Genomic DNA, 57,344 nt, shown 5'->3' with positions numbered 1-57,344 from the left:
TCGACCCGGCCTGGCTCCGGTTCGCGCCCCTGACCGGGACCGGGGTCGTGATCGGAGCTGCGGCCCTCGGGGCGGGCAGCCAGCTGCTCCAGACGGTCGGCTTCTGGGAGTGGTTCGACTGGGACAGTCTCGACGCACCCGGCCTGTCCCTCGCCGTTCTCATCCCTCTCCTGGTGCTGGCCCTGCTCGTGGTGGTGTCGGCGCTCGCGATCGTCGGGTACGCCGTGACCAACTGGGGCTTCCGGCTCACCCGGGACCGCGTGGCCTCCACCTGGCACCTGACCCGGGGCCTGATCACCACGCGGGAGACCACGATCGACGACGACCGGCTCGCCGGCGCCAACGTCTCCGAGCCGCTCGGCCTGCGGCTCGCCGGCGGCGCCCGGCTCTCCGCGATCGTCACCGGCCTCGGGCGCGGGCAGCAGGGCAGCTCGGTGCTGGTCCCGCCGGCGCCGCGTGCCGTCGTCGAGGAGGTGGCCGGCGAGATCCTCGACTCGCCGGAGCCCCTCTCGGCGCCACTCACCCGGCACGGACCACGCGCCACCCGCCGCCGCTGGACCCGCGCGCTCGTCCCGGCGTGCGTACTCGCCGCTGCCGTGGCGAGCCCGGTGGCGCTCAACGGCCCGCGCTGGCTGCTGGTCGGGGTCCTCGCCGTCCCCGTCGCCGCGCTGCTCGCCCGGGACCGGGTCCGCTCGCTGGGCCACACGCTCGTGGCCGGCTACCTCGTGGCCCGCTCCGGTTCGCTGGTCCGCCGGCGCCGGATCCTCGAGATCGACCACGTCATCGGCTGGAACCTCCGCGCGACCTGGTTCCAGCGCCGGGCCGGCCTCACGACGCTGGTGGCGACGACCGCCGGCGGCAACCAGGCCGTCGAGGTCCTCGACGTACCCGACGACGAGGCCATTCGGGTCGCCCACGCCGCGCTGCCGGAGCTGGTCGCCCAGTTCTCGGCATCGGGGTGAACCCGGACGACCATTTCAGGGGAGGCCACCTTGTCGCCCCAACCCCGGCGGAGTTGAGTCACAACGACGCAACTCAGAGGGGGTCCGCCATGTGGCCACGGAAGATCACGGGAGCCGGAACGGCACTGCTGCTGGCGGTCGGGGTGATGGCGGGGACGGGGGCCGCAGCGACCGCGGCCCAGCGAGGGGCGGGCGGCCCGGAGAACGGGCGGATCTTCTTCTCGGTCGGGTTCCTCCTGCCGAACCCGGAAACCCTGGGGGCCACCGGACAGGTGTACTCGATGCGCGCCGACGGGTCCGGCCTGCGGCAGCTGACGCACGTCGCCGAGGGGTCGGCGGCCGGCGCGCCGAGCGTCTCGCCCGACGGCCGGACCGTCGCGTACGTGAACAACGAGTCCGGCGACTTCGCGGTCTGGCTCATGGACGCCGACGGCTCCCACCAGCGCGAGCTGCTCACCAGCCCCGGCACCGACTACTTCACGCCGAGCTGGGCGCCCGACGGGTCCAGGCTCCTGCTGACCAGCTGTGACAACACCATCCCGGGCGAGCCCGACTGTCCGCTGGTCACCGTCCGCACCAACGGCTCCGGGCTGACCACTGTGGTGTCCAACCACCGGGTGAACTACTCGGCGAGCTACTCCCCCGACGGACGCAGGATCCAGTTCAGCAGCGACCAGGCCGGGCTCCTCGGCGCGATCTGGATCGCGCGCGCTGACGGCTCGCACCAGCAACGGCTGACCGACCCGGATCTGGAGGCCACCCTCGGCGCCTGGTCGCCCGACGGCCAACGGCTGGTCTTCGCCGACAACTGCTGCCGGCCCAACAGCAACGTCCACACGATCGGCGCCGACGGCACGCACCAGCGGCAGCTGACGCACGTGCGGTTCGGGGACGGCGACGCCGGCTTCCCGGCGTACTCGCCCGACGGCCGGTTCATCGTCTTCTCAAGGGGCAGCGACGCCGACGGCTTGCAGCTCTCGGTGATGCGGTCCGACGGCTCGCAACAACACGTGGTGGAGTCGAGCGTGGAAGGCGCGGTGCAGAGCAGTTGGGGAGCCCTGCCCGGCTCCGCCCGGGCCGCCCGAGGATCGCACCTGCCCCGAGTCGGGTCCGCCTCCGGACCGGCCCGGACGGGATACGCACCGGCGCGGGCAACCTCACCCGTGGCCGCCCCGGACGGCCGGATAGCCGTGACCGACACCGACAGTGGCGTCGTCGACACCGTGAACCCGGACGGCACCGCCCTGGTCCAGGTGACCAGCCCGGAGGACGGCTTCGCCATCCAGGCGACGTGGACGCCCGACGGCTCACACCTGGTCGTCGCCGCCTTCGGTCCAGATGACGAGCTGCGGCTGTACGAGGTCGCCGCCGACGGCTCGGACTGGCACCTGCTCGTGCCGGAGGACCCCGGCTTCGCGGACTTCGGCCCCAGGGTCTCGCCGGACGGACACTCGGTGTACTTCGTCCGCTGCCGGCCCGATCCCCCCGGCGGCTGCGCCATCGCTGCGGCGCGGATGGACGGCACCCAGCGACACCAGGTCACGGACTTCTCGCCGCAGCGGGTGGACGCGAGTGAGTTCTTCTTCGCGATCTCCCCCGACGGCTCGCGGCTCGCCTACGGCGAGGAGGGGCTGGGTGGCATCGCCGACCAGGTCTACGTCAGCGACGTCGACGGGCGGCACGCACGGCCCTTGAGCGATCCCGAGCTCGAGGCCATGCCCAGCGACTGGACCGCGGACGGCAGGTCCGTGCTGGTGACCAGCGCCTGGCGGCACGTCGGCAGCGAGATCTTCGCCGTCTCGGCGAAGAGTGGCAGCGCGAAGCGGGTCGTGGGCACGACGTACCCGCAGTCGGTGTTCTTCCCCGACCAGTCGCCGAGCGGACGATCGATGACGTTCGTCACCGACGGTGAGCTCACCCGCCAGCAGTCGTTGCTGTACGTCGCGTCATCCGACGGGTCGGGACAGCAGCTCATCGACATCGGCAGCAACCAGGCCAACTACCCCCAGTGGGGAACGGCGGCACTTCTCCCCGCCTCTGCGGCCACGCCCGACGCGGAGCGGGCGCCCGCGCTGACGCCGAGCGGGATCCAGCAGCTGCGCGACGAACTGCCCGACGGGCTGGGAGACCTGCTGATCCCTGAAAACTGACGGATTCGGCGATTCTGCTGCGAACGCCCGCCCGGCTCCCTAGCCTGACCTCATGGTCGAGCTAGTCAGCTGGGTGGCCGTCGCCGTCATCGGGCTCTTCGCCCTCGTCGGCTTCCTCGGCGTCGTCGCCACCACCCTGCTCAGCGCAGTGCGCGTGCTGCGCGGCCAGACCGCGGTAGAGCCCGCCGAGGCGCGCGAGCGCATCGCCTCCGCCGCCTGACCGCGCTCCAGCCGGGGCCGTCCACGGATCGTCGGACGGCTGGTTCGACGCGGAGGCACTTGTAGCGTCGCAGCATGTTCTCCAAGGTCCTCGTGGCCAACCGCGGCGAGATCGCGATCCGGGGGTTCCGGGCCGCCTACGAGCTCGGCGCGCGCACGGTGGCGGTGTTCCCGCACGAGGACCGGTGGTCGGAGCACCGGCTCAAGGCGGACGAGGCCTACGAGATCGGTGAGCGCGGGCACCCGGTGCGGGCCTACCTCGACCCGGACGCGATCGTGGCCGTGGCGGTGCGGTCCGGAGCGGACGCGGTCTACCCCGGCTACGGCTTCCTGAGCGAGAACCCGGCCCTCGCCGAGGCGTGCGCGAACGCCGGCATCACCTTCGTCGGGCCCACCAGCGAGGTGCTGACGCTGACGGGCAACAAGGCGCGGGCAGTCGCCGCAGCCAGGAAGGCGGGCGTGCCGACCCTGCAGAGCGTGGCGCCGAGCACCGACCCCGACGAGCTGGCCCGAGCCGCCGAGGCGATCCCCTACCCGGTGTTCGTCAAGGCGGTCGCGGGTGGCGGCGGGCGCGGGATGCGGAGGGTCGATGACCCCGCGGACCTCCGCGATGCGATCGAGACCTGCATGCGCGAGGCGGAGGGAGCCTTCGGCGACCCGGCCGTCTTCATCGAGCAGGCCGTGGTCGACCCCCGCCACATCGAGGTGCAGGTCCTCGCGGACGGCGAGGGGGACGTGATCCACCTCTACGAGCGTGACTGCTCGGTCCAGCGTCGCCACCAGAAGGTGGTCGAGATCGCGCCCGCGCCCCACCTCGCCCCGGAGCTGAGGGACCGGATCTGCGCCGACGCGGTGCGGTTCGCCAGAGAGATCGGCTACCGGAACGCGGGCACGGTCGAGTTCCTGCTGGCGCCGGACGGCAGCTACGTCTTCATCGAGATGAACCCGCGGATCCAGGTCGAGCACACGGTCACCGAGGAGGTCACCGACGTCGACCTCGTCCAGTCCCAGCTGCGGATCGCGTCCGGCGAGACCCTCGCCGACCTGGGGCTCACCCAGGAGGGCATCCAGGTGCGCGGGGCCGCCCTCCAGTGCCGGATCACCACCGAGGACCCAGCCAACAACTTCCGTCCCGACACCGGCGTGATCACGACCTACCGCTCCCCCGGCGGCGGCGGGGTCCGGCTCGACGGCGGTACGACCTACACCGGCGCGGAGATCTCGGCCCACTTCGACTCGATGCTCTCCAAGCTCACCTGCCGTGGCCGCACCTTCGAGCTGGCCGTGCAGCGGGCCCGCCGGGCGGTGGCCGAGTTCCGGATCCGCGGCGTCACCACCAACATCGCCTTCCTCCAGGCGGTGCTCGACGACCCCGACTTCAGGGCCGGCCGGATCACCACCAGCTTCATCGAGACCCACCCGCACCTGCTCAAGGCACGGGCCAGCGGCGACCGCGGCACCAAGCTGATGACCTACCTGGCCGACGTGACCGTGAACCAGCCGCACGGCGGGCCCCCGGTGACCGTCGACCCCGTCACCAAGCTCCCCGACGTCGACCTCGACGTCCCCGCGCCCGACGGCACCCGCCAGCTGCTCCTCGAGCTCGGCCCCGAGCGGTTCGCGCAACGGCTGCGCGACCAGGACGACGTCGCGGTCACCGACACCACCTTCCGCGACGCCCACCAGTCGCTGCTCGCCACCCGGGTGCGCAGCACCGACCTGCTGGCCGTGGCGCCGTACGTCGCCCGGAGCACCTCGCAGCTGTGGTCCATCGAGTGCTGGGGCGGGGCGACCTACGACGTGGCGCTGCGCTTCCTCTCCGAGGACCCGTGGGAGCGGCTGGCCGGACTGCGGCAGGCGGTCCCGAACGTGTGCCTGCAGATGCTGCTGCGCGGCCGCAACACCGTCGGCTACACGCCCTACCCCACGGAGGTCACCTCGGCCTTCGTGAAGGAGGCGGCCGCGACCGGGCTGGACGTGTTCCGCATCTTCGACGCGCTCAACGACGTCGAGCAGATGCGCCCGGCGATCGAGGCGGTCCGCGAGACCGGGACCACCGTCGCCGAGGTGGCGCTCTGCTACACCGGCGACCTGTCCAGCCCGGGCGAGCAGCTCTACACGCTCGACTACTACCTGCGGCTGGCCGAGCAGATCGTGGCCGCCGGTGCGCACGTGCTGGCGATCAAGGACATGGCCGGCCTGCTCCGCGCCCCGGCGGCCCGCACCCTGGTCACCGCACTGCGCGAGCGGTTCGACGTGCCCGTGCACCTGCACACCCACGACACGCCCGGCGGCCAGCTCGGCACGCTCCTGGCGGCGATCGACGCGGGCGTCGACGCTGTGGACGCCGCCGCGGCGAGCATGGCCGGCACGACCTCGCAGCCGCCCCTGTCGGCGCTGGTGTCGGCGACCGACCACTCGGCGCGCGAGACCGGTCTCTCGCTCGCGGCCGTCAACGCGCTGGAGCCCTACTGGGAGGCGGTCCGTCGCGTCTACGCGCCGTTCGAGTCCGGCCTCCCCTCGCCCACCGGACGCGTCTACCGCCACGAGATCCCCGGCGGGCAGCTCTCCAACCTGCGTCAGCAGGCGATCGCGCTGGGGCTCGGCGAGAAGTTCGAGCAGATCGAGGAGACCTATGCCGCCGCCAACGACATCCTCGGCGACATCCCGAAGGTCACGCCGTCCTCGAAGGTGATCGGCGACCTCGCGCTGCACCTGGTCGCGGTCGGTGCCGATCCGGCCGAGTTCGCCGACGACCCGGGGCGGTTCGACATCCCGGACTCGGTCATCGGGTTCCTCAGCGGCGAGCTCGGCGACCCGCCCGGCGGCTGGCCGGAGCCGTTCCGCACCAAGGCGCTGGCCGGCCGGAGCTGGAAGCCAACGGCCGGTGGCCTGACCACGGAGCAGTCCGAGGCCCTCGCCACGGGCAGCTCAGCGGTGCGCCGGGAGACCCTCAACGAGCTGCTCTTCCCCGGCCCGAACCGCGACTTCCTCGAGGCTCGGGAGACCTACGGCGACGTGTCGGTGCTGCCGACCATCGACTACCTCTACGGCGTGCGCCGCGGCGAGGAGCACGGGGTGACCCTCGAGGAGGGCAAGACGATCATCTTCGGGCTCCAGGCGATCGGCGAGCCCGACGAGCGCGGCTACCGCACGGTGATGGCCACGATCAACGGCCAGCTGCGGCCGGTCTCGGTGCGTGACCGCTCGGTGGCCGCGGCCGTCGCCGCCGCCGAGAAGGCCGACCCGGCCCGGCCCGGACACGTCGCTGCGCCGTTCCAGGGGGTCGTCACCACGGCCGTCGCGGAGGGCGACAAGGTCGCCGCCGGCGACGTGGTCGCCACCATCGAGGCGATGAAGATGGAAGCGTCGATCACCGCTCCGGTCGAAGGGACGGTCGAGCGAGTCGCGCTGTCGGGCACGCAGGCCGTCGAGGGCGGCGACCTGGTACTGGTCCTCGCGTAGCGCCGTCCTACGGGAACGAGAACGAGAACAGCTGCCGGACCAGGTCCTTCGTCGTGGCCGGCCGCAGCTGCAGCCACGTCGACCGGCCGTCGGTGCCGAGCAGTGAGCGGACGTCGTCGCCGGGCACCGTCACCGAGCCGGCGCTCCCCGAGAACGTCGCGGAGAGGATCCGCCCACCGAAGTCGCCGTGACCGTCACGGGTGAACGAGATGTGCTGCAGCTGGCCGATGGACGGCCACTGCTTCTCGATCCGCGCGCTGGTCAGGGTGGCGGTCCACGTCGCGTAGGGGTTGGCCGACGACGCCTCGTAGGGGTCGGGCTGCGCCACGAGGTAGGGCTGGCTGCCGGCGGAGCTCCAGCCGCCGTCGCTGGAGGAGAACTGGGTGAACGCGGGCTCGCCCTGGTAGGTCACCACCCGGCCCCGGGTCGCCTTGACCGCCGCGTTGGACGCCGGGTCCTCGGCGCCGGCACCGCCGTAGACCTGGCACGAGGTGGTGTCGCAGATGTCGTAGTAGGACGTGGCGTGTGCGCGCTCGTACGCCGCGTAGGACCGGGCCGCGACCGCCTGGGCGCGGACCGCGTCGGCGGGCCACGAGGTGGGGACCTCGCTCGGCACCACGCCCTGGACGTAGCGGTCGATGGGGAGCACGTTGACGGTGTGCTTCTCGACCGAGCGCAGGGACCCGCGGTAGGTCGCGGTGTCGTGGTGCGGCAGCCTGAGCGTCATCGGCCGGTTGCCCGCGGTGAACTCGGCGGCACCCGGGAACGACGCCCACCGCTTCCACACCGACCGGGCCTTGAACTGGACGACGCTGCGCTCACCCTTCGGCACGATCCGCCAGCGGGTGGCCCGGGGCCGCACCTTGGCCAGCTCGAAGGTCTTGCGGCCGGTCAGGGGCCGCAGCCGCAACCCGTCGCGGGCATCGACCTGGACGTCGCGCTTGTCCGCGGTGATCAGCACCTTGATCGGGCCGCGGGCGCGGCCCAGCTTGGTGCCCGGGTAGTAGAAGCCGACGATCTGCTTCCAGCCCAGGCCCTGCGTGGCCGCCCCCTTGGCGCCGTACTGCGACATCCCGTGCCCGTGGCCCCACCCGTGGCCGGTGACCGTCCAGGTCATCGGCGCGGTGACGTCGATCTCCTCGGCGGAGGCCGCGGGGGCCACACCGACGACCAGGACGATGCCGAGGCCCAGCCCGACGAGGCGAGAGCGGGTCATGCGGCGCAAGCGTAATTGGCCTACCCGCGCCGCGCCGTGACGAGCAGGTACTCCCACTCCATCTCGCCGTTGACGAGCGCCTCGTCGCCCAGGGCGGCCAGGGCCGCGTCCAGCTCGGCCACCCGGTCCGGGTGGTCGGCGAGGAAGCGGTAGACCGCGATGGTCGGGCCGTAGGTGCGCTTGAAGAAGTCGCGGAACGCCGCGCCGTCGGCGAACGTGTCGACGGTCAGCAGCCGTTTCTCGGCCACCAGGTCGGTGACCCGGTCTCCGAGCAGGCCGCGGACGTGCGCCTCGTCACCCCAGAGGGGCGCAGGGCTGGCGCCGGGCGGCGGCGGGGGCGCATAGGGCTTCATGGTCGTGAACATCCGGCCGATGAAGCCCGCCGGCGTCCAGCTGAGCAGGCCGATCCGGCCGCCGGGCCGCACCACGCGCACGAGCTCGTCGGCGGCCTGCTGGTGGTGCGGCGCGAACATGATCCCCACGCAGGAGATCGCGACGTCGAACTCGCCGCCGGCGTACGGCAGCCGCTCGGCGTCCGCGACCTCCCAGCGCAGGGCCACGCCTGCCGCCTGGGCGGCCTGCCGCCCGGTCTCGAGGAGCTCGGGCGTGAGGTCGCTCGCCACGACATCGGCACCGGCCCGCGCCGCCGGGATGGCGGCGTTGCCGGAGCCGGCGCCGATGTCGAGGACGTGGTCACCGGGGCCGATGCCGGCGGCCGCGACGAGTGCCGGGCCGGTGGCCGCGATCACCTCGGTCGCGACCGACGGGTAGTCGCCCATGGCCCACATGGCTGCGTGCTTGGCCTTGAGGGCGACGTCGTCGGCGTCGGTGGTGGACAGGGACTGGGTGTTCGGTGTCTGGGTGTTCTGTGTCTGGGTCATGTGGAGAACGTAGGGACGATGCCCCCTGCGTGGCATCGGTGGGACTACCCATGCCGGAACGTCTCCGGCGGGTTGGCTACGTACGTAGCCCTGCTCCGCTCGGCCCGGGCCAGCAGCTGCCTGAGGTACGCCGACTGCGCGGCCCTGGCGCCCTCGACCAGGTCGACCGACGACGGCTGCGGTCGGCTGCCGGCCCGGGTCGGGGTCTGCGTCTCGGTGCCGCAGGCAGTGGTGGCCGCGAAGATCAGGGCCAGGCCGGCGGCCAGGCCCGTCAGGCCGGCCGTGCGGGTGGCGGGACGGGTGATGTGTTGGGTGTTCATGGAGATTCCTGACTGGTGTGTGCCCTCGGCGAGGGCGTGGATGTGGACACCAGAAGGTAGGAACGACGCGAGGCCCGCGGCATCGGCGCGGCCACCCATTCCGGAGGCGTGCGGCGGTCCGGCTACGTACGCGCAAGGGTGGCCGCCGCGGCGGCGCGCGCCGACGGTCCGCTCAGGCCGAGCTTCGCGTAGACGTTCTGCAGGTGCCGCTCGACGGTCCGCACGCTGAGGTAGAGCTCGGCGGCGATGTCCTCGTTGGACCGGCCCTCGGCGACCAGTGCCAGCACCTCCCGCTCCCGCGGTGAGAGGCCGTCTGCCACCGGCTCCGGGGCCCCGTCGGGCGCCATGAAGGCGCGCACCTCGTCGACGAGGACCGGCCACGCCGGCTCGTCACCGAGGACGATGTGGTTGTCGCTGTCGAGGGGGACCAGCCGGGCGCCGGCGATGCTGGTCGCCAGCTGCCGGCTGTACTCGAAGTCGTTCATCTGGTCGCGCAGCGAGTGGAGCACCAGGGTCGGGAGGTCGAGCTCGGGAAGCAGGTCGACGCAGCTGGCCCGCGACCGCTCCAGGAGGGCGGTGGAGGCGGTGGTCGCCGAGGTCGACACCCGCTGCAGCTCGTCGAGCCAACGCATCTGCTCGTCGCTGGCGCCGGGGATCATCATCGAGGTGAACAGCCGCCGGAAGTGGTGCTGCGGGCGCGCCCACCCCACCCTGATCAGCGCCGCGAAGGCGGCCAGCCGCTCCCGCACCTCCGGGTCGTCGCCCGCTCCGGCGTAGCTGCCGTAGAAGAGGAGCCGGGTGACCCGCTCCGGGTGCCGGTGGGCGTAGGCGATCGCCGGCGGGCCGCCCTGGGCCATCCCCATCAGGGCGAACCGTCCGAGGCCGGCGTCCTCCGCGACCGCCTCGAGGTCGCCGATCCGCGACTCCAGCGAGAAGTCGGTGACGTCCCAGTCCGACAGGCCGTAGCCGCGCTCGTCGTAGCGGACCAGCGTGACGAACCGGCCGAGCTCGTCGAGGAAGTGCCGCCACACGGGGCTCTCCCAGTCGTGCTGGAGGTGGCTGAGCCAGCAGGTGGACACCAGCAACGGCGGTCCCGTCCCGGACACCGCGTAGGCGATGCGGACCCCGTCAGGAGCCCGGCAGAACCTGATCTGCTGCGCCGGGCCCGCGACGGTCATCCCTGGAGGCTAGAGCAGGTTCAGCGTCATGTGCACGGTCCGGTTTCCCGGCACGACGTGGAGGAACCCGGAGGCCTGGCTGTAGTCGCCGGTGCCGCCCGTCACCGCCCAGTCGAACGGTGCCGGCCCGCGCCGGCCGGCGGCGGTCGGCCCGGAGAACGTCACGGTCCCCCCGTCGAGGCTCAAGGTGCCCGAGCACTGCTGCACGGCGGCGCGGCGGGACACCTGCATCGCCAGGCAGGAGATCGTGCCCTGCCCAGCGTGCTGGCCGGCGACGTCCAGCTTGACAGTCGACACCTGCTGGTCACCGGCGCTGAACCCCTTGCGGCCGACGTCGATGTCGGAGTCGCTGCGGTTGTGCGCGGTGATCTCCAGGGTCGTCGCCGCGTCGCGGTGCGGGGTGCTCGGGCTGGCCAGGGCCGCGTGGCCCCCGGCCAGGGCGACGACGGCGGTTGCGCCGGCGGCGGCGAGAAGAGTGGATCGCATGACGTGCTCCTTTTCCGGTGGTGGTGCCGCCGGATGGCGACGTCAGGACAGTAGGAACCGGCGCCCCGCCACAACCTCCCCTTGCAGGCTGAAGCAGCCCACCGCGAGGTGGAACGTGGTTCCCCCTCGAGGCTGAGGTCATCGGGGCCACTCAGGACCTACCGTGTCGCCCATGTCGTCGGCGTGGTCCCGCTCGTGGCCCTGGCGCAGCCGCGCGGTCCGGGACTGGACCGTGGCGTTGGGGCTGCTCGGGCTGGGCGTCGTGGACATCACCGTGCACGCACACAGCGAGAGCTTCCCGGACCCGTTGTGGGCGCACTACGTGTTCCTGGCCGCGGGCTCGCTGCCACTGGCGTTCCGCCGCTTCTGGCCGGCATCGGTCGCCGTTCTCGTGCTCGCGGCCTTCAACGCGTGGTCGTTGGTGATGTACCCGTCCGGCGAGCAGGCGAGCTTCGAGGCGTTCCTCGGGATGCTCGCCGCCTTCTACATCCTTGGCGCCGACCTGGTGGGGCGCCGCCAGCTGGTGGTGACCGCGCTCGTCGTGCTCGCCACGGTCCCGGGCTGGCTGTTCTCCCTGGGCTACGGCGCCTCGCCCGGCGACGCGCTCCCCGCACTGGTCTTCCTGACCCTGGCGTGGACCACCGGCTATGTGCTGCGGCGCCGCCGCGAGCAGCTCACCGAGGAGCGCCTACGCGCCGACCGGCTCGCCTACGAGCAGGGCCGCCTGGCTGCCGAGGCGGTGATGGAGGAGCGCTCCCGGATGGCCCGCGAGCTGCACGACGTCGTGGCGCACGGGCTGTCGCTGATCGTCGTCCAGGCCGCGGCCGAGCGGCGCGCCCTGGCCCAGGAGCGCTCGTCCCCGGAGGCCAGCCAGGCCGTGCTCGAGGCCGTCGAGAACGCCGGCCGGGAGGCCCTCGCCGAGCTGCGACTCCTCCTCGGGCTGCTGCGCCGTCCGGACGAGGAGCCGTCGCTCCGGCCACAACCGAGCCTGCGCCACCTCGACCAGGTCCTCGACGCGGCGCGGGCGAGCGGGCTCGACGTGGAGGTGTCCGTCGACGACGCGGCGGTGGAAGCGCTGAGCGCGGGGCTCGACCTCACGGCCTACCGCATCGTCCAGGAGTGCCTGACCAACGTGGTCAAGCACGCGGGCGCGCGCCGGGTGCGTGTCCACGTGCACCGCACGGCTCGCGACCTGGAGGTCGACGTGCTGGACGATGGCCCGGGCGTCGGCCAGGGGCTGCCCGAGGGTGGCCACGGGCTGACCGGCATGCGCGAGCGGGTCGCGGTCTACGGCGGCTCGCTCCTGGCCGGCCCCGCCGAGCCCGGCCCCGGCTTCCGTGTGCACGCGAGGATCCCGCTCACCGGGCCACTGACGGACCCCGCTCCGACGGGCCGCGTATGACCCCGCTGAGGCTGCTGATCGTCGACGACCAGGCGCTGGTGCGCGCCGGGTTCCGCAAGCTCCTCGAGTCCGAGGACGGCTTCGAGGTGGTCGGCGAGGCCGGCGACGGTGTCGAGGCCGTGGCCGCTGCCCGGCGGCTCGGGCCGGACGTGGTCCTGATGGACATCAGGATGCCGCGGCTCGACGGGATCGAGGCGACCAGGCAGCTCGCGACCGGTGGCCGCCCTGCGGTGCTGATCCTGACGACCTACGACCTCGACGAGTACGTCTTCGAGGCGCTGCGGGCCGGCGCCAGCGGCTTCCTGCTCAAGGACGCCCCTCCCGACGACCTGGTCGCGGCGGTGCGGACCGTGGCCCGCGGCGAGGCACTGCTGGCGCCGTCGGTCACCCGCAGGCTGATCGCGGAGTTCACCAGCCGCAGGCGACCCGACCCGGGGGCCGCCCTGCCGTCCCTGAGCCAGCGGGAGACGGAGGTGCTGAAGCTCGTGGCGCGCGGGATGTCGAACGCGGAGATCGCTCGGGAGCTGTACCTCGGCGAGGCCACGGTGAAGACGCACGTCGGGTCGCTGCTGGCGAAGCTGCAGTGCCGCGACCGGGTGCAGGCCGTGGTCCGCGCGTACGAGTCGGGGCTGGTGACGCCCGGGCGGTCCGACGACGAGTGAGCCGTCAGGCCCGGAAGCGATGCAGCCGGCGCGCGGCCTCGGCCACCGAGCCGGACATCGACGGGTAGACCGTGAACGCCTGGGCGAGCTGGTCGGCGGTCAGGGACTCCGCCACCGCGAGCGAGACCGGGTGGATCAGCTCGCTGGCCCGCGGGCCGACGACGACGCCGCCGACGATGATGCCGGTGCCGGGCCGGCAGAAGAGCTTCACGAAGCCGTCGTGGACGCCCTGCATCTTGGCTCGCGCATTGCCGCTGAGCGGCAGCGTGACGGACTCGGCCTCGATCTCCCCGGCGTCGATGGCCTGCTGCGACCAGCCGACGGTGGCGATCTCGGGCGCGGTGAAGACGTTGGAGGAGACCGTCTTGAGGTCCAGCGGGGTGACCGCGTCGCCGAGGAAGTGCCACATCGCGATCCGGCCCTGCATGGCGGCCACCGAGGCCAGCATGAGCACGCCGGTGCAGTCGCCGGCGGCGTACACACCGCGCGCGGAGGTGCGCGAGACCCGGTCGACCTTCACGAACCCGCCGTCGTCGAGGGCCACCCCGGCCTCCTCGAGCCCGAGGTCGGCGGTCTTGGGCACCGAGCCGATCGCGAGGATGCAGTGGGAGCCCTCCACGGCGCGGCCGTCGGTCAGCGTCACCGTGACGGTCTCGGCGTTCCGGGTCACCGACGCCATCCGCGAGCGGGACAGCACGGTCATCCCCCTGCGGGTGAGCACCTCCTCGAGCACCCGCGCAGCGTCGGCGTCCTCGCCGGGCAGCACCCGGTCGCGCGAGGACACGAGGGTGACCGGGATGCCGAGCGAGAGGTAGCCGGATGCGAGCTCCGCGCCCGTCACGCCCGAGCCCACGACGATCAGCGAGGAGGGCACCTCGTCGAGGTCGTAGACCTGCTCCCAGGTGAGGATCCGCTCGCCGTCGGGCTGTGCGTCCGACGACGTGCGCGGAGCGGCCCCGGTCGCGACGAGCACCGCATCGGCGCGCAGGATCTGCTCGGCACCGCCGGCCCGCTCGACGAGGACCCGGTCGGGCCCGGCCAGGCTCCCCCGTCCCTCGACGACCTCGACGCCCTCCTTCGCCAGCCGCCTCGCGATGTCCTCGCTCTGGGCCTGCGCGAGCGTCTTGACCCGCTGGTTGACCCGGGCCAGGTCCACGCGGACGCCGTCCGCCCCGATCATCACGCCGAGCTCGTTGGCTCCCTCGACGTCGGTCATCAGCTCCGCGGTCGCGATCAGCGTCTTCGACGGCACGCAGTCGGTGAGCACGGCCGAGCCGCCGACGCCGTCGGTGTCGACGACGGTCACCTGGGCGCCGAGCTGGGCCGCGACGAGGGCGGCCTCGTAGCCGCCGGGGCCGCCGCCGACGACGACGACGTGGTCGCTCATGCCGGGCCCATCACAGGTTGATCATGTGGCCGGCGATCCCCTCGACGGCCTCCTTCACAGCCTCCGACAGCGTCGGGTGGGCGAAGATGTTGCGGGCCACCTCGTCGGCGGTCAGGTCCCACTTCTGAGCCAGGGTCAGCACCGGCAGCAGCTCGGTCACCTCCGGGCCGATCAGGTGCGCGCCGACGATCTCGTTGTGCTCGGCGTCGGCCACGATCTTGACGAAGCCGGCGGTCTCGGCCATGCCGCGCGCCTTGCCGTTGGCCGAGAACGGGAACGATGCGACCTTGACGTCGTACCCCTTCTCCTTCGCCTGGGCCTCCGAGTAGCCGAACGAGGCGATCTGCGGTTGGCAGAACGTCGCCCGCGGGATCATGTCGAAGTCGATCTCGATGGTCTCGGCGCCGGCGATCGTCTCGGCGGCGACGATGCCCATGGCCTCGGCGGTGTGGGCCAGCATCAGCTTCCCGGTGACGTCGCCGATGGCGTAGATGCCCTCGACGTTGGTGCGGCCGCGGGCGTCGACCGCGATCGCGCCCCGGTCGCTCACCTCGACGCCGGCCTTGTCGAGGCCGTAGCCGTCGACCCGCGGCGCGAAGCCGAACGCCGCCAGCATCTTGTCCGCCTCGAGGACCTGCGAGTCGCCTCCGCCGGCCGGGCTCACCGTCACCTTCACACCGCTGCCGGTGTCCTCGACGGCCTCGACCTTGGTCGAGAGCAGCACCTTCACGCCGAGCTTCTTGTACTGGCGCAGCAGCTCCTTGGAGACGTCGGCATCCTCGGTGGGCACCATCCGGTCCAGGAACTCCACGATCGTGACGTCGACCCCGAAGTTGGTCATCACGTAGGCGAACTCGACGCCGATCGCGCCCGAGCCGCCGATGATGATCGACCCGGGGAGGTTCTCGTCGAGGATCTGCTCCTCGTAGGTGACGACGTTCTGGCTCACCGACATGCCGGGGAGCATCCGGACCTTTGCACCGGCAGCGATGATCACGTTGTCGGCGGTGTAGGACGAGGTGGCGCCGTCCTTGTCGACGGAGATGCCGTGCTTGCCGTCCACCTGTCCGGTGAAGGTGCCCCAGCCGTCGATCTCGGTGATCTTGTTCTTCTTCATCAGGTAGTGGACGCCCCTGGCGCTGGCGTCCGCGACGCCCCGGCTGCGCTGGTGGGTGGGGCCGTAGGCCATGGTGGCGTCGCCCTCGATCCCGAACGTCTTCTTCTCCTGGGTGATGATGTGCGCGAGCTCGGCGTTGCGGAGCAGCGCCTTGGACGGGATGCAGCCGACGTTGAGGCAGACCCCGCCCCAGTACTTGTCCTCGACGATCCCCACGCTCTGGCCGAGCTGGGCGGCGCGGATCGCGGCGATGTATCCACCGGGCCCGGAGCCGAGGACAAGGACATCGAAGTGGGTCACGTCGCTCACCACTCCAGCCTAGTAGTCCCCATTACCCTCCTCGTGTGCCGCTCTACGCCGCCTACGGGACCAACCTCGACCCGGCACGCATGAGCGAGCGCTGCCCGCACTCGCCGCTGGCCACGACGGGGTGGCTCACCGGGTGGCGGCTCACCTTCGGCGGGGAGGACCTGGGCTGGGACGGCGCCCTCTCCACGATCGTGGAGGACCCGCTGGAGCAGGTCTTCGTCGCCGTCTACGACGTGTCGAGGGAGGACGAGGGCGACCTCGACGGCTGGGAGGCGGCCGACTCCGGGCTCTACCGCAAGACCAAGGTCCGGGTCTCGACCCTGACCGGCGAGCTGCTCGTGTGGACCTACGTGCTCGACGCCTACGAGGGCGGGCTGCCCTCGGCGTCCTACCTCGGGATGCTGGCGGACGCCGCGGAGGCCGCCGACGCGCCCGATGACTACGTGGCCGCGCTGCGCCGGCGTCCTTGCCGGTCCACGGGGCTCTAGGACGAGTCTGGCAATTCATGGCGGCGCCAGCAATTGCCAGACACGCCCTAGAGTCCTCGACGTGACCGACCCCACTTCCGACGCATCGCCCTACGACCTCGCGGGACAGGCCGCGGAGCGGCTGGCCGAGCTGACCGGCGTCGACCGCCATGACGTCGCCCTGGTGCTCGGGTCGGGCTGGCTGCCCGCCGCCGAGATGCTCGGCGAGGCGGTGGCCGAGATCGCGACGACCGACCTGCCCGGGTTCAGCGCCGCCGCCGTGGCCGGCCACTCCGGCAGGATCCGCTCGGTCCGGGTCGGCGACCTGCGCGCCCTGGTCTTCCTCAGCCGGACCCACTACTACGAGGGGAAGGGCGTCGCCGCCGTCGTGCACGGCGTACGCACGGCGGGCAAGGCCGGCTGCCGGACCATCGTGCTGACCAACGGCTGCGGCGGGCTCAAGAAGACCTGGACGCCGGGCACGCCGGTGCTGATCAGCGATCACATCAACCTGACCGGCCGTTCACCGATCGTGGGCGCGACCTTCGTCGACCTCACCGACCTCTACAGCAGCCGGTTGCGGGCCCTGTGCCACGAGGTCGACCCGACGCTCGACGAGGGCGTCTACGTCCAGTTCCCCGGGCCGCACTACGAGACGCCGGCCGAGGTGCGGATGGCCGGCATCCTCGGCGGGACCCTGGTCGGCATGAGCACCACGCTCGAGGCCATCGCCGCCCGCGAGGCCGGGATGGAGGTGCTCGGGATCAGCCTGGTCACCAACCTGGCCGCCGGCATCAGCAGCGAGCCGCTCAACCACGAGGAGGTCCTCGAAGCCGGCCGTGCTGCCGCCGAGCGGATGGGCTCACTCCTCTCCCAGGTCGTCCCGCGGCTATGACCACCCCACCAGCGTTGTGAGGGTCCTGCTCACGGGGGCGGCGGGCAGCATCGGGCGCGTCCTCACCGCCGGGCTGGCCGACCGGGGCCACGAGGTGGTCGGCCTCGACGTCGTACCCCAGCCCGACGGTGTGGACGGCGCGTGGCACACCGCGGACTGCGCCGACGCCGACGCGGTCGCCGACGTCTTCGAGGCCGAGTTCGCGGAGTCGTCCCTCGACGCCGTCGTCCACATGGCCGGCCACCCCGGCGAGCTCTCGCTCCCCGACTCGCTCACGTCCCACGTGATCACCACGGCGGCCCTGCTCGACGCGATGGTCGAGCACGGGGTGCGCCGCATGGTCTACGGCGGCTCCAACCACGCGGTCGGCCACACGCCCCGGGCCGGGCTGCCCGACGGGCTGCTCCCGGTCGCGACGCGACTCCGCCCGGACACCTTCTACGGCGTGGCCAAGGCGGCCGCCGAGTCGCTGATGAGCCTGTACGCCGACCGCCACGGCCTCGACGTCATCAGCTGCCGGATCGGCACCTTCCGGGCCGAGCCGAGCACGGTCCGCTCGCTGGCGACGTGGCTCTCCCCCGACGACTGCGTGCGGATGGTCGACGCCGCGCTCACGGCTCCCGCGCCCGGGTTCGCCGTCATCTACGGCATCTCCCGCAACACCCGCCGCTGGTGGGACCTGGCCCCCGGCCACGCGCTGGGCTACGACCCGATCGACGATGCCGAGGACTGGGCGGACCGGGTCGAGGGCCGCCCCGAGGACGCGATGGAGAACGCCCACGTGGGCGGCGGCTACCTCGCGGAGTCGATGCGGCGCCCGGCGCTCGACCGGTCTTGACCTGGAGTGCACTCCAAGGACGACACTGGACGGGTGTCTGGACTCCACACAGGACTGAGCATCGCCGAGGCCGCCGAGCTGACCGGCCTGACCCCCGACACCCTTCGCTACTACGAGAAGGACGGGCTGATGCTGCGCTCGGTGCCCCGGGCCACGTCAGGACACCGGCAGTACGCCGAGGACGACCTCGACTGGATCAGGCTCATCACCAAGCTCCGCGCGACGGGCATGCCGATCCGCGACGTGCGCCGCTACACCGACCTGGTCCGCGCCGGCGAGGGCAACGAGCAGGAGCGGCTCGACCTCCTGCGCGCGCACCGGCAGGTCGTGCTGGCCCGGCTCGCCGAGGTGCAGGAGCACCTCGGCGCGATCGACTTCAAGATCGACCTCTACCAGGCCCGCCTCAACGCCGTGCAGGAGCTCTCGGCGTAGGCCTCCCTCACATCGCCGCTGCCACCGGTGCGCCGTCGGACCAGATGTTGCCGGACCAGACGTTGCCGGACCGGTTCTTGTCGAAGCTGGTCACCGGTCCGTAGGAGCTGCACTTGTTGTTGCTGCCCCGCTGGAACACGTTGTTGGTGAACTTCTGGTTGGTGGCGTTGGTCGGGTCGCTGGAGTAGGGCTTCCCGCCGGTGGCCCCGCCGTACATGCAGAACGCGCTTCCGGAGCTGGCCACGAACAGGTTGCCGTCCACGGTGTTGTTCTTGATCGGTGCGAAGTCCGGGTAGCCGGTCAGGTCCGCGGAGCAGCCGATCTCACCGTTGACGAACGGGCCGGTGTAGGAGCAGTGCAGCGAGTTGTGCCGCAGCGTGGTGTTCTGCTCCTCGCGCACCGAGGAGGCGTGCGCCATGTTCGACCGGTCCGGCCACAGGTTCGTGCCGTGGAAGTAGCTGTCCTGGATCAGGCACGGACCCGGAGCCTCGCAGTAGGCGGCCCGGTTGGAGTTGATGATCTCGGTGCGCAGGATCGTGAAGTTCGCCCCGGTCACCCCGCAGTCGGTGGTGGCGTTGTTCGGGTCACCGCAGGCGTACTTCCCGGCCGGGCAGGACCCGTCACTGCACGCGGGGTACTGCACCCCGCTGTCGATGAAGGAGTCCTGCACGGTGAACGACGGTGAGCCGTTCGACTGGACGATTCCGCCGTTGAGGTAGGAGTTCTTCAGCACGAACCCGCTGGCTCGCACGTTGATGGTGCGGCAGTTGACCACCTTGGAGTCGATCACGGTGTTCGCCGCCGTGATCGTGCACGACCCGGTGTAGGCCGCCATCGCGCTGGCCGGCGCGTCCGGCCCGGTGTTGGCCGGCCCCGGGAAGCAGCCGCCCCGGCCGTCGGGGCCGTCGGGCACGTTCGGCGTGCTGGTGGCGCACCCCGCCGTACCCGTCGGAGGCGGTGTCGGCGTCGGCGTCTGGCTCGGCGTCTGAGTCGGCGTCTGAGTCGGCGTCTGAGTCGGCGTCTCGCTGGGCGTCTGGCTGGGCGTGGGAGTGGGCACCGGGCTGGTCGGACCGGACGATGGCGTGACCGTGACGGTCGTGGTGGCCGTCGCCATGGTGGTGGCCCACTGCGTGACGGTCGCGGTCGCGGTGACGGTCTTGGTGACCGTCGCGCCCGGCGGCCTCGGCGCCACGCAGACCACCTTGATCCGCTGGCCCTTCGACTTCGCGTTCGCCTTGGCGTCGGCCCTTGCCTTCGCCTTGGCCTTCGCGGCGTGCTTCCCTTCGCACGAGGCGTCGTTCTGCCAGGTCTTGGTCGCCGCGTTGACGACGCCGACCGCGGCACCGACGACGATGAGGACGGCGGCCAGAGCGCCGATCGCAGCACGCTTGGGTGTCATAGGTCCCTCTCCTGTGAATCTGACACCGGCGACGTACTGTCGCTGCCCCGCGCACAGAGTTGCCGGGCGAGTGCGGCCCCGCGAGCCAAACCGGCGAAGATACCCAACCCGGACCAGACCACCCTTGACGAGCACGGCTGCTTGACCTGGAGCGCGCTCCAGCCTGTTCAGTGGACGATATGACCCTCGCACGACGCACGCTCGGCAGCAGCGACAAGGGCGGAAGCCCCCTCGAGGTCTCCGGGCTGGGGCTGGGGTGCATGGGGATGTCGGAGTTCTACAGCACCACCGACGAGCAGGCCGCGATCGAGACCATCCACCGCGCGCTCGACCTGGGCGTCACCTTCCTCGACACCGCGGACATGTACGGTCCGTTCACCAACGAGCGGCTGGTCGGCAAGGCCATCGCCGGCCGCCGCGACGAGGTCGAGCTGGCCACCAAGTTCGGCAACGAGCGCAACGCGGACGGCTCGTGGGTCCGCATCAACGGCACCCCGGACTACGTACGCCGCGCGTGCGACGCCTCCCTCGAGCGGCTCGGCGTTGACCACATCGACCTCTACTACCAGCACCGGGTCGACAAGACGGTCCCGATCGAGGACACCGTCGGGGCCATGAAGGAGCTCGTCGAGGCCGGCAAGGTCCGCCACCTCGGGCTCTCCGAGGCCGCTGCCGCGACCATCCGCCGGGCGCACGACGTGCACCCGGTCACGGCCCTGCAGAGCGAGTACTCCCTGTTCTCGCGCGACATCGAGGACGACGTCCTGCCCACGATCCGCGAGCTCGGCATCGGGCTGGTGCCCTACTCCCCGCTCGGGCGCGGCATCCTCACCGGCGCGGTGACCCGCGAGACCCTCGCCCCCCACGACTCGCGGGCCACCGGACGGTTCCCACGGTTCGCCGGCGACGCGCTCGACGCCAACCTCGCCCTCGTGGAGAAGGTCAAGAGGCTCGCCGTCGAGCACGGCTGCACCCCGGGCCAGCTCGCGCTCGCGTGGGTCCTGGCCCAGGGCGACGACGTCGCCCCGATCCCCGGCACCAAGCGGGTCCGCTACCTCGAGGAGAACCTCGGCGCCACCGAGGTCGAGCTCACCGACGACGACCTCAAGGCCCTCGAGACCGCCGTGCCGCGCGACGCGGTGGCCGGGGACCGGTACGCCGACATGAGCACGGTCAACGCCTGACCCGTTCTGGCCGGCCCGCCCTAGGTCCTAGTGTCTGCCCATGACCACCTCAGCGGCCACCGACGTCCTGCTGGAGCGTGCCCGGGCCTGGGCAGCGGAGGACCCCGACGACAGCACCCGCGCCGAGCTGCAGCAGATCATCGCGGACGTCGACGGCGGCGCCGACCCGAGCGACCTGGCCGACCGGTTCGCGGGCAACCTGGAGTTCGGCACCGCTGGGCTCAGGGGCGCGCTGGGGGCGGGTCCGAACCGGATGAACCGGGTCGTGGTCATCCGCGCCGCCGCCGGGCTGGCGGCGTACCTCCAGGAGCAGGGGGAGACGGGGCCGGTGGTGGTGGGCTTCGACGCGCGCCACCGCAGCGACGACTTCGCCCGGGACACCGCCGAGGTGATGTCGGGCGCGGGGTTCAAGGTCTGGCTGATGCCCCGGCCGCTCCCGACGCCGGTGCTCGCCTTCGCGATCCGTGAGCTGGGCTGCTCGGCCGGGGTGATGGTCACGGCCAGCCACAACCCGCCGCAGGACAACGGCTACAAGGTCTACCTCGGTGACGGCAGCCAGATCGTGCCGCCGGCCGACGCCGCGATCGCGGCGAAGATCGACGCCGTAGGTCCGCTGGCGGGCGTCCCGCGCGGAGCCGGCGGGACCGTGCTCGGCGAGCACCTCATCGACCGCTACCTCGACACGATCGCCGAGCTGGCCGAGGACGGCCCCCGCGACCTCGAGCTGGTCTACACGCCATTGCACGGGGTGGGCGGGACCTCGGTGCTCCAGGTGCTCGAGACGGCCGGCTTCCCGGCCCCGCGGGTGGTGGAGCAGCAGGAGCAGCCGGACCCCGACTTCCCAACCGTCGCCTTCCCCAACCCCGAGGAGCCGGGCGCGATGGACCTGGCCACGGCCCTGGCCGAGGAGCACCGCGCGGACCTCGTCGTGGCCAACGACCCGGACGCCGACCGCTGCGCCGCCGCCGTCCCGACCGGCCACGGCTGGCGGATGCTCCGCGGCGACGAGGTGGGCGCGCTCCTGGCCCACCACCTGATGTCCCGGGGCCGCACCGGCACCTGGGCCACCTCGATCGTCTCCTCGAGCCTGCTCGGCAAGATGGCGGCCGCGGCCGGGCAGCCCTACGTCGAGACCCTCACCGGCTTCAAGTGGATCGGCCGGGTCCCGGGGCTCGCCTTCGGATACGAGGAGGCGCTCGGCTACTGCTGCGACCCCGACCACGTGAAGGACAAGGACGGTGTCTCGGCGCTGCTGCTGCTCTGCGAGCTCGCCGCCGAGTGCAAGGCGGCGGGCCGGTCCCTGGTCGACGTCCTGGACGACCTCGCGGTCGAGCACGGCCTGCATGCGACCGACCAGGTGTCGGTGCGCGTCGCCGACCTGTCGCTGATCACCGCCGCGATGGAGCGGCTCCGGGCCACCCCGCCGGCCGAGCTGGGCGGCCTCGCCGTCGAGCAGGTCGATGACCTGGCGCTCGGCAGCGCCGACCTGCCGCCCACCGACGGGCTGCGCTTCCGGCTCGCGGACTGCGCCCGCGTCGTCGTCCGCCCGAGCGGGACCGAGCCGAAGCTCAAGTGCTACCTGGAGGTGGTCGTGCCGGTCGACGCCGACGCCGGAGTCGACGCGGCCCGGATCTCCGCCGCGGCCCGGCTGGACGCGCTCGGTCGCGACATCGAGGCCGCCCTCGGGCTCTGACCCCGCGTCTTCGAGGCCCGGCAGGGCGGCATCACGAGCGGGCCGGCGGCCAGAGCCCGAGCTGGCGCAGCTGACCGGCGACGTCGACGACGCCGGCGATCTCGACGACTCGGCCCTGGTCGACCCGGAAGCTGAACATCTCGCCGTACGTCAGCCGGGTCCCGGTCCCGGCCCGCCCCAGGTAGACGCCGCGATGGGTGCCTCGGACGGTGTTGCGGGCGACCACCCGGTCACCCTCGGCGACCAGCTCCTCGATCGTGACGTGGATGTCCGGCAGCGCGGTCAGCAGCATCGCCCACACCTGCTTGAGGGCCTCGGCACCCGTCCCGGCCACGGGCAACGGCGTCGTGTTGTGCACCTCCGGGTCGACGACCTGGTCGATCACGGAGGCGATCAGGTCGATGTCGTGGCTGTTCGCTGCGTCGCACAGCCGCGTGACGATCGCCTTGTTCTGCTCGAGCACGGCCTCGTCGACGGGTGTGGAGTGACGCGTGTCCATCGTGACTTCCTTCGGGGGTTGGGGTGCACCGCGTCCTGCGGTCCCGCATACGACGAGCCAGCCCGGTGAAGTGTGAGGAGCCAGCGCGCATGAACTCGGCGATTGTGGGTACGACGACGCTGCTCGCTGAGCCGGCGAGCATCCTTCTCGGGAGGAGCCCCCCATGGCAACGATCGGACGTCGGACGGGGGCGGTCGGCACCGCGCTCGTCCTCGCACTCACCATCGGCGGAAGCGCGCTTGCAGGCATCGGCATCGACAGGTCCAGCGACGAGCAGGCCCTGGCACCGACCCGAGCCCCTGCCAGCGCGACGATCGAGCAGAAGGTCGACAAGCTGCTCTCACAGATGACGACGCAGGAGAAGCTGCAGCAGGTGCAGCTGCTCTCCGACGGCCAGATCACCGACGCCGACGCCAAGGCGGGAGTGGGCTCGGTCTTCAGCCTCGTCGACCCCGAGCAGATCAACCACTTCCAGCACATCGCGGTCGAGCAGTCCCGGCTGCACATCCCGATCCTGTTCGCCTACGACACCATCCACGGCTACCGGACGATCTTCCCGGTCCCGCTCGGGGCGGCGAGCTCCTTCGACCCCGAGGTCGCGCAGGCCGACGCCGCGGTCGGCGCGAGGGAGTCCGCCACCGAGGGCCTCAAGCAGGTCTACAGCCCCATGGTCGACGTCTCGCACGAGCCCCGATGGGGCCGCATCGTCGAGGGCGCGGGCGAGGACCCCTACCTCGGCTCGGTGATGGCGGCCGCCCGCGTCAAGGGCGCCCAGGGCACCGACTACAGCGCTCCGGACAAGGTCGTCTCGAGCGTGAAGCACTACGTGGCCTACGGCGAGCCCGAGGGCGGCCGCGACTACAACACCACCGACATGTCGGAGTCCCGGCTCCGCAACTTCTACCTGCCGCCGTTCAAGGCGGCCATCGACGCCGGAGCCGACACCGTCATGTGCTCCTTCAACGCGATCAACGGCGTGCCCGGCTGTGCCAACAAGTACACCGAGACCGACATCCTGAAGAAGGAGTGGCGCTTCGACGGCTTCGTCGAGAGCGACTACACCGCGGTTGCCGAGCTGCGCGCCTGCCCGCCGGTCGAGCCGGACAGCGGCCCGTGCGGCCACGGCGTCGCGGCCGACGGCCCCGAGGCGGGCGCCGCGGCGCTGATGGCGGGCACCGACTCCGAGATGGTCAGCACCAACATCCGCGACTACGGCCAGCAGCTGCTCGCCGACCACCAGATCACGATGTCGCGGCTCGACGACGCCGTCCGCCGGATCCTGCGCGTGAAGTTCCGTGCCGGGCTGTTCGACCACCCGTACGTCGACGTCACCACGGCGAGCGACCCCGCGAGCTACGGCCGGCCCGAGGACCTGGCGAAGAGCCGCTGGGCGGCGAGCCGGTCGATGGTGCTGCTGAAGAACGACGGGCAGCCGCTGCCGCTCGATCCGAGCAAGTCGACGGCGCTGATCGGCCCGCTGGGGGCGACGGTCGACGAGATGCTCGGCCCGTGGTCCGGACGGGGCACCGATCCCCTGGCTCCGAAGTTCGTGACCCTCTTCGACGGACTGAAGGCGGCCAGCTCGGCCCCGGTCACCTACACCGCGGCCTGCAACCTGGCGCACAACTTCGACCCGCCGAACAACGCCAACCCGCCGATCACCCCCGACGAGGAGGTGTGCGCCGGGCCGGGTGACGACGGGACCACGATCCAGGACGCGGTCACCGCCGCCGACAACGCCGACCAGGTGGTGCTCGCCCTCGGTGAGAGCGCCTTCATGAGCGGCGAGGCCAACAGCCGCAGCCAGCTCGACCTCCCGGGCCACCAGGAGGAGCTGCTGGACGCGGTCGCGGCCACCGGCAAGCCCGTGGTGGTCGTGCTGTTCAACGGCCATCCGCTCGACCTGACCGCCGTCCAGGACAAGGCGGCGGCGATCCTCGAAGCGTGGTTCCCGGGCACCGAGGGCGGCAACGCGGTCGCCGACGTGCTCTACGGGAAGGTCGACCCGGGTGGCAAGCTCCCGGTCTCGATGCCACGGGGCGTGGGCACGGTGCCCTACTACTACAACCACGAGCCGACCGGCCGCCCGTGTGACGCGACGTTCAAGTGGAACTCCCGCTACCGCGACCAGTCGACCTGCCAGCCGCTCTACCCGTTCGGCTACGGGCTCAGCTACACCTCGTTCGACGTCTCCAACCTCAAGCTGAGCCGCTCGAGCGTCGGGCGCAACGGCACCGTCACGGTCACCATGGACGTCAAGAACACCGGTGAGCGCGCCGGCGACGACGTCGTGCAGATGTACATCCACGACCCGGTCGCGAGCATCTCCCAGCCGGTCCGCCGGCTGCGGGGCTTCCAGCGCGTGTCGCTGGAGTCCGGAGAGTCCACGACCGTGACGTTCACCCTCGACAAGAGCGACTTCGGCTTCTACGACAACCGCGGCAAGTTCGTCGTGGAGCCGGGGACGATCGAGGTCTACGGCGGGGACTCGTCCGCCGCGGCGATGGAGAGGTCCTTCACCGTGACCCGGTGAGAGTCAGCCGACGACCAGGCTGACGACGAGGAACACCGCGACCACCGCGAGGATCGCGATCGCCGGCCAGGACGGCACGCGCCGGACCTGCTTGGCCAGCTCGTCGGCCTCGGGCGAGTACCTCTTCACACCACGCCTCATGCGGTCCTCGTTGATCAGCTCCCGGACCCGGAGCTCGACGAAGTCGGCGTAGTGCATCCCGGGCTCGGGGACCTTCGCCAGCTCGCCGCGCAGCCCACCGACCTGCTGACGGGCCTGCTCGACCGACGACCCCTTCAGCGCCGAGCGCATGCTCCGGCCCACACCGGAGCAGATGTAGCGCTGGCCACCGGCCCGGACCGCCATCACCTGGCGGACCGCCACCTCGTCGATCGAGGCCAGCGGCAGGTACGTCGTGGTGACCATGTTCTGGAGCACGAGCTCGTGGTTCTGCACCCGGACCCGCGGCCGGACGGTGCTGATCCACACGATCGCGCCCCCGAGCAGCGCGAGCGCGGGCACCCAGAGCGCCACGCGGTGGATGTCGATCGCCCACGCCAGGATGAACGCCAGCGCGACGAGACCGGCGACGACTGCCGTCACCGTGCCGCCGTTGGGTGCGAACTTCTCTACTGCGGGCTCGCTCGCCTCGGTGCGAGTCACCGGACCACCCTATGCTGGAGGGCATGGTCGCAACCGATCCCGAGGTCGAGACGAGACCGATCCGTGACCTGGACGTCACCGGGTCGGATTCCTCGCTGCGGCGCTTCCTGCACGGCCTCCCGGGGGTCGACCAGGTGGGTGCCGAGCAACGTGCCGCACAGCTGAGCACCCGTTCGATCAAGACCTCCGCCAAGGCCTACGCCCTGGACCTGGCGATCTCGATGGTCGACCTGACCACCCTGGAGGGCCAGGACACCGAGGGGAAGGTGCGTTCGCTGGCCGCCAAGGCCATGCACCCGGACCCGTCGGACCCGACCTGCCCCCCGACCGCGGCCGTCTGCGTCTACGGCGACCTCGTGGCCACGGCCAAGGAGGCGCTCAAGGGAAGCAACGTCAAGGTGGCCGCGGTCGCGACGGCGTTCCCCAGCGGTCGGGCGGCGATGGACGTCAAGATCGCCGACACCCGCGACGCCGTGGAGGCGGGGGCCGACGAGATCGACATGGTCATCGACCGCGGTGCCTTCCTGGCCGGCCGCTACCTCGAGGTGTTCGAGGAGATCGCCCAGGTCCGCGAGGCCTGTGGCCCGGCGCACCTGAAGGTGATCCTCGAGACCGGTGAGCTCCAGACCTATGACAACGTCCGCCGCGCGTCGTGGCTGGCGATGCTGGCCGGCGGCCACTTCATCAAGACCTCGACGGGCAAGGTGCAGCCGGCGGCCACCCTGCCGGTCACGCTGGTGATGCTCGAGGCGGTCCGCGACTTCCGCGAGGCCACGGGGACGATGATCGGCGTCAAGCCGGCCGGCGGCATCCGCACCGCCAAGGACGCCGTGAAGTACCTCGTCACCGTCAACGAGGTGACGGGTCCCGACTGGCTCGACCCGGACTGGTTCCGGTTCGGCGCCTCCACGCTGCTCAACGACCTGCTGATGCAGCGGATGAAACTCAAGACCGGCCGCTACTCCGGCCACGACTACGTCACGGTGGACTGAGACATGGCTGCATCGTCGCAGAAGTTCGAGTACGCCCCGGCCCCTGAGTCGCGGTCGATCGTCGACATCAAGCCGTCCTACGGCCTGTTCATCGACGGCGACTTCGTCGACGGGCACGGCAAGGCGTTCAAGACCGTCAACCCGGCCTCGGAGGAGGTGCTGGCCGAGGTCGCCGAGGCCGACGACAACGACGTCGACCTGGCCGTCAAGGCCGCCCGCCGGGCCCACCGCGGCTGGTCCCGGATGCCCGGCTCGGAGCGCGCGAAGTACCTCTACCGCATCGCCCGGATCATCGCCGAGCGGTCCCGCGAGCTCGCCGTGCTCGAGTCCATCGACAACGGCAAGCCGATCAAGGAGTCGCGCGACGTCGACGTACCCATCGTCTCGGCGCACTTCTTCTACTACGCCGGCTGGGCGGACAAGCTGAAGTACGCAGGCTTCGGGGAGCAGTCCCTGGGGGTCGCGGCGCAGGTGATCCCCTGGAACTTCCCGCTGCTGATGCTGGCCTGGAAGATCGCGCCGGCCCTGGCGTGCGGCAACACGGTCGTGCTGAAGCCGGCCGAGACGACCCCGCTGACCGCACTTCTGTTCGCGGAGATCTGCCAGCAGGCTGACCTGCCGCCGGGCGTGGTCAACATCGTCACCGGCGCCGGCGGCACCGGTCAGGCGCTGGTCGGCCACCCCGACGTGGACAAGGTCGCGTTCACCGGGTCGACCGAGGTCGGCAAGGCCATCGCCCGCACCGTTGCCGGGTCGCACAAGCGCGTGACGCTCGAGCTCGGGGGCAAGGCCGCCAACATCGTCTTCGACGACGCCCCGCTCGACCAGGCGGTCGAGGGCATCGTCAACGGGATCTTCTTCAACCAGGGCCACGTGTGCTGCGCCGGCTCCCGGCTGCTGGTGCAGGAGTCGGTGGCCGAGGACGTGCTCCACCGGCTCAAGCGCCGGATGGCGACGCTGCGGGTCGGCGACCCGCTGGACAAGAACACCGACATCGGGGCCATCAACTCCGCCGAGCAGCTGGCCCGCATCCGCGAGCTGTCCGACATCGGCGAGGCGGAGGGTGCCGAGCGCTGGTCGGCGCCGTGCGAGCTCCCCTCGCACGGCTACTGGTTCCCGCCGACGCTGTTCACCGACGTCACCGCGGCGCACCGGATCGCCCGCGAGGAGATCTTCGGCCCGGTGCTGTCCGTGCTCACCTTCCGCACGCCGAGCGAGGCGGTCGCCAAGGCCAACAACACGCCCTACGGCCTCTCCGCCGGGGTCTGGACCGACAAGGGCTCGCGGATCCTGCAGGTCGCCAACCAGCTGCGCGCCGGTGTGGTGTGGGCCAACACGTTCAACAAGTTCGACCCGGCCAGCCCGTTCGGCGGCTACAAGGAGTCGGGCTACGGCCGCGAGGGCGGCAAGCACGGGCTGGAGGCGTACCTCAGGTGAGCAGGGCAGATGTTCGCAAGACCTACAAGCTCTACATCGGGGGCGCCTTCCCCCGCTCGGAGTCGGGGCACTCCTACGTCGTCAACGACGCCAAGGGGAAATTCCTGGCCAACGCGGCCCTCGCCTCGCGCAAGGACGCGCGCGACGCCGTCGTCGCCGCCCGCTCGGCCTTCCCGGGCTGGGCGGCCCGGACGGCCTACAACCGGGGTCAGGTGGTCTACCGCATCGCCGAGGTGATGGAGGACCGCCGGCCTCAGTTCGTCGACGCGCTGCAGTCCTCGGAGGGCCTCACGTCGCGACAGGCCTCGGGCGTGCTCGACGCCGCCGTCGACCGGCTGGTCTGGTACGCCGGGTGGGCCGACAAGCTGACCCAGGTGGTCGGCAACGCCAACCCCGTGGCGGGGCCGTTCTTCAACCTGTCGACGCCCGAGCCGACCGGTGTGGTCGCGGTGCTGGCGCCGCAGTCATCGTCCCTGCTCGGTCTCGTCTCGGTCGTCGCGCCGGTGATCGTCTCGGGCAACACGTGTGTCGTCGTGTCGTCCTACGAGCGCCCGCTCCCCGCGGTGACCTTCTCCGAGGTGCTGGCCACCTCCGACGTGCCGGGTGGGGTCGTCAACGTCCTGACCGGTTCGGCCGAGACCGTCGGGCCGTGGCTGGCCTCGCACATGGACGTCAACGCGATCGACCTGTGCGGGCTGGCCGGGTCCGACGAGCTCGCGGCAGAGCTCGAGGTGGCCGCGGCCGAGAACCTCAAGCGGGTCCGCCGCGCACCCGCCGCGGAGCCGGACTGGACCGAGGAGCCGGAGCTGTCGTCGATGACCGACTACCTCGAGACCAAGACCGTCTGGCACCCGATCGGCGTCTAGGCGAGCAGCTGGGCCACCGCCGCGCGGATCTTGTCCCGGTCGGTGCCGGAGACGACCGTCACCGTCACCTGGGTGACCCGGTCACCGCTCCGCTTCACCAGCACCTTGGTCTGCCCGACGTCGCCGGCAGGCTCGACGGCGCACGCGGTCACGTCGCCCAGCCAGGGCGCGGGCCGGCCCGGTGCGACGCCGCCGGAGCGGTTGAGGGTCCGGCAGAGCCTGTCGTAGTCACCGGTCCGGTCGCGGACCTCGACGTACCCCTCCTCGCTCTCGCGATGACAGCCGCTGACGGTGGCCTCCGCCGCCTTGGGGGGCGACCAGCCGAGGGTGCCGAAGACGGCGTCGGGGATGCGGTCGGCGCAGTCGGCGTCCGTGGTCCTGCCCGAACCGGGCTCGTCCTCGCCCTGGTCGCCCGAGCACGCGGTGAGCGCCAGGAGCAGCATGAGGACAGCAGCCACCCGAGTTCTCATGCGCCGAGAGTGCCACGGCATGATGTGCAGGTGCCTGCACGGGTGATCGTCCTGGCCGGGCCCTCGGGCTCGGGCAAGTCGCACCTCGCCGAACGGCTGGGACTACCGATCCTCCGTCTCGACGACTTCTACCGCGACGGCTCGGACCCGGCCCTCCCCCGGATCACCTCCGGCGCCAACGCCGGCCTCGTCGACTGGGACGACCCCGCCTCGTGGCTGTGCTCCGAGGCCGTCGACGCGCTGACCACCCTCTGCCGCACGGGCGTCGTCGAGACCCCCGTCTACGACATCGCGCACGACGGTCGCAACGGCTACCGGAAGCTCTCCCTCGACGGGTCGCCACTGTTCGTGGCCGAGGGGATCTTCGCCCACCACGTGGTGGCGCCGCTGCGGGAGGCGGGGCTGCTCGCGGCGGCGTACTGCCTGCGCCAGCACCCTGCCGTCACGTTCTGGCGGCGGCTCACCCGCGACCTGCGCGAGCACCGCAAGCCGCCACTGGTCCTGCTCCGTCGCGGCCTGGCGCTCGCGCGCGACCAGCGCCGGCTGGTCGCCGACGCGGTCTCGCTCGGGTGCCTCCCCGTCTCCGCCGACGAGGCGTTCCGCCTGGTCCAGGCCCTCCCGGTGTCGTGAACCTCGACGCCATCCACGGCCTCACCCAGCCCGACCAGCGCAGCTGCGGGCCGTCGTCGCTGGTGGCCGCCCACATGGTGCTCGACCCCGCCTACCGTCCCGCGTCGTTCTCCAGGGAGGTGCTGGACCTGCACCGGTCGCTGACCTCGGCGTCGTACGCCGGCCGCGCCCAGCTCCCGTGGCCGCGCGCGCTCGGCACGCCGCCGTGGGCCGTGGCCCACGCCATGCAGTCCTACGCCGGTGTCCCCTACCGCACGCGCGTGGTCCGGCTCGGCTCCCACGACACGGTCTTCTCGGCCGTGGTGGCGGCGCTGGCCGACGGCCGCCCGTGCCCGCTCTACGTCGGCTCCACCTGGCTGCCCCGGCACGTCGTCCTGGCCGTCGAGCCCTCCCCTCAGGGGGTCCTGGTCTACAACCCCGGTCGCGGTTCGATCAACGAGCTCACGCGCGAGTCGTTCGTGGCCGGTGCGCTGAAGATCTTCGGTCGGTGGACCCACCCGTGGTTCGTCGTGCTGCCAGGTGAGGAAGGCCGGCAGGCGTGAAGGAGATCGACCGCATCGACCACCTGGTGCTCACGGTGGCAGACCTCGACCGGACCGTGGCGTTCTACACCTCCGTGCTCGGCATGGGCGTCACGACCTTCGGGGAAGGTCGCATGGCGCTGACCTTCGGCGGGACGAAGCTCAACCTGCACCAGGCGGGCCACGAGTTCGAGCCGAAGGCGCTCCGGCCGACTCCCGGCAGCGTCGACCTGTGCCTCGTCGTCGACGACAGCATCGAGGCGATCGCCGCGGGGCTCACCGAGCGCGGTGCCGAGATCGTCGAGGGCCCGGTGGCGCGCACCGGCGCCCGGGGACCCATCCTCAGCTGCTACGTCCGCGACCCCGACGGCAACCTGGTCGAGGTCTGCACCTACCGGCCGGGCGTCACCTGAGCTCGGCCAGCCGGGCCACGCCGGGGCCGGCCGCCGCCTGGAGCCGCGCCTGGGCCACGTCCAGCTCGGGCGAGCCAGCGTGGTCGGGCGGCACGCGCGACGGGTTGAGCGCCACCCGGTTGGCCCACTCGCGGACGTCGGGCTCGGCGTTGAACGCGGCCGCGTTGCGCAGCCCGTGGACGTTCATGGCGGCCCACTGGACCAGGGAGTTGGGGTAGGGAGACGGCGCGGCGATCGCGTTCTTGGCCTCGTCGGGGGCGCCACGCCGGGTCCCCTCGACGTAGCCGATGAGTGCGGCGCCGAAGCAGGGAAAGCCGGCCCGCACCGGCTGGAGCGTGATGACGGAGCTCTGCCAGATCGGGAGCAGCGGAGGGTTCTTCAGCCCGTCGGCGGCGCAGTTGACCACCACGGCGTCGGCGGCGGTGCCGACCGCGCCGTCGGTCAGCTCCAGCCGTCCGGGACGCACCGCGACGAGGTGGCCGAGCCGCACCACGTTGGTGATCGACCGGAGCAGCTCCAGCTCCCAGATCCCGAGCGTCGGGGTCTTGGCCATGGTCGGTGTGACGGTCCGGTCGACCCGGAGCATGATCCCGGCCTCCTCCAGCGCCACGAACAGCGAGTCGAGCGACTCGGCCGCGGCGGCGGCCTCCATCATCGTCGCCACCATCGCGAGGAAGATCTCGGGCGACGGCTGGATCAGGGCCCGGTTGAGCATCCACGGGTCGCGAGGGCGCACCCAACAGACGGCGTCCGGGTCCACGCCGCGGCCGAGCAGCCACACGATGGCGTCTGTCGCGGTCTTGCCGGAGCCGACGACGACGTACTGGCTCGGCGCCTCCTCCATGCGCACCAGGTCGTTGACCGGGACGACCCGGGCGCCCGGCTCGACCTCGAACCGCGGCGGCATCTCGGCCACGATGTCGGGGGCCAGGTAGCGCGCGTCCACCACCCGGCAGCGCTCCGGCACGTCGAACCGCTGCCCCGAGATGCGGGACCGGACGGTTCTCTCCCCGTCGTACTCACAGCCCGGGTGGAAGCTGACCCGGCCCGACCCGACCATCCGCTCGGACAGCACCTTGTCGTAGTACGCCACGATCGCCGGCTGCCCCGCGCGCTCGTGCAACCCCGCCTCCGGCCCGGTGACCTGCACCGAGCCGCCCAGCACCGTCGAGGCGACGCCGTAGAAGGTCGAGGCCTGGTGCAGCCGCACGAACGGGTAGGCCGCCAGCCAGTGGCCGCCCACCCCGTGCCGGCGGTCGACGAGGGCGACCCGCACGTCGGCGTGGTCGACCAGCGCGTCGGTGAACGCCATCCCCATGGCACCGGCTCCCACCACCAGGTAGTCGACGTCGAGGACGGTCATGCGGCACACCGTAGCCAGAAGTCGTCGAGAAGGTCAGGGTGAGCAACGCTTGGGCCTACCCCGGGTGCCAAGGCTGCAGAGGCTTCGAGGGTCAGGCGCAGAACGCCTTCCCACCTCAGCCACCGTGCCGGTGACGGTCCATGACGGTGGCTGAGGTGCGAGGCGCCCCGCGCCTGCCCTGAGGTGCGAGCGAAGCGAGCCTCGAAGGGCCGAGCCTCGAAGCCTGGTGAGCCGGGGCTGGGGCTGCAGTGCCTCAGTCGAGCAGCTTCGCCAGCCAGGTGGTCTGGCCCTTCCCGTGGTTGACCGGCGTGCCGTAGAGGAACATCCCGTCCGGTGCCCCGCCGCCGGAGCCATACCGGCTGAAGCCCTCGCTCACCCGCAGCAGCCGGTCGGCGGCCAGGTCGTAGACGTAGGTCCCCCCGAGCTTCGGCTGGTACGCCGTCATCGTGACCAGGCTGCTGCCCGGGCCGGCCAGCGCGCCGTCGACGCCGTTGTCCTGGAGCGTCACGACCTGGTCGCCGTCGGTCGTGAGGATCTGGACGCGGTCGTCCCGGACGCCATCGGCGTACGTGCCGCAGTACTCGCTCATCACGATCCGGTCCCCGGTGGCACCGAAGGAGAGGACATTGCACTTCTCCCCCTCCTGCGGGTCGAACGAGTGCTCCTCGTCGGTCGCCAGCGAGCGGACGTGCACCCGGCCGGGATCGCCACCGCTGCGGTCGGTCCACACCATCGAACCCTGGGTGAAGGCGACGTCACCCACGGTCATGCCCTCGTCGCGGACGTCGGAGCTGTCGGTGAGCGACACCGACCAGAGGTGGTAGGTGTCGCCCTCGGCGTCCGCGTCGTCGGCCTCGCCGTCCGGCCCGGTCGGCCACCCACCCGGAGGGGGCTGTCCGACGGAGGCGGGTACCCGCAGATAGAGCCGGCCGTCGTGCGGGACGAAGGAGAACGGCTCGGCGGCCTTCGGCAACCCGGGCCAGCTCATCGTGGTCCACTGCCGGCCGGCACGGTCGAAGACGTAGGTGACGAAGCGGCTGCTCCGGCTGTCGACACCGGCGAGCACCAGCCGGTCGGCGCCCAGCTCGACCGGCCAGGTCTGGGCCCAGCCGATGTCGAGGTCGGGAAGCCAGTCCTTGGCGCCGGTGGCGGGGTCCATCAGCGCGAACCGCGGGGTCGGCTGCGCCTCCCGCGGACCGTCGCGGAAGAGGACCAGGCCGTCGTCGGTGACGCCGTCGAAGTACTGCCCGTTGTCGCGGTCGAGGTTCTGGTTCGTGAACGACGCGAGCACCTCGTAGTCGCGACCCGTCACCGCCTGTGTCGCGTCGGCCAGCCGGATCGTGGGCGCATCGGGTTTCGGGGGATGCGCTGCCTCGGCGACGCGGCCGGAGCCGCCCGGTCCGCCGATCCCGACGGCCACGACAGCGCCGGCCGCCAGCGCTGCCGTGCAGCCGAGCAGGGCAGTACGCCGGCGCCTGACCCGCCGGCGCCCGGCCGGCACCAGGGCATCGAGGTCGAGCCGGTCCGGCGGCGGAGCGGCGACGTTGTCCCGCATCAGCTGCTTGAGGTCGTTCACCACGGGAAGCTCCTCTCTCCGGCCACGACGAGCTCCTCGCGCGACTCGTCCTCGAACATCGCGCGCAGCGACGCGAGCGCCCTCGAGGTCTGGCTCTTGACGGTTCCCTCGCTGCACCCGAGCACGGCCGCCGTCTCGCGGACGTCCAGCTCCTCGAAGTAGCGCAGCACCACGCACGCCCGCTGCCGCTCGGGCAGCCGGGCCAGCGCAGCCATCAGGGCGTCGCGGTCGGCGACCGCCGACGCGAGGTCCTCGCCCGACACCCGCTCGCCGGGCTCGGGCACGGGCCGCTCCGAGCTCGACCGCTTGCGCCTGGCGTCCAGGAAGGCGCTGACCACCGCCTTGCGTGCGTAGGCGACCTCGCCGCCCTGCCGCACCAGCCGGGGCCAGGCGACGTACACCCGGAGGAGCCCCTCCTGGACGTGGTCGGAGGCGCGGTGCCAGTCCCCGCAGAGGAGGTAGGCCGTGCTGCGGAGCCGGGCCCGGTTCGCGGCCGCGAACTCGGTGAAGGCGGCGTCGGCGGCCGGGTCTCGCCTCATGTCTGGTTGAACGAGGTGCGAGGCAGATCGGTTGCACCTGCCCGGCAGGGGTCAGACGTCCGCGGCCAGCTTGGCGTAGGCCGGCTTGATCACGTCGGCGATCAGCGCCAGCCGCTCGTCGAAGGGCAGGAACGCCGACTTCATCGCGTTGACCGTGAACCACTCGAGGTCACGGACGGTGTAGCCGAACGCCTTGGCGAGGTTGGTGAACTCCGAGGTCATCGAGGTGCCGGACATCAGCCGGTTGTCCGTGTTCACCGTGACCCGGAAGCGCAGCCGGGTGAGCAGCCCGATCGGGTGATCGGCGATCGACGGCGCGGCGCCGGTCTGGACGTTGGACGCGGGGCACATCTCGAGCGGGATCCGCATGTCCCGGACGTAGGCCGCCAGCCGGCCCAGCTCGACCGAGCCGTCGCCGGCGACGGTGATGTCGTCGATGATCCGCACCCCGTGGCCCAGGCGGTCGGCCCCGCACCACTGGATGGCCTCCCAGATCGAAGGCAGCCCGAAGGCCTCGCCGGCGTGGATGGTGAAGTGGGAGTTCTCGCGCTGGAGGTACTCGAAGGCGTCGAGGTGGCGGGTGGGCGGGTAGCCGGCCTCGGCACCGGCGATGTCGAAGCCGGCCACGCCGCGGTCGCGCCAGGCGATCGACAGCTCGGCGATCTCGCGGGAGCGGGCCTGGTGGCGCATCGCGGTCAGGAGCTGGCGGACGGTGATCCCGGTGGCTGCCATCCCCTCCTCGAACCCCTCCTGGACCGCGGAGACCACCTCGTCGAGGGTGAGCCCGTTGGCGACGTGCTGCTCGGGGGCGTAGCGGATCTCGGCGTAGACCACACCGTCGGCGGCCAGGTCCTCGACGGCCTCCCGGGCGACCCGGGTCAGCCCGGAGGCGGTCTGCATGACGCCGACGGTGTGGTCGAAGGTCTCGAGGTACTTCACCAGCGAGCCGGAGTCGGCCATCGTGGTGAACCACCTGCCGAGCTCGCCGGCGTCGGACGTCGGCAGCGCGTGCCCCACCTCGGCCGCCAGCTCGACGATCGTGGCGGGCCGCAGCCCGCCGTCCAGGTGGTCGTGCAGCAGCACCTTGGGGGCCTGCTGGACCTGCTCACGGGTGACCGGCGGACCTGCACTAGGTTCGGTGAGGACGGCGCTCATGGCCGTCATCTTGTCAGGCTGTCAGGAAGGATCTACGTGCGCACCTTCACCGACGTCGCGGAGCTCGAAGCCACCGTCGGCCAGGAGATCGGGACCACCGACTGGTTCGAGGTCACCCAGGAGCGGGTCAACGCGTTCGCCGACGCCACCGACGACCACCAGTGGATCCACGTCGACGTCGAGCGCGCCAAGTCGGGCCCCTTCGGCGGGACCATCGCGCACGGCTACCTCACGCTCTCACTGATCCCGATGTTCAACACCCAGCTGATGCGGATCGAGACCACCGGCGCCCGGCTCAACTACGGGCTCAACAAGGTGCGCTTCCCCAACCCGGTCAAGGTCGGCGCGCGGATCAGGTGCACGGCGACGCTCGGCACGCTCACCGACGTCCCGGCCGGCAAGCAGATGGTCACCAACTACGTCATCGAGATCGAGGGCGAGGCCAAGCCCGCCTGCGTGGCCGAGATGGTCGTGCTGCTGCTCAGCTGACGAACCGCGTCAGCTTCGCCAGGCCCTGGGTCGGCACCGAGATCGCCACACCCTCGCCCACCGCGTGCAAGGCCCACCCCGCCGGCGTACGCCGGAGCAGCGCCAGCACCGCGCCGGTCTCCTCGATCGAGAGCGTGAGCGTGAACCGCGCCAGCTCCTCGTCGGTCTCGTCGTCGACCAGCCGGCAGTAGGCGTTGGCCACCCACTTCAGCGACTGCCCCTGGTAGCTGCTGACCAGGAACAGGATCGTGTCGACCGGGGCGTGCACACGCGCGAGGTCGACGAGGATCGACTCGTCGTCGCCCTCGCCGCTGCCCGTCTGGTTGTCGCCCTGGTGGGTCACCGACCCGTCCCGGGTCGTGAGGTTGTTGTAGAACGCGAGGTCGAACAGCTGCGAGCCCGTGAACTGCAGTGCCGTCGCGTCGAGGTCGACCTCGGGCCGGCCGGTCCGCGCCACACCGGCGCCGGCGTCCTTGTCCCAGCCGATCCCCATCCGGACCCTGGAGGCCGAGACCTCGTAGGTCTCGCCGGCCTGCAGCTGGGTCATGCCTCGACCCGGTCCAGCACGATCGGCCCGGCGGTGTACGCCGCATCCGGCTCGATGTCGTAGGCGCCGTCGAGGATCGCCAGCGCCCTCTCGAACCGGTCCGGCTCGTCGGTCAGCAGTGTCAGCAGCGGCTGGCCCGCGGTCACCGTGTCACCCGGCCGGGCGTGCCAGCGCACGCCCGCGCCCGCCTGCACGGGGTCCTCCTTGCGGGAGCGGCCGGCGCCGAGCCGCCACGCGGCGGTGCCGACGGCGAGCGCATCCAGCCGGGTCAGGACGCCGGAGGACGGGGCGAGCACGTCCTGCGACTCCTTCGCGACGGGGAGCGGCGCGTCCGGGTCGCCGTCCTGCGCCCGGATCATCTGCTTCCACCTGTCCATGGCCGAGCCGTCGGCCAACCGGTCCGCGGGGTCGACGTCGGTGATGCCGGCACCCGCCAGCATCTCGCGGGCCAGCGCCAGGGTGAGCTCCACGACGTCGACGGGGCCGCCGCCCGCCAGCACCTCGACGGACTCCTCGACCTCCATGGCGTTGCCCGCGGTCAGCCCGAGCGGCGTCGACATCTCGGTGAGCAGGGCGACCGTGTGCACGCCGGCGTCGGTGCCCAGCGCCACCATGGTCTCCGCGAGCTGCCGGGCGTGCTCGGCGTTCTTCATGAACGCGCCGGTGCCCACCTTGACGTCGAGCACGAGCGCGCCGGTGCCCTCGGCGATCTTCTTGCTCATGATCGACGAGGCGATCAACGGGATCGCCTCGACCGTGCCGGTGACGTCGCGCAGCGCGTAGAGCTTCTTGTCCGCCGGCGCCAGCTCGTCGCCGGCGGCGCAGACGACGCAGCCGACCGACTCCAGCTGGGCGAACATCTCCTGGTTGGACACCGAGGCGCGCCAGCCGGGGATGGACTCGAGCTTGTCGAGGGTGCCCCCGCTGTGGCCGAGGCCGCGCCCGGACAGCTGCGGTACGGCGGCTCCGCAGGCGGCCACCAGCGGCGCCAGCGGCAGCGTGATCTTGTCACCGACCCCGCCGGTGGAGTGCTTGTCGGTCGTGGGGCGGGACAGCCCGGAGAAGTCCATCCGCTCCCCCGAGGCGATCATCGCCGCGGTCCAGCGCGCGATCTCCGAGCGGTCCATGCCGTTGAGCAGGATCGCCATCGCAAGGGCCGACATCTGCTCGTCGGCGACCACACCGCGGGTGTAGGCGTCGACGACCCAGTCGATCTGCGCATCGGACAGCTTCTCGCCGTCTCGCTTGCGGACGATCACCTCGACGGCGCTGAACGGCTCACTCATCACGTACCTCCCACGGGAACACTATGAAATCCGCGCAGCACGAACGTCCCCCGGCTCGTCGGCTCGCCCGTCAGGTGCAACGACGGGAACGCCGACCACAGCGCGCCCAGGGACTCCGTGAGCTCCATCCGCGCCAGCGGCGCGCCGAGACAGAAGTGCACGCCGACCCCGAAGGCCACGTGGTCGTTCGGGTCCCGGTCGACGAGGAACTCGTCGGGGTCGGCAAACACTTCGGGGTCGCGGTTGGCGGACCCGAGCAGCACCGCGATCTTCTGTCCCTGCTCGACGGTGATCCCGCCGACCTCGACGGGCTCGGTCGCGGTCCGCTCGAACAGCTGCAGGGCGGAGTCGAAGCGCAGCATCTCCTCGACGCAGCGCGCCACGTCGGGCCCCGGCCGCAGCCCACGCCGCAGCATCGCGGTCAGCCCGTTGCCGAAGACGTTCACCGACGCCTCGTGGCCGGCGTTGAGGAGCAGCACCGCCGAGGCGACCATCTCGTCCTCGGAGAGCTCGGTGGCCGCCAGGTCGCTGAGCAGGTCGTCGACGGGCCGGGCCCGGCGCTCGCCGATCAGCTCGCGGACCAGCGCCGCGAAGTCGATCGCGGCGGCGACGGCGGCGTCGACGACCTCCGGGCCGGGGTCGGCTTCGTACATCCGGACGATCGCCTGCGACCACTGCCGGAGCTGGGGGACGTACGACGTGGGGACGCCGAGCAGCTCGGCGATGACCAGCACCGGCAGGGGCTCGGCGTAGTCGCCGATCACGTCGAAGCTCGCCGGATCGACCTCGGCGAGCAGCTCCTGCGCCAGCTCGCCCACGCGGGGACGCAGCCGCTCGACGTGCCCGCGGGCGAAGGCGCGCGCCACGGGGCGACGCAGCCGGGTGTGCTCCGGCGGCTCGTTCTCCATCATCTGGTTGCGGTGCAGGAGGTTGAACGGCTCGAGGTAGGCGGCCGGCTCCTTGTCCCGCCAGAGGCGACCCAGACGACGGTCGCGCTGGATGGCGCTCACCGACGCGTGGTCGAAGGCCAGCCACCGTTGCGACGGCTCGTGCCAGGCCACCGGGTGCGCCGCCCGCTCCCGGGCGAAGTGCGGGTAGGGGTCCGCGACGACGTCCGGGTCGGTCAGGTCAATCGAGGTCGTCGGCGTCGAAGGCATCCGGCAGCACCTCGGTCATCGGCTTCACGCCCGAGACGGTCCACAGCAGCATCTCGGGACCGCCGTTCTCCCACAGCAGCTGACGGCACCGTCCGCAGGGCATGATGACCTCGCCCTCGGCGTTGACGCACACCACGTGGGTCAGCCGGCCGCCGCCGGTGATGTGCAGCATCGACACCAGACCGCACTCCGCGCACAGCGCCACACCGTAGGCGGCGTTCTCGACGTTGCAGCCGGTGACGATGCGGCCGTCGTCGACCCGCCCCGCCACGCCCACCTTGTAGTGGGAGTAGGGGGCGTAGGCGTGCTCCATCGCCGCCACGGCCTCGGCGCGGAGGCCCTCCCAGTCGAAGTCCTCCGTGGAGGTCGTCAACCTGCGCTCCCCTTGCGGTAGATCTGGCCGTCGGCCGCGGGCATTCGTAGTCGTTGTGAGGCGAAGGCCAGGACGATCAGCGTGATCACGTACGGCGTCATCCGGGTGAAGTCCCCGGGGACCTCGTCGATGAGGAAGTAGACGACGCCCAGGCCGATGCCGACCACCCCGATGACCACGGCGGCCAGGCGGTCGCCGTGGCGCAGCTGGTTGAGGGCCAGGGCCAGGGCCAGGACGGCCACGGCCAGCAGCAGCGCATGGACCGATGTCCCGCCCTGCCGCAGCCCCAGGGTCTCGGTGTAGCCGAAGAGGCCCGAGCCCACGAGCAGCCCGCCCGGCCGCCAGTTGCCGAAGATCATCGCGGCCAGGCCGATGTAGCCGCGGCCGCCGGTCTGGCCGTCGCGGTAGTTGCTGGAGGCCACCATGGCCAGCACGCCGCCACCCAGCCCGGCCAGGCCACCCGAGACGAGCACCGCCACGAACTTGTAGCGGAGGACGTGCACACCGAGCGACTCGGCGGCGACCGGACTCTCGCCGCAGGACCGGAGCCGGAGGCCGAACGAGGTCCGCCACAGGACGAACCACGTGAGGATCAGCAGGCCCAGGGAGATCAGCACCAGGGAGGACAGGTTGGTGCACAGTGCCCGCAGCAGCGAGGCGAGCTGGGAGATGAAGAACGTGTCGTTGTCCTCGATGTCGCCGAGCTTGTTGCTCAGCGAGTCGATGGTGATCGTCGGTACGTCGGGGATCTTGGGCGACTGGGTGGAGCCACCGCCCGGGAGCCCCACGAAGGTGTTGGACGCGAGGTACTGGACCGCGCCCAGCGCGATGATGTTGATCGCGACACCGGAGATGATGTGGTCGACGCCGAAGATCACCGTCGCGATGGCGTGCAGCAGCCCGCCGATCATGCCCATCATGATCGCGCCGAGCACGCCCGCCCAGGCGCCGTAGTGGTAGCCGAAGTAGCCCGCTCCGTAGGTGCCGAGGATCATCATGCCCTCGAGGCCGATGTTGACCACGCCGGAGCGCTCCGACCAGAGGCCACCGAGACCGGCGAGCATGATCGGCGTCGTGGCGACGAGGGTCGCGGCGATGGTCCCGGACGACGTCAGGTCGTGGGCGCCGGTGACGTTCTCCAGCACCGCCAGGAAGAGCAGCAGCGCCGGCACCGCGGCGATCATGGCCCAGATGGGGATCCGCCGGGTCGTGGGCGGAGGCGCGACAACGGGCGGCGGGGCCGTGGTGGCCGGGGTGCTCATGCGTTCGCCTCCTCGGGCTCGCGGGGCTCGGGGACCAAGGCCTTCGCGACCGCCTGTTGCTCCAGCCGGACACCGTAGCGACGCACGATCTCGTAGGAGATGACCACGGTGAGGACGATGGTGCCCTGGGTGATCGCCACGATGTCGGGGGAGACCCCGACCAGGATCTGGAGCGGGTTGGACTGCTCGTTCAGGAAGGCGAAGAGGAGCGCGCCCACCGCGACGCCGATGGGGTGGTTGCGCCCCAGCAGCGCGATCGCGATGCCGGCGAAGCCGAGGCCGGACTGGAAGGTCGAGCCGTACTGGTAGCTGTCGCCGAACAGGATCGGCAGGCCGACGAGCCCGGCCACGGCACCGGAGATCAGCATCGCCAGGACGACCATCCGGGTGATGTTGATCCCGCTGGCCGTGGCGGCCGTGGTCGAGCGGCCGGTCGCGCGCAGGTTGAACCCGAACCGGGTCTTGTTGAGCACGAACCAGTAGAGGAAGCCGACGAGGACGACGATCACCACGAAGCCGTAGATCTCCTGGCCCGGACCGCTCCCGATCGAGATGTTGGGGATCCGGCTGCCCTCGGGGATGACCTTCGTGCCGATCGCGTTGGAGCCCTCCACCCGCACCGACGCCTTGCGCAGGAGGTAGGCGACGAGGGCGGTGGCGATGGCGTTGAGCATGATCGTCGAGATGACCTCGCTGACTCCCCGAGTCGCGCGCAGTACGCCGGCGATGCCGGCCCACACGGCGCCGACCGCCATCGCGCAGATGATCGCCAGGGCGGTGTTGAGGTAGCCGGGCAGCCACGCCTCGCCGGCCACCACCGCCGCGGTGAACGCTGCGATGCGGTACTGGCCGTCGACCCCGATGTTGAACAGGTTCATCCGGAAGCCGACAGCGGCGGCCAGGCCGGACAGGTACAGCACCATGGCGTTGTCGATGATGTTGGCGACGTTGCGCCGCTCGGGCATCGACAGGATCTGCTTCCAGACGTCGAGCACGGGGTCGCCCGCCGCCGCCAGCACGATGCTGGTGATCACGAACGCCGCCGCCAGGGCGAGGAGGGGCGCGCTGATGGCCAGGACGAACTTCGTCATGCGCGGGGTCATTCTCCGGCTCCCGTCATCGCCGAGCCCAGCTGCTCGGGCGTCACGTCGTCGGGGTCGAAGGTGCCGACCAGGCGGCCGCGCAGGATGACCTCGATCCGGTCCGAGAGGCCGATCAGCTCGTCGAGGTCGGCAGAGATCAGGAGCACCGCGAGCCCCTTGCGGCGGGCTGTCTTGATGTGGGTCCAGATCGCCGCCTGGGCGCCGACGTCGACGCCGCGGGTCGGGTGGGCCGCGATCAGCAGGATCGGGTCACTGCTCATCTCGCGGCCGACGATGAGCTTCTGCTGGTTGCCGCCGGACAGCGCGCGGGCCAGCACGTCCGGGCCGGGCGTGCGCACGTCGTACTCGGCGATGATCCGCTCGGTGTCGGCGCGGGCCGCCCGCTTGTCGATCAGAATGCCCTTGGCACTGGGTGGCCGGTCCTGGTGACCCAGCACGCGGTTCTCCCACAGCGGCGCGTCGAGCAGCAGCCCGTGCCGGTGCCGGTCCTCCGGGATGTAGCCGATGCCGCCGTCGCGGCGCTCGCGCGTCGACTGGGAGGACAGGTCGGTCCCGGTCAGCTCGATGGTGCCGGTCGCGCCGGGGCGCATCCCCATGATCGACTCCACCAGCTCGGCCTGGCCGTTGCCCTCGACGCCGGCGATGCCGAGGACCTCGCCCTTGTGGATGTCGAAGCTGATGTCGTCGAGCAGCGGCCGCGACTCGGGACCGGGGAGGCTGAGGTGCTTGACCGACAGCAGGACCTCGTCGGTCACCGTCGAGGTCTCGGTGCTGGGCGAGGGCAGCTCGGATCCGACCATCAGCTCGGCGAGCTGGCGGGCTGTCACCTGGTCGGGCGTGACCGTGCGGACCGTGGTGCCCCGGCGGATCACGGTGATCTCGTCGGCGACGCGGAGCACCTCGTCGAGCTTGTGGCTGATGAAGATGACGGAGAGGCCCTCCTTCTTCAGCCCGCGCAGGTTGCCGAAGAGCTCGTCGACCTCCTGCGGCACCAGCACCGCGGTGGGCTCGTCGAGGATCACGATCCGCGCACCGCGGTAGAGCACCTTGAGGATCTCGACCCGCTGCCGGGCACCGACCCCGAGCTCCTCCACGAGGCGGTCCGGCTCGATGTCGAGGCCGTAGGCGTCGGAGATGCGCATGACCTCGGCACGAGCCTCGGCGCCGATGCCGTGCAGCTTCTCGGCACCGAGCACGACGTTCTCGAGCACGGTGAAGTTGTCGGCCAGCATGAAGTGCTGGAAGACCATGCCCACCCCGGCCTTGATCGCGTCGGCCGGTGAGTGCAGGGTGACCTGCTCGCCGTTGATCTCGATGGTGCCGGAGTCGGGGGGCTGGACGCCGTAGAGGATCTTCATCAGCGTCGACTTGCCGGCGCCGTTCTCGCCGACGATGGCGTGGATGGTGCCCCTGCGGACGTCGATGTTGATGTCGTCGTTGGCGATGACGCCCGGGAACCGCTTGCCGATCCCCCTGAGCCGGACGGCCACCTCGCCCGCCTGCGCCTCTGCGGCCGGCTCTTCGACGGTGCTTGTCACACCCGCTGCCCTCCCTCGCTCAGCCCTGCCCTCACGGCGTCGGGCCGACCCTACTCAAAGTCACCGGACTCAGACAGAAGGACCCGCGGACACCCCGCTCTCGGCGGGGGGTCCGCGGGTCCTGGTGCTCTCGGACGGGTTCGTCCTCGCGTCGAGCTACGGCGTGGTCGGAACCGTGATCTCGCCGTCGATGATCTTCTGCTTGAACTCGTCGAGCTGGTCGGTGATGTCGTCGATCTGGCCACCGCTGGTGGCGTAGCCGACACCGTCGACGCTCAGGTCGTAGGTCTTGACACCGGTCGGGAAGGTCCCGCCGACGACCTCCTTGAGGTAGTTGTAGACCGCGACGTTCACGTTCTTCAGCATCGAGGTCATGATGACGTCGCGCACCGACGGGTCAGCGGTGTTGTACTGGTCGGAGTCGACGCCGATCGCGAGCTTGCCCGCGTCGGAAGCCGCCTCGAACACACCACCACCGGAGCCACCGGCCGCCGCGTAGACGATGTCGGCACCGTTGTCGTACATGCCCTCGGCCGCGGTCTTGCCCTTGGCCGGGTCACCGAAGCCGGAGAAGTCCGGCGGCTGGGTCAGGTAGGTGACGTCGATCTTGATGTCGGGGTTGACGGCTTTGGCGCCGGCCTCGTAGCCCGCCTGGAACTTCTCGATCAGGGGGACCTGGACACCGCCGATGAAGCCGACGTGGGCCGCCTGGGACTTCAGGGCCGCGGCCGCGCCGACCAGGAACGAGCCCTGCTCCTCGGCGAAGACCAGGCTGGCGACGTTGGGGACGTCGGCGAGCGTGGAGTCGTCGATGATCGCGAAGTGGGTGTCGGGGTACTGGGCAGCCACCTTGCCGACGGACTCGGCGTAGGCGAAGCCCACCGCGATGATCGGGTCGTAGCCCGCCTCGGCGAAGGTCACGAGCCGCTCCTCACGGGCGGACTCGGCCTCGCCGTCGGTCGCCTCGGACTCCTCGGCCTCGATGCCGAAGTCCTCCTTGGCCTTGTCGAGGCCGGCGGCAGCGGAGTCGTTGAACGACTGGTCGCCACGTCCACCGACGTCGTAGGCCATGCCGACCTTGATGTCCGACTTGGGGGTGTCGCCACCACCGCCGCTGTCGCTGCCGCTGTCACTGTCGTCGCCGCACGCGGTCGCTCCGAGGGCGAGAATGCCTACCGTCAGGATCGATGCGAACTTCCTACTGCGTCGCAAGACGCCTCCTTGAGATTCTGGGCCCCGGGGCCTGTGATCGGGTGAACGTTATAGGTTCCGACGCCCTTTGACGACACTTGCCGCACCAAGCGTTCGGCGGTTGTTACCCACTGGTGACCTGACAGGGTGAAGTCGGGTCGCAGCCGTGGTCCGGACGGGCCATGGCGGGGTTCTGTCCGGGCCACTCGGCGGATCCCGTCCGGGTCATCCCCGTCAGGAGCGCCCGACGGCCAGGAGGGCGGCCTCGGCCAGGATCCGGGCGCCGATCCCGATCGCCCGCTCGTCGACGCGCAGGTTGCCCTGGTGCAGGTCGTACGTCGCCCCGCCGGGGGCGCGCGTGCCGAGCCGCATCATCGCGCCCGGGACGCGCTCGAGGTACCAGCCGAAGTCCTCGGCACCGAGGCTCTGCGGCGCCGAGACCTGGCCGGAGTCGCCGAGCACGGCCCGGACCGCGTCGGCCAGGACGCGGTTGGAGCGCGGCTCGTTGACCACCGGCGGGACCCCGCGCTGGTAGTCGACCTCGGCGGTCACGCCGTAGGGCCGGACGATCTCGTCCACGACCGTGCGGACCACCGCCTCGCAGTCGGCCCAGGCGACCGCGTCGAGGATCCGGACCGTGCCGGTCACCGCGCCGCGGTCGGGGATCACGTTGGGCGCGGAGCCGGCGTGCAGGCTCCCCCACACGACGCTGACCCCGGCGCGGGGGTCCATCCGGCGGCTCAGGACGGCCGGGAGCTCGGTGGTCACCTTGGCCAGCGCGAAGGTGAGGTCTCCGGTCAGGTGCGGCCGGCTGGTGTGCCCGCCGGTCCCGCGGAGCCGGACCTCGACCCGGTCGGCGGCGCTGGTCAGCGGCCCCAGCCGGAGCCCGACCTGCCCGACGTCGATCCCCGGGTCGCAGTGCAGCGCGAAGATGCACTCGACCTCGTCGAGCGCCCCCTCGTCGATGAGGTGCAGGGCGCCGCCCGGCATCACCTCCTCGGCCGGCTGGAAGAGCAACCGGACCCGGGCCGGCAGCAGGCCGCGGTCGTGCACCTCGGCCAGGGCGAGCGCAGCGCCGGTCAGGGCGGTCGTGTGCACGTCGTGGCCGCAGGCGTGCGCGACGCCTGCGACCGTGCTGGCCCACGGGTCGCCGGTGAGGTCCTGGACCGGCAGCCCGTCCATGTCGGCCCGCAGCGCCACCCGCGGCCCACGGGCGCCGAGGTCCGCGGCGAAGCCGGTGCGGCTGAACCGGGTGATCTCCCACCCCGCCTGGGCGACCCGGCCCGCGACCGCCTCGGCGGTCCGGGTCTCCGACCACGACAGCTCGGGGTGGGCGTGCAGGTCGCGGCGGAGGTCGACGAGGTCGGCGTCGTACTTCTCGACGACGTCAGCGATGACTGTGGAGGCGGTGCGGCCCGCCCGCGGCTGGTCGTGCATGTCCCTCCCAAGTTAGTTCACCGGGGCGGGTTCGACCGCATCAACGGGAGAATCCCCGGCGCCGGGTGGCGCCGGGGATCCTCGCGGTTCGGTGATGGGTCAGGGAGCGATCGTCACGACCTGTCCCTTGGGCTTCTTGCCGGGCAGCGCGTGGATCGTGGCGAGCAGCCCGGTCGGGGTGGTCTCGACGGCCGCGGGGAGCGGCACCTTGAGGTAGGTCTTCGCCTTGTGCTTGCCGGCCTTGATCTTCGAGATCTCGCCGCGGAACAGCTGGGCGACGTAGACGTCGCCGTTGCTGGCGACCGCGACGCCGGTCGGGCTGAGCAACCCCTCGGCGATCGTGGTGACCTTGCCGGTGGCCGGGTCGATGCGCAGCACCCGGCCGTTGAGGCCGAGGCTCGGGTCCTCCGGGCCGCCAGGGAGGCTGGTGACGTAGAGGGAGCCGTCCGCCGCGACCTCGACATCGGTCGGCACCGCCTCGAGGGCGAGCTTGCGGCCGACGAGGCAGGACGGCGCGTGGTTGGCCTCGACCGCACTCTTGGTGAGCTTGACCTTCACCGGCTTCAGGGCCGCGACGGTGGAGAACTGGCCCTGCGCGTCGAGCGCGAGGATCGCGTTGGCACCCGCGTCGGCCACGTAGGTGACGCCGTTGGGAGCGGTGGCCACTGCGTAGGAGTGGGTCTCCTTGCGGCCGGAGTAGGGCTGGACCTCCTTGGGGGCCTTCGCCAGGCAGGACTTGGGCGTGTTGAGGAGGCCGTACTTGAACTTCCCGTCCGGGTTCGCCTTCTTCTCGTACTTCCAGGTGTCGCCGAGCTGGACCGGCGCTCCGGCGGCGTCCAGCGTCCAGACCCCGCCGGACTTGTTGTCGCTGGACCCGGTCACGAAGCGGAGCACGCCGCCGTCGGCCGAGACGCCGTCGGCGCCGTGGTGCTTGCTCTTGTAGATGACCGAGACCGGTCCGTTGTTGGGCGCCTGCTTGTAGAGGAGCCCGGCGAACGAGTCGGCCCAGTAGCGCGTGCCGTCGGGCGCCTGGGCGACGCTGAGCGGCCCGACGAGCTTCTTGGCGACGACGGCGACGGTGGGCTTGGCCTTGTGTGCCGAGTGACCGGCCGGCGCCGCGCTGGCGGCGGCGGTGGTGCCCGCGAGCGCCAGGGCCGCGGCAGCGGCGAGGAGATGACGTGTGGACATGCAGACCTCCGATGGTCGGACGAGGAGATGACTGTTCGAGGCTGGCGGTGCGCTCCCCCGGTCGCATCCGCGCCTACCCGGACTTTCGTATGCGTGCTGTCCCGGCCACAAGGGGTGTTGTGTCCCGACGCGCCGGGACAGCCGGAAAACCACCATTAGGGGTGAGAGCGAGGCTCGTCGTACGCCGCGAGCAGGCGGTCGGCGGCCACCGGAGCCGGCAGCTCGCCGGCCAGGACCGCGGCGCGGACCTCGTCGCGGATCCGGCGTACGCCCGGCGAGTGGCGCAGCCGCTGGTCGAGCTCGTCGCGCACCAGGGCCCAGGTGAAGTCCAGCTGCTGCTGCGCCCGCTTCTCGGCCAGCCCCTCGGGACCGAGGTGCTCGCGGTGCGCGAGCACGCGTCGCCACAGCTCGTCGACGCCGACGTCGTGGAGCCCGGAGACGGTGACGACCGGTGGGACCCACTCGCCCCTCCCGCGGACCAGCCGCAGGGCGCCCGCGAGCTCGCGGGCCGCCTCGCGGGCCTCGCCCTCGCGGTCGCCGTCGGCCTTGTTCACCGCGATCACGTCGGCGAGCTCGAGGATGCCCTTCTTGATGCCCTGCAGCTGGTCGCCGGTCCGGGCCAGGGTCAGGAACAGGAACGTGTCGACCATCCCGGCCACCGTGACCTCCGACTGGCCCACCCCGACGGTCTCCACCAGCACCACGTCGTAGGCGGCCGCCTCGAGGACCGCCATCGCCTGCACGGTGGCCCGGGCGACGCCGCCGAGGGTGCCGGCTGCCGGCGAGGGCCGGATGAACGCGTCCGGGTCGGCCGAGAGCCTCGACATCCGGGTCTTGTCCCCCAGCACCGAGCCGCCGGTGCGCACGCTGGACGGGTCGACCGCGAGGACACCCACCCGGTGCCCCTCGGCGGTAAGCCGGGTGCCGAGCGACTCGATGAACGTCGACTTGCCGACCCCTGGCACCCCGGAGATACCGACGCGAACCGCCGTGGACCGGGCGCCGGAGCCGGCGTCCTCGGCCAGCGCGGTCAGCAGCTCGCGCGCCGCCGCACGGTGCTCCCGCTTGGACGACTCGACCAGCGTGATCGCCTGGGACACCGCGGCGCGGCGTCGCTCATGGATGCCCGCGATCAGGGCCTTGACATCAGGCACCGGGGGGGTGGGCTCCCTCCGGGGGGAGTTTCGTCGGCTGGCCGACGAAACTCTCGGTGGGACGACAAAGCTTCGTCGTCCAGGGAACAGTTCCGTCGGCTGACCGACGGATGTCCCCATGAGTCCCGTCCAGGAGCAGTTTCGTCGGCTGGCCGACGAAACCCTCGGTGGGACGACAAAGCTTCGTCGTCCGGGAGAGAGCTTCGTCGGCTGACCGACGAAACTCCCCCCGGGCCACGACCTGCACGCTAGTGGTCCAGTTGCTCACGCAAGCGGGCCAGCAGATCCAGGGCGGACTCGGCGATCACGGTGCCGGGCAGGAAGACCGCGGCGGCGCCCATCTGCTGCAACGTGGGCACGTCGTCGGGCGGGATCACCCCGCCGACGACGACCATGATGTCGGGGCGGCCCTGCTGCTCGAGAGCCTTCTTCAGGGCCGGCAGCAGCGTGAGGTGGCCGGCGGCCAGCGAGGAGATCCCGACGATGTGCACGTCGGCGTCCACCGCCTGCTGGGCCACCTCCTCCGGCGTGGAGAACAACGGCCCCACGTCGACGTCGAAGCCCATGTCGGCGAAGGCGGAGACGATGACCTTCTGCCCACGGTCGTGGCCGTCCTGCCCCATCTTGGCCACCAGGATGCGAGGCCGCCGGCCCTCGGCCTCCTCGAACTCCGCGGTCTGGGCCAGGACCTGCTGGACCAGGGAGCTGCCGGCCTCGCCGGACTCGTCCCTGAACACGCCGCTGATGGTACGGATCGTGGCCTGGTGCCGGCCGTACACCTTCTCCAGCGCGTCCGAGATCTCCCCCACCGTGGCCTTGGCCCGGGCCGCGTCGACGGCCAGCTCGAGCAGGTTGCTCCCGCCCGGGCCGTCCTCGGCCGACCGGGTCAGGGCATCGAGGCTGCGGCGTACGGCGTCGTCGTCCCGCTCGGACCGGAGCCTCTCGAGCTTGGCCACCTGCTGGCGGTATACGTCGTCGTTGTCGACCCTGAGCACCTCGAGGGGCTCCTCGGCGGCCAGCCGGTAGGTGTTGACACCGATCACCTTCTGGGCGCCGGAGTCGATCCGGGCCTGGGTCCGCGCGGCAGCCTCCTCGATCCGCATCTTGGGGATGCCCTGCTCGATGGCCTTGGCCATCCCGCCGGCCCGCTCGGCCTCCAGGATGTGCGCCCACGCGCGCTCGGCCAGGTCGTGGGTGAGCCGCTCGACGTAGTAGGAGCCGGCCCAGGGGTCGATCGTGCCCGTCGTGCCGCTCTCCTGCTGGAGGAGAAGCTGGGTGTTGCGGGCGATCCGGGCCGAGAAGTCGCTGGGCAGCGCGATCGCCTCGTCCAGCGCGTTGGTGTGCAGCGACTGGGTGTGGCCCTGGGTGGCGGCCATCGCCTCGATGCAGGTCCGGCCGACGTTGTTGAACACGTCCTGCGCGGTCAGCGACCAGCCACTGGTCTGGGAGTGGGTGCGCAGGCTCAGCGACTTCGGGTTCTGCGGGTCGAACTGGCGCACCAGCCGGCTCCACAGCGCCCGGGCCGCCCGCAGCTTGGCGACCTCCATGAAGAAGTTCATGCCGATCGCCCAGAAGAAGCTGAGCCGGGGCGCGAACTGGTCGATCGTCATGCCGGTGGCGAGGCCGGCCCGGATGTACTCGACCCCGTCCGCCAGCGTGTAGGCGAGCTCGAGGTCCTGGGTCGCCCCGGCCTCCTGGATGTGGTAGCCGGAGATCGAGATCGAGTTGAAGCGGGGCATGTGGGCCGCGGTGTAGCTGAAGATGTCGGAGATGATCCGCATGCTCGGTTCGGGCGGGTAGATGTAGGTGTTGCGGACCATGAACTCCTTGAGGATGTCGTTCTGGATGGTCCCGCTGAGCTGCTCCGGCTTCACCCCCTGCTCCTCGGCCGCGGCGACGTAGAGCGCGAGCACGGGCAGCACGGCGCCGTTCATCGTCATCGACACCGACATCTCGTCGAGCGGGATGCCGTCGAAGAGCGTGTGCATGTCGAGGATCGAGTCGATGGCCACCCCGGCCATCCCGACGTCTCCGCGCACCCGCGGGTGGTCGGAGTCGTAGCCACGGTGCGTCGGCAGGTCGAAGGCGACGCTCAGCCCCTTCTGGCCCGCGGCGAGGTTGCGCCGGTAGAACGCGTTGGACTCCTCGGCGGTGGAGAAGCCGGCGTACTGCCGGATCGTCCACGGCTGGGTCGTGTACATCGTCGGGTAGGGGCCCCGCAGGAACGGCGAGAGCCCCGGCCAGGTGTCGAGCGCGTCGAGCCCCTCGACGTGCTCGGGCCCGTAGGCCGGCAGGATCTCGATCCCCTCAGGAGACGCCCAGGGTTCCCCCTCGCTGCTGGGGCTCAGCTGCGAGCGCCGCGAGCCCAGGGGAAGCCCGGCGAAGCTCTTCGGGACGCTCATCGCAGCTTCTCCCTCGTACGCCGCAGGAAGTCCAGCGCGTCCACGCCGAGGGCGCACGAATCGTCGGCCCACTCGCGCGGCCGGCCGGCCACGACGACCCACTCGGCCCCGGCCTCGCGCAGGGCCGCCGCCCGCGCGGCGCCCTCCTCGTCGTAGGCGGCGTCGGTCCCGACGATGCACGCGACGCGTGGTGGGCGCGGTGCCCTGTCGGACCCGGCCGCCTCGACCACGCCGATCCCGCCGGCGGCGAGGAGGTTCGTGGCGAACGTGGCGCGCGCGGTGTGCTGGGCGACGGTGCCGAGCGGGGCGAGCAGGACCGGCTCCTCGGCAGGGTCGTCACGGAGGGACTCGAAGGCCGCCCCGTAGCGGCGGACCTCGTCCTCGGGAGCCGGGGGCCGCACGGGCAGCTCCTCGGCGAGGTTCGGGAACTCGCTGAGCCCGGTGATCGGCCGCCTGCGGGTCGCGACGTCACGGTCCCGCCGGGCCACGGTCCCGGCGATCTCCTCCTCGAGGTCGGCGCCCTCCTCCAGGCGGCCGAACAGCTCCCACGCGGCGACGGCGAGGTCCTCGGTCAGCTTCTCGACGGCGTAGGCGCCGCCGGCCGGGTCGCTCACCACGGCGACGTGGGACTCCTCGATGAGCAGGTGCGAGGTGTTGCGGGCGATCCGCCGGCCGAACGCGTCCGGCGTCCCGAGCGGGGTGTCGAACGGCAGCACGGTCACGGCGTCGGCGCCACCGACACCGGCCGCGAACGCGGCCACCGTGGTGCGGAGCATGTTGACCCACGGGTCGTACTTGCTCAGCATCGCGCGGCTGGTGACCGCGTGCTGGTGCTGCGCGCGGTCCTGCGCGTCGCTGAGCTCGAGCACCCGCGCCCAGAGGCGGCGAGCGGCCCGGAGCTTGGCGATCGTCGGGAGCTGCTCGGCGGTCGCGGCGTAGCGGAACTCGACGAGCCGTGCTGCCTCGTCGACGCCGACCTCCGCCTCGCTGAGCCTGCGGAGGTAGGCCGCACCGACGGCGAGCGAGTGCGCGAGCTCCTGGACGTCGGACGCGCCGCGGTCGTGCAGGGCGGCCGCGTCGACGACGTACGCGCGGATGCCGGCCCGGCGCGCGAGCTCCGCCGGCTCGGGGCCCGCCGCGGCGGCGTCGAGCCCGAGGTTCGTCCGCGGCTCCAGGTCGCGGCCCTCGGCGTGCCGCAGGAAGGCGCGAGCGCCGGCCTCGGTGGTCTCGAGCACCACCGGGGCCAGGTCGAGCAGGACCCGGTCGAGGAGCACGGCGAAGTCGGTGTCCTCGGGGACGCGGAGCCAGAGCGAGGTTGCCCCACCCTCCAGGTCGGCGAGCAGGGTCTCGTTGTCCGCCCGCGCGTCGGTCACCAGGAGGTGGGCCCGGACGTCCCACGCGCCGGCCCGGGAGGGCCGGCCGCTGGTCGTCAGGTCGTCGAGGAGCTCCGGCGTGCCTAGCGGGCTGACCCCGATGCCGTCCAGTGTCGTCAGGGTGAGCTTCTCCCAGACCAGCGCGTCGGGCTCGTCGTCGCCGAGCCGGCGCGCCCTGCGCAGCACCGCGGCCGCCGCGGCCTCCCACTCCGCCCGTCCCTGGGCCCGGTCGCGACGGTCCTCGGGCGCGGCCAGGCGGAGGCTGCCCTGCTCCGGCTCGAGCTCCTCCGGCTCGGCCAGGCCGCCCTCGACGGTCTGCTCGTCGGTCACGTCCCGAGCGTAGGTAGACCTGCGGCGCGAGGCCACGAACTGTGAGGTTTTCAACCGCTCGGCCACCGCAGGGGGTTGTCTGGCGGGCGTGACGGGAGGAACGTGTCCTCATGGTGGACAAAGGAGCTCGTGCAGCCGGCAGACAAGATCTCGAGGCCCTCAAGCCCGATGAGATACGAAACGTCGTGCTGGTGGGGCCGAGCTCCGGTGGCAAGACCACGCTCCTGGAGACGTTGCTCGTCCACAGCGGTGCGCTGACCCGCGCCGGCTCGGTGACCGAGGGCACCACCGTCTCCGACTTCGAGTCCGGCGAGCGCTCCCACGGCCGGTCGATGAGCCTCGCGGTGGCGCCCGTCGTGCACCGCGGCGTGAAGGTGAACCTCATCGACACCCCCGGCTACGCCGACTTCGTCGGTGAGCTGCGCGCCGGCCTGCGCGCCGCGGACTGCGCGCTGTTCGTGATCGCCGCCAACGAGCCGGTGGACCAGGTCACCGCCATGCTGTGGCGCGAGTGTGCCGACGTGGGGATGCCGCGAGCGGTGGTGGTGACCAAGCTCGACCACGCCCGGGCCGACTACCCGGGGGTGCTGGCGGCAGCCCAGGCGACGTTCGGGAGCACCGGTGACAAGGTGCTCCCGCTCTACGTCCCGGTCATGTCCGGCTCCGAGGTGACCGGGCTGATCGGGCTCCTCGGCGCCGACGGCGGCGACGAGCACGCCGACGCCCGGGACGCGCTGATCGAGGGGATCATCGAGGAGTCCGAGGACGAGGGGCTGATGGACCGCTACCTCGCGGGCGAGGCGGTCACCGAGGAAGCCCTGCTCGAGGACCTGCACCGGGCGATGGCCCGCGGCACGTTCTTCCCGGTCGTCGCCGCCTGCTCCCAGAGCGGCGTGGGCTGCGACGAGCTGCTCGACCTCATGGTCCGCGGCTTCCCGGCCCCCAGCGAGCACCCGGCACCGGAGACCTACACCCCGGCCGGCGCCCCCGCCTCTGCCGTCGACTGCGACCCGCAGGGACCGCTGGTCGCCGAGGTCGTGAAGACCACCAGCGACCCCTACGTCGGGAGGATCAGCCTGGTCCGGGTGTTCTCCGGCACCCTCGACCCGGACAAGCCGGTGCACGTGTCCGGCCACCTGACGTCGTTCTTCGGGGCCGAGTCCGGCCACGCCGACCACGACGACGACGAGAAGATCGGGTCGCTGTCCTACCCCTTCGGCCAGGGCCTGCAGCCGGCACCCCGCGTGGTGTGCGGCGACATCGCCACCGTGGGGCGGCTGTCCCGGGCCGAGACCGGTGACACGCTCTCCTCGGTCGACGACCCGCGGGTGCTCAAGCCGTGGTCGCTGCCGACCCCGCTGCTCCCGATCGCGATCGAGGCGGCCACGAAGTCCGACGAGGACAAGCTGTCCACCGCCCTGTCCCGGCTGGCCGCCGAGGACCCGTCGCTCCGCGTCGAGCTGGGTGCGGGCGAGTCGGCCCAGCTGCTGCTGTGGACGATGGGCGAGGCGCACGCCGACGCCGCGATCGGGCGACTGGCGGAGCGGTTCGGCGTCTCGGTCAACCAGGTCGAGGTCACCGTGCCGATGCGCGAGACGCTGAAGGCGCCCGCGAAGGCGACCGGCCGGCACGTGAAGCAGTCCGGCGGCCACGGTCAGTACGCCGTCTGCGAGATCGAGGTCGAGCCGCTCCCGCGCGGATCCGGGTTCGAGTTCGGCGAGCGGGTCGTGGGCGGTGTCGTGCCCCGGCAGTTCATCCCCTCGGTCGAGAAGGGGGTCCGCGCCCAGATGGAGAAGGGCTGCGGCGGCGCGCAGATGGTCGACGTCAAGGTGACGCTGGTCGGCGGGAAGGCGCACAGCGTCGACTCCTCGGACATGGCCTTCCAGAGCGCCGGGGCGCTGGCCCTGCGCGAGGCGGCCGAGGCGGGCGGGCTGGTCAGGCTGGAGCCCTACGACGAGATCGAGGTGACCGTCCCCGCGGACCTGGTCGGCACGATCATGAGCGACCTCGCCTCCCGGCGCGGCCGGGTGCTCGGGCAGGACTCCGACGGCGCGATGGTCGTGGTCCGTGCGCTGGTCCCTGCGGTGGAGCTGATCCGCTACCCGATCGACCTCAGGTCGTCGACGCACGGCGCCGGGTCGTTCACGCGCACCTTCGCGAGCTATGAGCCCGTGACCACCTGAGCCGGCGGTGCCGGACCGGCGACGGTGCTGCTGGGCGCCGCCGCTCGGTCCACCGCGCACCGTCCCAGTAGTGCTGGCGGCCCGGTGCCACGACCCCCGTCACACGGCATAGGAACGCACACGGACGTTGCCGCCGTCAACTTCCCTTGACACCCCACAGGGTATTGACAGGAAATCGCCTCAGGCCTTGGCGGCCGGCCGCTTGACCGGGGTCGTCTCCCGTCCGGGTGCCGCTTCGCGGCCGTGGTCGTCCTTGTTGCGGATCCCGATCTTGTTGCCGAGCCAGACCAGCGGGTCGTACTTCTTGTCGACCACCCGCTCCTTCATGGGGATGATCGCGTTGTCGGTGATCTTGATGTGCTCGGGGCACACCTCGGTGCAGCACTTGGTGATGTTGCACATCCCGATGCCGGCCGCGGCCTGGGCGAGCTCACGCCGGTCGTGGGTGTCGAGCGGGTGCATGTCGAGCTCGGCGTACCGGAGGAAGAAGCGCGGGCCGGCGAAGGCCGGCTTGTTGTCCTCGTGGTCCCGGATGACGTGGCAGACGTTCTGGCACAGGAAGCACTCGATGCACTTGCGGAACTCCTGGCCGCGCTCGACGTCGATCTGCGCCATCCGGCGCTTGCCGTCGGCGTCGCGGGGCGGGAGGGAGACCGAGGGCAGCTCCGAGGCCTTCTCGTAGTTGTAGGAGACGTCGGTGACCAGGTCCCGGATGATCGGGAAGGTCCGCACCGGGGTGACCGTGATCGTCTCGCCGGGCTCGAAGTCGGAGAGCCGGGTCATGCACAGCAGCCGGGGCCGGCCGTTGATCTCGGCCGAGCACGAGCCGCACTTGCCGGCCTTGCAGTTCCACCGCACCGCGAGATCGCCGGCCTGGGTGGCCTGGAGGCGGTGGATCGCGTCGAGGACGACCTCGCCCTCGGAGACCTCGACCGTGAAGTCCTGCAGCCCGCCGCCCTGGTCGTCGCCGCGCCAGACCCGCATCTTCAGCTCAGGCATGTCTACTCCTCGAAGAACTTCTTGAGCTCGTCCGGCATCACCGGGAGCGGCTTCTCGGCCAGGTCGACTCCGTCACCGGCCACGTTGAGGGTGAGCACGAGGTTCTTCGCGCCCCACTCCGGGTCGGGGCCGGGGAAGTCGTTGCGGGTGTGCCCACCTCGCGACTCCTGCCGCGCCAGCGCAGCCTTCGCGATGCACTCCGAGACCAGCAACATGTTGTGGATGTCGATCGAGAGGTGCCAGCCCGGGTTGTAGGCACGGCCGCCCTCGACCTTGAGCCTCGAGGCGCGCTCCTTGAGCTGCTCGATCTCCTTCAGCGACTGCTCGAGCTCGGCCTCGGTGCGGATGATGCCGACCAGGTCGTTCATCGCCTGCTGCAGGTCCTGCTGGATGGTGTAGGCGTTCTCGTCGCCCCGGGAGTCGAACGGCGCCAGCGCGGCCCGCTCCGCGGCCTGGAGCTGGTCGTCGGACAGCGTGGTCCGCGACGAGCCCTTCGCGGCCCGCTCGGCCGCGGCCTCGCCTGCGCGCTTGCCGAACACGATCAGGTCGGACAGCGAGTTGCCGCCGAGCCGGTTGGAGCCGTGCATGCCGCCGGAGCACTCGCCCACGGCGTACAGCCCGTCGACCGAGGACAGCTCGGTGTCGGGGTCGACCTCGACACCGCCCATGACGTAGTGGCAGGTCGGACCGATCTCCATCGGCTCCTGGGTGATGTCGACGTCCGCCAGCTCCTTGAACTGGTGGTACATCGACGGGAGGCGCTTGTGGATGAAGTCGGCCGACCGCCGGGAGGCGATGTCGAGGAAGACCCCACCGTGCGGTGACCCGCGGCCGGCCTTGATCTCGGCGTTGATCGCGCGCGCGACCTCGTCACGCGGCAGCAGCTCGGGCGGGCGACGGTTGTTCTTCTTGTCGTCGTACCAGCGGTCCGCCTCCTCGACGTTGTCCGCGGTCTCGGCCTTGAAGAACTCTGGGATGTAGTCGAACATGAACCGCTTGCCCTCGGAGTTCTTCAGGATGCCGCCGTCGCCGCG

51 protein-coding genes and 1 pseudogene (1 of these 52 running past the window's edge) are annotated in these 57,344 nt (G+C 71.6%); 21 read left to right on the top strand and 31 right to left on the bottom strand.

What is annotated here, in order from left to right:
- The 4 genes from VFV89_RS01955 to VFV89_RS01940 all read left to right on the top strand — a co-directional run.
- Window positions 1-962, top strand: partial view of a PH domain-containing protein gene (locus VFV89_RS01955; protein ID WP_329704207.1) — the 3' portion only. Its footprint begins 508 nt before the window's first position; the window shows 962 of its 1,470 coding nt (coding positions 509-1,470); its start codon lies beyond the left edge, outside the window; it ends in the stop codon at window positions 960-962.
- Window positions 963-1,051: 89 nt separating this feature from the next.
- A complete protein-coding gene (locus VFV89_RS01950) occupies window positions 1,052-3,112 on the top strand; it encodes a hypothetical protein (RefSeq protein WP_329704206.1) in 2,061 nt (686 codons plus the stop codon).
- 52 nt (window positions 3,113-3,164) lie between these two features.
- Window positions 3,165-3,332 (top strand): hypothetical protein, encoded by a 168-nt coding sequence (locus VFV89_RS01945; protein WP_329704205.1) that lies wholly within the window; start codon window positions 3,165-3,167, stop codon window positions 3,330-3,332.
- Window positions 3,333-3,406: 74 nt separating this feature from the next.
- On the top strand, window positions 3,407-6,796 hold the full coding sequence (locus VFV89_RS01940; protein WP_329704204.1) for a pyruvate carboxylase: 3,390 nt from the start codon (window positions 3,407-3,409) through the stop codon (window positions 6,794-6,796).
- Window positions 6,797-6,803: 7 nt separating this feature from the next.
- Here the strand turns inward: VFV89_RS01940 and VFV89_RS01935 are convergent, their stop codons facing one another.
- The 5 genes from VFV89_RS01935 to VFV89_RS01915 all read right to left on the bottom strand — a co-directional run bounded on the left by VFV89_RS01935 (window position 6,804) and on the right by VFV89_RS01915 (window position 10,877).
- The gene (locus VFV89_RS01935; protein WP_329704203.1) at window positions 6,804-8,012 is read right to left on the bottom strand and encodes a SpoIID/LytB domain-containing protein; all 1,209 of its coding nucleotides are present in this window, start codon (window positions 8,010-8,012) and stop codon (window positions 6,804-6,806) included.
- Window positions 8,013-8,032: 20 nt separating this feature from the next.
- Entirely contained in the window at window positions 8,033-8,893 is an 861-nt protein-coding gene (locus VFV89_RS01930) for a class I SAM-dependent methyltransferase (RefSeq protein ID WP_329704202.1), read from the bottom strand.
- Window positions 8,894-8,937: 44 nt separating this feature from the next.
- A complete protein-coding gene (locus tag VFV89_RS01925; RefSeq protein WP_329704201.1) occupies window positions 8,938-9,213 on the bottom strand; it encodes a hypothetical protein in 276 nt (91 codons plus the stop codon).
- 122 nt (window positions 9,214-9,335) lie between these two features.
- Complete coding sequence (locus VFV89_RS01920) at window positions 9,336-10,391, bottom strand: alpha/beta fold hydrolase (RefSeq protein WP_329704200.1); 1,056 nt, start codon at window positions 10,389-10,391, stop codon at window positions 9,336-9,338.
- Between the two features lie 9 nt (window positions 10,392-10,400).
- On the bottom strand, window positions 10,401-10,877 hold the full coding sequence (locus VFV89_RS01915; protein ID WP_329704199.1) for a hypothetical protein: 477 nt from the start codon (window positions 10,875-10,877) through the stop codon (window positions 10,401-10,403).
- 172 nt (window positions 10,878-11,049) lie between these two features.
- Between VFV89_RS01915 and VFV89_RS01910 the strand changes: the two genes are divergently transcribed.
- Complete coding sequence (locus VFV89_RS01910) at window positions 11,050-12,279, top strand: sensor histidine kinase (RefSeq protein ID WP_329704198.1); 1,230 nt, start codon at window positions 11,050-11,052, stop codon at window positions 12,277-12,279.
- Window positions 12,276-12,941: a response regulator transcription factor gene (locus tag VFV89_RS01905; protein ID WP_329704197.1), complete on the top strand. Its 666-nt coding sequence runs from the start codon at window positions 12,276-12,278 to the stop codon at window positions 12,939-12,941. Before VFV89_RS01910 ends, VFV89_RS01905 begins: the two co-directional genes overlap by 4 nt.
- 4 nt (window positions 12,942-12,945) lie before the next feature.
- Here VFV89_RS01905 and VFV89_RS01900 read toward each other — a convergent pair whose 3' ends face one another.
- Together VFV89_RS01900 and lpdA are read right to left on the bottom strand one after the other, a co-directional pair.
- The gene (locus VFV89_RS01900) at window positions 12,946-14,328 is read right to left on the bottom strand and encodes an NAD(P)H-quinone dehydrogenase (RefSeq protein ID WP_329704196.1); all 1,383 of its coding nucleotides are present in this window, start codon (window positions 14,326-14,328) and stop codon (window positions 12,946-12,948) included.
- Window positions 14,329-14,338: 10 nt separating this feature from the next.
- A complete protein-coding gene (gene lpdA / locus VFV89_RS01895) occupies window positions 14,339-15,745 on the bottom strand; it encodes a dihydrolipoyl dehydrogenase (RefSeq protein ID WP_329704230.1) in 1,407 nt (468 codons plus the stop codon).
- A gap of 44 nt (window positions 15,746-15,789) precedes the next feature.
- On the opposite strand from lpdA, the gene VFV89_RS01890 reads away from it, so the two are divergent.
- The 4 genes from VFV89_RS01890 (at window position 15,790) to VFV89_RS01875 (ending at window position 18,386) form a co-directional block, all read left to right on the top strand.
- A complete protein-coding gene (locus tag VFV89_RS01890; protein ID WP_329704195.1) occupies window positions 15,790-16,242 on the top strand; it encodes a gamma-glutamylcyclotransferase in 453 nt (150 codons plus the stop codon).
- A gap of 61 nt (window positions 16,243-16,303) precedes the next feature.
- Window positions 16,304-17,116, top strand: coding sequence for a purine-nucleoside phosphorylase (locus VFV89_RS01885; protein ID WP_329704194.1), 813 nt, complete (start codon window positions 16,304-16,306; stop codon window positions 17,114-17,116).
- A 16-nt stretch (window positions 17,117-17,132) separates the two neighbouring features.
- The gene (locus tag VFV89_RS01880; protein ID WP_329704193.1) at window positions 17,133-17,954 is read left to right on the top strand and encodes an NAD(P)-dependent oxidoreductase; all 822 of its coding nucleotides are present in this window, start codon (window positions 17,133-17,135) and stop codon (window positions 17,952-17,954) included.
- A 33-nt stretch (window positions 17,955-17,987) separates the two neighbouring features.
- Window positions 17,988-18,386, top strand: coding sequence for a MerR family transcriptional regulator (locus VFV89_RS01875; RefSeq protein WP_329704192.1), 399 nt, complete (start codon window positions 17,988-17,990; stop codon window positions 18,384-18,386).
- A gap of 7 nt (window positions 18,387-18,393) precedes the next feature.
- Here the strand turns inward: VFV89_RS01875 and VFV89_RS01870 are convergent, their stop codons facing one another.
- Complete coding sequence (locus tag VFV89_RS01870; RefSeq protein WP_329704191.1) at window positions 18,394-19,785, bottom strand: hypothetical protein; 1,392 nt, start codon at window positions 19,783-19,785, stop codon at window positions 18,394-18,396.
- A 179-nt stretch (window positions 19,786-19,964) separates the two neighbouring features.
- Here VFV89_RS01870 and VFV89_RS01865 point away from each other — a divergent pair, with 179 nt between their 5' ends.
- Window positions 19,965-20,969, top strand: a complete 1,005-nt coding sequence (locus VFV89_RS01865; RefSeq protein WP_329704190.1) for an aldo/keto reductase — start codon at window positions 19,965-19,967, stop codon at window positions 20,967-20,969.
- A 40-nt stretch (window positions 20,970-21,009) separates the two neighbouring features.
- Window positions 21,010-22,662, top strand: a complete 1,653-nt coding sequence (locus tag VFV89_RS01860; protein ID WP_329704189.1) for a phospho-sugar mutase — start codon at window positions 21,010-21,012, stop codon at window positions 22,660-22,662.
- A gap of 31 nt (window positions 22,663-22,693) precedes the next feature.
- On the opposite strand, the gene VFV89_RS01855 is transcribed toward VFV89_RS01860, so the two are convergent.
- Window positions 22,694-23,161, bottom strand: a complete 468-nt coding sequence (locus VFV89_RS01855; RefSeq protein WP_329704188.1) for an ester cyclase — start codon at window positions 23,159-23,161, stop codon at window positions 22,694-22,696.
- Between the two features lie 163 nt (window positions 23,162-23,324).
- Between VFV89_RS01855 and bglX the strand changes: the two genes are divergently transcribed.
- Window positions 23,325-25,694 carry a beta-glucosidase BglX gene (gene bglX / locus VFV89_RS01850; RefSeq protein WP_329704187.1) on the top strand — a complete coding sequence of 790 codons (2,370 nt, stop codon included), beginning with the start codon at window positions 23,325-23,327 and terminating at the stop codon, window positions 25,692-25,694.
- Window positions 25,695-25,697: 3 nt separating this feature from the next.
- Here the strand turns inward: bglX and VFV89_RS01845 are convergent, their stop codons facing one another.
- Window positions 25,698-26,336 carry a hypothetical protein gene (locus tag VFV89_RS01845; RefSeq protein WP_329704186.1) on the bottom strand — a complete coding sequence of 213 codons (639 nt, stop codon included), beginning with the start codon at window positions 26,334-26,336 and terminating at the stop codon, window positions 25,698-25,700.
- Between the two features lie 23 nt (window positions 26,337-26,359).
- Here VFV89_RS01845 and deoC point away from each other — a divergent pair, with 23 nt between their 5' ends.
- The 3 genes from deoC to VFV89_RS01830 are packed head-to-tail and all read left to right on the top strand — an operon-like array spanning window position 26,360 to window position 29,631.
- Window positions 26,360-27,328, top strand: coding sequence for a deoxyribose-phosphate aldolase (deoC, locus tag VFV89_RS01840; RefSeq protein ID WP_329704185.1), 969 nt, complete (start codon window positions 26,360-26,362; stop codon window positions 27,326-27,328).
- 3 nt (window positions 27,329-27,331) lie between these two features.
- Entirely contained in the window at window positions 27,332-28,765 is a 1,434-nt protein-coding gene (locus tag VFV89_RS01835) for an aldehyde dehydrogenase family protein (RefSeq protein WP_329704184.1), read from the top strand.
- The gene (locus VFV89_RS01830) at window positions 28,762-29,631 is read left to right on the top strand and encodes an aldehyde dehydrogenase family protein (RefSeq protein ID WP_329704183.1); all 870 of its coding nucleotides are present in this window, start codon (window positions 28,762-28,764) and stop codon (window positions 29,629-29,631) included. Before VFV89_RS01835 ends, VFV89_RS01830 begins: the two co-directional genes overlap by 4 nt.
- On the opposite strand, the gene VFV89_RS01825 is transcribed toward VFV89_RS01830, so the two are convergent.
- Window positions 29,628-30,089: a hypothetical protein gene (locus VFV89_RS01825; protein ID WP_329704182.1), complete on the bottom strand. Its 462-nt coding sequence runs from the start codon at window positions 30,087-30,089 to the stop codon at window positions 29,628-29,630. The two genes, VFV89_RS01830 and VFV89_RS01825, sit on opposite strands and share 4 nt — an antisense overlap.
- A gap of 42 nt (window positions 30,090-30,131) precedes the next feature.
- Between VFV89_RS01825 and VFV89_RS01820 the strand changes: the two genes are divergently transcribed.
- From VFV89_RS01820 to VFV89_RS01810, 3 genes are read left to right on the top strand one after another with little or no spacing between them, the layout of a single operon-like run.
- Complete coding sequence (locus VFV89_RS01820) at window positions 30,132-30,731, top strand: ATP-binding protein (protein WP_329704181.1); 600 nt, start codon at window positions 30,132-30,134, stop codon at window positions 30,729-30,731.
- Window positions 30,728-31,273: a hypothetical protein gene (locus tag VFV89_RS01815; protein WP_329704180.1), complete on the top strand. Its 546-nt coding sequence runs from the start codon at window positions 30,728-30,730 to the stop codon at window positions 31,271-31,273. Before VFV89_RS01820 ends, VFV89_RS01815 begins: the two co-directional genes overlap by 4 nt.
- Entirely contained in the window at window positions 31,270-31,665 is a 396-nt protein-coding gene (locus tag VFV89_RS01810; RefSeq protein WP_329704179.1) for a VOC family protein, read from the top strand. The genes VFV89_RS01815 and VFV89_RS01810 overlap by 4 nt, the downstream gene beginning before the upstream one ends.
- Here the strand turns inward: VFV89_RS01810 and VFV89_RS01805 are convergent.
- The 4 genes from VFV89_RS01805 to VFV89_RS01790 all read right to left on the bottom strand — a co-directional run bounded on the left by VFV89_RS01805 (window position 31,658) and on the right by VFV89_RS01790 (window position 36,298).
- Window positions 31,658-33,028, bottom strand: a complete 1,371-nt coding sequence (locus VFV89_RS01805) for an FAD/NAD(P)-binding protein (protein ID WP_329704178.1) — start codon at window positions 33,026-33,028, stop codon at window positions 31,658-31,660. The genes VFV89_RS01810 and VFV89_RS01805 overlap by 8 nt on opposite strands.
- Window positions 33,029-33,281: 253 nt before the next feature.
- Window positions 33,282-34,607: a hypothetical protein gene (locus VFV89_RS01800; protein ID WP_329704177.1), complete on the bottom strand. Its 1,326-nt coding sequence runs from the start codon at window positions 34,605-34,607 to the stop codon at window positions 33,282-33,284.
- A complete protein-coding gene (locus tag VFV89_RS01795; protein ID WP_329704176.1) occupies window positions 34,601-35,143 on the bottom strand; it encodes a SigE family RNA polymerase sigma factor in 543 nt (180 codons plus the stop codon). Before VFV89_RS01795 ends, VFV89_RS01800 begins: the two co-directional genes overlap by 7 nt.
- 51 nt (window positions 35,144-35,194) lie before the next feature.
- Window positions 35,195-36,298 (bottom strand): adenosine deaminase, encoded by a 1,104-nt coding sequence (locus tag VFV89_RS01790; protein WP_414690338.1) that lies wholly within the window; start codon window positions 36,296-36,298, stop codon window positions 35,195-35,197.
- Window positions 36,299-36,334: 36 nt separating this feature from the next.
- Here VFV89_RS01790 and VFV89_RS01785 point away from each other — a divergent pair, with 36 nt between their 5' ends.
- The gene (locus tag VFV89_RS01785; protein WP_329704174.1) at window positions 36,335-36,787 is read left to right on the top strand and encodes a MaoC family dehydratase; all 453 of its coding nucleotides are present in this window, start codon (window positions 36,335-36,337) and stop codon (window positions 36,785-36,787) included.
- Here the strand turns inward: VFV89_RS01785 and VFV89_RS01780 are convergent.
- The 13 genes and pseudogenes from VFV89_RS01780 to VFV89_RS01720 all read right to left on the bottom strand — a co-directional run bounded on the left by VFV89_RS01780 (window position 36,780) and on the right by VFV89_RS01720 (window position 53,128).
- Window positions 36,780-37,334 carry a TerD family protein gene (locus tag VFV89_RS01780; protein ID WP_329704173.1) on the bottom strand — a complete coding sequence of 185 codons (555 nt, stop codon included), beginning with the start codon at window positions 37,332-37,334 and terminating at the stop codon, window positions 36,780-36,782. The two genes, VFV89_RS01785 and VFV89_RS01780, sit on opposite strands and share 8 nt — an antisense overlap.
- On the bottom strand, window positions 37,331-38,620 hold the full coding sequence (locus VFV89_RS01775) for a thymidine phosphorylase (RefSeq protein WP_329704172.1): 1,290 nt from the start codon (window positions 38,618-38,620) through the stop codon (window positions 37,331-37,333). Before VFV89_RS01775 ends, VFV89_RS01780 begins: the two co-directional genes overlap by 4 nt.
- Entirely contained in the window at window positions 38,620-39,777 is a 1,158-nt protein-coding gene (locus VFV89_RS01770) for a cytochrome P450 (protein ID WP_329704171.1), read from the bottom strand. The genes VFV89_RS01775 and VFV89_RS01770 overlap by 1 nt, the downstream gene beginning before the upstream one ends.
- Window positions 39,749-40,417 carry a cytidine deaminase gene (locus VFV89_RS01765; protein WP_329704229.1) on the bottom strand — a complete coding sequence of 223 codons (669 nt, stop codon included), beginning with the start codon at window positions 40,415-40,417 and terminating at the stop codon, window positions 39,749-39,751. Before VFV89_RS01765 ends, VFV89_RS01770 begins: the two co-directional genes overlap by 29 nt.
- Window positions 40,390-41,334, bottom strand: a pseudogene (locus VFV89_RS01760) (ABC transporter permease); the annotation flags it as partial. The gene VFV89_RS01765 and the pseudogene VFV89_RS01760, both read right to left, overlap by 28 nt.
- Window positions 41,335-41,408: 74 nt before the next feature.
- Window positions 41,409-42,503 carry an ABC transporter permease gene (locus VFV89_RS01755; RefSeq protein ID WP_329704170.1) on the bottom strand — a complete coding sequence of 365 codons (1,095 nt, stop codon included), beginning with the start codon at window positions 42,501-42,503 and terminating at the stop codon, window positions 41,409-41,411.
- Between the two features lie 8 nt (window positions 42,504-42,511).
- Window positions 42,512-44,053: an ABC transporter ATP-binding protein gene (locus tag VFV89_RS01750; protein ID WP_329704169.1), complete on the bottom strand. Its 1,542-nt coding sequence runs from the start codon at window positions 44,051-44,053 to the stop codon at window positions 42,512-42,514.
- A 156-nt stretch (window positions 44,054-44,209) separates the two neighbouring features.
- Window positions 44,210-45,265 carry a BMP family ABC transporter substrate-binding protein gene (locus tag VFV89_RS01745; protein ID WP_329704168.1) on the bottom strand — a complete coding sequence of 352 codons (1,056 nt, stop codon included), beginning with the start codon at window positions 45,263-45,265 and terminating at the stop codon, window positions 44,210-44,212.
- A gap of 213 nt (window positions 45,266-45,478) precedes the next feature.
- Window positions 45,479-46,681: an amidohydrolase gene (locus VFV89_RS01740; protein WP_329704167.1), complete on the bottom strand. Its 1,203-nt coding sequence runs from the start codon at window positions 46,679-46,681 to the stop codon at window positions 45,479-45,481.
- Between the two features lie 99 nt (window positions 46,682-46,780).
- Entirely contained in the window at window positions 46,781-47,869 is a 1,089-nt protein-coding gene (locus VFV89_RS01735) for a ScyD/ScyE family protein (protein ID WP_329704166.1), read from the bottom strand.
- A gap of 155 nt (window positions 47,870-48,024) precedes the next feature.
- Complete coding sequence (gene meaB, locus VFV89_RS01730; RefSeq protein WP_329704165.1) at window positions 48,025-49,023, bottom strand: methylmalonyl Co-A mutase-associated GTPase MeaB; 999 nt, start codon at window positions 49,021-49,023, stop codon at window positions 48,025-48,027.
- 248 nt (window positions 49,024-49,271) lie between these two features.
- Entirely contained in the window at window positions 49,272-51,425 is a 2,154-nt protein-coding gene (gene scpA, locus VFV89_RS01725; RefSeq protein WP_329704164.1) for a methylmalonyl-CoA mutase, read from the bottom strand.
- Window positions 51,422-53,128 (bottom strand): methylmalonyl-CoA mutase family protein, encoded by a 1,707-nt coding sequence (locus VFV89_RS01720; RefSeq protein ID WP_329704163.1) that lies wholly within the window; start codon window positions 53,126-53,128, stop codon window positions 51,422-51,424. The genes scpA and VFV89_RS01720 overlap by 4 nt, the downstream gene beginning before the upstream one ends.
- A 110-nt stretch (window positions 53,129-53,238) precedes the next feature.
- Here VFV89_RS01720 and VFV89_RS01715 point away from each other — a divergent pair, with 110 nt between their 5' ends.
- Window positions 53,239-55,311 carry an elongation factor G-like protein EF-G2 gene (locus VFV89_RS01715; protein WP_414690336.1) on the top strand — a complete coding sequence of 691 codons (2,073 nt, stop codon included), beginning with the start codon at window positions 53,239-53,241 and terminating at the stop codon, window positions 55,309-55,311.
- Here VFV89_RS01715 and VFV89_RS24805 read toward each other — a convergent pair.
- From VFV89_RS24805 to VFV89_RS01705, 3 genes are all read right to left on the bottom strand, one after another.
- Window positions 55,271-55,402, bottom strand: a complete 132-nt coding sequence (locus VFV89_RS24805; protein ID WP_414690337.1) for a DUF2510 domain-containing protein — start codon at window positions 55,400-55,402, stop codon at window positions 55,271-55,273. The genes VFV89_RS01715 and VFV89_RS24805 overlap by 41 nt on opposite strands.
- Before the next feature lie 89 nt (window positions 55,403-55,491).
- The gene (locus tag VFV89_RS01710; protein ID WP_329704161.1) at window positions 55,492-56,310 is read right to left on the bottom strand and encodes a succinate dehydrogenase/fumarate reductase iron-sulfur subunit; all 819 of its coding nucleotides are present in this window, start codon (window positions 56,308-56,310) and stop codon (window positions 55,492-55,494) included.
- A 2-nt stretch (window positions 56,311-56,312) separates the two neighbouring features.
- A partial coding sequence (locus VFV89_RS01705; RefSeq protein WP_329704160.1) for an FAD-binding protein occupies window positions 56,313-57,344 on the bottom strand: 1,032 nt, incomplete at its 5' end.

It is taken from the genome of Nocardioides sp., from assembly GCF_036274455.1.
Classification (GTDB): Bacteria; Actinomycetota; Actinomycetes; order Propionibacteriales; family Nocardioidaceae; genus Nocardioides.
This window is presented reverse-complemented; position numbering and strand designations above follow the sequence as displayed.

Coding starts and splice junctions, on each gene's coding strand:
- VFV89_RS01770 (WP_329704171.1), bottom strand. CDS start 39,777: ATGCCTTCGACGCCGACGACCTCGATTGACCTGACCGACCCGGACGTC.
- VFV89_RS01795 (WP_329704176.1), bottom strand. CDS start 35,143: ATGAGGCGAGACCCGGCCGCCGACGCCGCCTTCACCGAGTTCGCGGCC.
- VFV89_RS01735 (WP_329704166.1), bottom strand. CDS start 47,869: ATGTCCACACGTCATCTCCTCGCCGCTGCCGCGGCCCTGGCGCTCGCG.
- VFV89_RS01900 (WP_329704196.1), bottom strand. CDS start 14,328: ATGAGCGACCACGTCGTCGTCGTCGGCGGCGGCCCCGGCGGCTACGAG.
- VFV89_RS01780 (WP_329704173.1), bottom strand. CDS start 37,334: ATGACCCAGCTGCAGGCCGGCGAGACCTACGAGGTCTCGGCCTCCAGG.
- VFV89_RS01835 (WP_329704184.1), top strand. CDS start 27,332: ATGGCTGCATCGTCGCAGAAGTTCGAGTACGCCCCGGCCCCTGAGTCG.
- VFV89_RS01715 (WP_414690336.1), top strand. CDS start 53,239: ATGGTGGACAAAGGAGCTCGTGCAGCCGGCAGACAAGATCTCGAGGCC.
- VFV89_RS01920 (WP_329704200.1), bottom strand. CDS start 10,391: ATGACCGTCGCGGGCCCGGCGCAGCAGATCAGGTTCTGCCGGGCTCCT.
- VFV89_RS01910 (WP_329704198.1), top strand. CDS start 11,050: ATGTCGTCGGCGTGGTCCCGCTCGTGGCCCTGGCGCAGCCGCGCGGTC.
- VFV89_RS01775 (WP_329704172.1), bottom strand. CDS start 38,620: ATGAGTGAGCCGTTCAGCGCCGTCGAGGTGATCGTCCGCAAGCGAGAC.
- VFV89_RS01935 (WP_329704203.1), bottom strand. CDS start 8,012: ATGACCCGCTCTCGCCTCGTCGGGCTGGGCCTCGGCATCGTCCTGGTC.
- VFV89_RS01790 (WP_414690338.1), bottom strand. CDS start 36,298: ATGAGCGCCGTCCTCACCGAACCTAGTGCAGGTCCGCCGGTCACCCGT.
- VFV89_RS01865 (WP_329704190.1), top strand. CDS start 19,965: ATGACCCTCGCACGACGCACGCTCGGCAGCAGCGACAAGGGCGGAAGC.
- bglX (WP_329704187.1), top strand. CDS start 23,325: ATGGCAACGATCGGACGTCGGACGGGGGCGGTCGGCACCGCGCTCGTC.
- VFV89_RS01855 (WP_329704188.1), bottom strand. CDS start 23,161: ATGGACACGCGTCACTCCACACCCGTCGACGAGGCCGTGCTCGAGCAG.
- VFV89_RS01950 (WP_329704206.1), top strand. CDS start 1,052: ATGTGGCCACGGAAGATCACGGGAGCCGGAACGGCACTGCTGCTGGCG.
- VFV89_RS01915 (WP_329704199.1), bottom strand. CDS start 10,877: ATGCGATCCACTCTTCTCGCCGCCGCCGGCGCAACCGCCGTCGTCGCC.
- VFV89_RS01710 (WP_329704161.1), bottom strand. CDS start 56,310: ATGCCTGAGCTGAAGATGCGGGTCTGGCGCGGCGACGACCAGGGCGGC.
- VFV89_RS01860 (WP_329704189.1), top strand. CDS start 21,010: ATGACCACCTCAGCGGCCACCGACGTCCTGCTGGAGCGTGCCCGGGCC.
- VFV89_RS01945 (WP_329704205.1), top strand. CDS start 3,165: ATGGTCGAGCTAGTCAGCTGGGTGGCCGTCGCCGTCATCGGGCTCTTC.
- VFV89_RS01925 (WP_329704201.1), bottom strand. CDS start 9,213: ATGAACACCCAACACATCACCCGTCCCGCCACCCGCACGGCCGGCCTG.
- scpA (WP_329704164.1), bottom strand. CDS start 51,425: ATGAGCGTCCCGAAGAGCTTCGCCGGGCTTCCCCTGGGCTCGCGGCGC.
- VFV89_RS01805 (WP_329704178.1), bottom strand. CDS start 33,028: ATGACCGTCCTCGACGTCGACTACCTGGTGGTGGGAGCCGGTGCCATG.
- VFV89_RS01905 (WP_329704197.1), top strand. CDS start 12,276: ATGACCCCGCTGAGGCTGCTGATCGTCGACGACCAGGCGCTGGTGCGC.
- deoC (WP_329704185.1), top strand. CDS start 26,360: ATGGTCGCAACCGATCCCGAGGTCGAGACGAGACCGATCCGTGACCTG.
- VFV89_RS01930 (WP_329704202.1), bottom strand. CDS start 8,893: ATGACCCAGACACAGAACACCCAGACACCGAACACCCAGTCCCTGTCC.
- VFV89_RS01740 (WP_329704167.1), bottom strand. CDS start 46,681: ATGCACGACCAGCCGCGGGCGGGCCGCACCGCCTCCACAGTCATCGCT.
- VFV89_RS01940 (WP_329704204.1), top strand. CDS start 3,407: ATGTTCTCCAAGGTCCTCGTGGCCAACCGCGGCGAGATCGCGATCCGG.
- VFV89_RS01870 (WP_329704191.1), bottom strand. CDS start 19,785: ATGACACCCAAGCGTGCTGCGATCGGCGCTCTGGCCGCCGTCCTCATC.
- VFV89_RS01755 (WP_329704170.1), bottom strand. CDS start 42,503: ATGACGAAGTTCGTCCTGGCCATCAGCGCGCCCCTCCTCGCCCTGGCG.